This is a genomic window from Sphingopyxis sp., from assembly GCF_965279755.1.
Taxonomy (GTDB): Bacteria; Pseudomonadota; Alphaproteobacteria; order Sphingomonadales; family Sphingomonadaceae; genus Sphingopyxis.
The window spans coordinates 3,455,792-3,511,979 of sequence record NZ_OZ257261.1; the positions used below are offsets into that span (position 1 = coordinate 3,455,792).

General features: G+C 64.4%; 54 protein-coding genes (3 of these 54 running past the window's edge). 18 read left to right on the forward strand and 36 right to left on the reverse strand.

Going from position 1 to position 56,188, the window contains the following annotated elements:
• The 6 genes from ACQY80_RS17095 to ACQY80_RS17120 form a co-directional block, all read right to left on the reverse strand.
• Nucleotides 1–404, reverse strand: partial view of an amidohydrolase family protein gene (locus ACQY80_RS17095; protein WP_428681994.1) — the 5' portion only. The gene continues 931 nt to the left of window position 1, outside the view; the window shows 404 of its 1,335 coding nt (coding positions 1–404); the start codon lies at nucleotides 402–404; its stop codon lies beyond the left edge, outside the window.
• A 75-nt stretch (nucleotides 405–479) separates the two neighbouring features.
• Nucleotides 480–899 carry a hypothetical protein gene (locus tag ACQY80_RS17100; protein ID WP_428682000.1) on the reverse strand — a complete coding sequence of 140 codons (420 nt, stop codon included), beginning with the start codon at nucleotides 897–899 and terminating at the stop codon, nucleotides 480–482.
• A 27-nt stretch (nucleotides 900–926) separates the two neighbouring features.
• Complete coding sequence (locus tag ACQY80_RS17105; RefSeq protein ID WP_428682002.1) at nucleotides 927–1,556, reverse strand: phosphatase PAP2 family protein; 630 nt, start codon at nucleotides 1,554–1,556, stop codon at nucleotides 927–929.
• A gap of 2 nt (nucleotides 1,557–1,558) precedes the next feature.
• Entirely contained in the window at nucleotides 1,559–2,956 is a 1,398-nt protein-coding gene (gene lpdA, locus ACQY80_RS17110; protein ID WP_428682004.1) for a dihydrolipoyl dehydrogenase, read from the reverse strand.
• A gap of 31 nt (nucleotides 2,957–2,987) precedes the next feature.
• Entirely contained in the window at nucleotides 2,988–3,377 is a 390-nt protein-coding gene (locus ACQY80_RS17115) for an endonuclease domain-containing protein (protein ID WP_428682006.1), read from the reverse strand.
• A 66-nt stretch (nucleotides 3,378–3,443) separates the two neighbouring features.
• Nucleotides 3,444–4,763, reverse strand: coding sequence for a pyruvate dehydrogenase complex dihydrolipoamide acetyltransferase (locus ACQY80_RS17120; protein ID WP_428682008.1), 1,320 nt, complete (start codon nucleotides 4,761–4,763; stop codon nucleotides 3,444–3,446).
• Nucleotides 4,764–4,936: 173 nt separating this feature from the next.
• On the opposite strand from ACQY80_RS17120, the gene ACQY80_RS17125 reads away from it, so the two are divergent.
• On the forward strand, nucleotides 4,937–5,392 hold the full coding sequence (locus tag ACQY80_RS17125; protein WP_428682010.1) for a universal stress protein: 456 nt from the start codon (nucleotides 4,937–4,939) through the stop codon (nucleotides 5,390–5,392).
• Here ACQY80_RS17125 and ACQY80_RS17130 read toward each other — a convergent pair.
• Nucleotides 5,389–5,775 carry a hypothetical protein gene (locus tag ACQY80_RS17130; RefSeq protein ID WP_428682012.1) on the reverse strand — a complete coding sequence of 129 codons (387 nt, stop codon included), beginning with the start codon at nucleotides 5,773–5,775 and terminating at the stop codon, nucleotides 5,389–5,391. The genes ACQY80_RS17125 and ACQY80_RS17130 overlap by 4 nt on opposite strands.
• A gap of 118 nt (nucleotides 5,776–5,893) precedes the next feature.
• Between ACQY80_RS17130 and ACQY80_RS17135 the strand changes: the two genes are divergently transcribed.
• Nucleotides 5,894–6,673 carry a helix-turn-helix domain-containing protein gene (locus ACQY80_RS17135; RefSeq protein ID WP_428682014.1) on the forward strand — a complete coding sequence of 260 codons (780 nt, stop codon included), beginning with the start codon at nucleotides 5,894–5,896 and terminating at the stop codon, nucleotides 6,671–6,673.
• On the opposite strand, the gene ACQY80_RS17140 is transcribed toward ACQY80_RS17135, so the two are convergent.
• Genes ACQY80_RS17140 through phaR form a run of 3 tightly spaced genes read right to left on the reverse strand, consistent with a single transcriptional unit; the run spans nucleotide 6,670 to nucleotide 11,086 of the window.
• Nucleotides 6,670–8,979, reverse strand: a complete 2,310-nt coding sequence (locus ACQY80_RS17140; RefSeq protein WP_428682016.1) for a ribonuclease R family protein — start codon at nucleotides 8,977–8,979, stop codon at nucleotides 6,670–6,672. The two genes, ACQY80_RS17135 and ACQY80_RS17140, sit on opposite strands and share 4 nt — an antisense overlap.
• On the reverse strand, nucleotides 8,980–10,506 hold the full coding sequence (gene proS, locus ACQY80_RS17145) for a proline--tRNA ligase (RefSeq protein WP_428682018.1): 1,527 nt from the start codon (nucleotides 10,504–10,506) through the stop codon (nucleotides 8,980–8,982). It lies immediately after the preceding gene.
• Nucleotides 10,507–10,549: 43 nt separating this feature from the next.
• The gene (phaR, locus tag ACQY80_RS17150) at nucleotides 10,550–11,086 is read right to left on the reverse strand and encodes a polyhydroxyalkanoate synthesis repressor PhaR (protein ID WP_428682020.1); all 537 of its coding nucleotides are present in this window, start codon (nucleotides 11,084–11,086) and stop codon (nucleotides 10,550–10,552) included.
• 498 nt (nucleotides 11,087–11,584) lie between these two features.
• On the opposite strand from phaR, the gene ACQY80_RS17155 reads away from it, so the two are divergent.
• The 3 genes from ACQY80_RS17155 to ACQY80_RS17165 all read left to right on the forward strand — a co-directional run bounded on the left by ACQY80_RS17155 (nucleotide 11,585) and on the right by ACQY80_RS17165 (nucleotide 17,088).
• Entirely contained in the window at nucleotides 11,585–14,881 is a 3,297-nt protein-coding gene (locus ACQY80_RS17155; RefSeq protein WP_428682022.1) for a TonB-dependent receptor domain-containing protein, read from the forward strand.
• A 73-nt stretch (nucleotides 14,882–14,954) separates the two neighbouring features.
• A complete protein-coding gene (locus ACQY80_RS17160) occupies nucleotides 14,955–16,106 on the forward strand; it encodes an aspartyl/asparaginyl beta-hydroxylase domain-containing protein (protein WP_428682024.1) in 1,152 nt (383 codons plus the stop codon).
• 4 nt (nucleotides 16,107–16,110) lie between these two features.
• Nucleotides 16,111–17,088 (forward strand): 2OG-Fe(II) oxygenase, encoded by a 978-nt coding sequence (locus tag ACQY80_RS17165; RefSeq protein WP_428682026.1) that lies wholly within the window; start codon nucleotides 16,111–16,113, stop codon nucleotides 17,086–17,088.
• Here ACQY80_RS17165 and alr read toward each other — a convergent pair whose 3' ends face one another.
• Nucleotides 17,089–18,132, reverse strand: coding sequence for an alanine racemase (gene alr, locus ACQY80_RS17170; protein ID WP_428682028.1), 1,044 nt, complete (start codon nucleotides 18,130–18,132; stop codon nucleotides 17,089–17,091).
• Between the two features lie 41 nt (nucleotides 18,133–18,173).
• Nucleotides 18,174–19,805 carry an MFS transporter gene (locus ACQY80_RS17175; protein WP_428682030.1) on the reverse strand — a complete coding sequence of 544 codons (1,632 nt, stop codon included), beginning with the start codon at nucleotides 19,803–19,805 and terminating at the stop codon, nucleotides 18,174–18,176.
• A gap of 104 nt (nucleotides 19,806–19,909) precedes the next feature.
• Here ACQY80_RS17175 and ACQY80_RS17180 point away from each other — a divergent pair, with 104 nt between their 5' ends.
• Entirely contained in the window at nucleotides 19,910–20,680 is a 771-nt protein-coding gene (locus tag ACQY80_RS17180; RefSeq protein ID WP_428682032.1) for a cyclase family protein, read from the forward strand.
• Here the strand turns inward: ACQY80_RS17180 and ACQY80_RS17185 are convergent.
• Together ACQY80_RS17185 and ACQY80_RS17190 are read right to left on the reverse strand one after the other, a co-directional pair.
• A complete protein-coding gene (locus ACQY80_RS17185) occupies nucleotides 20,677–20,856 on the reverse strand; it encodes a hypothetical protein (RefSeq protein ID WP_428682034.1) in 180 nt (59 codons plus the stop codon). The genes ACQY80_RS17180 and ACQY80_RS17185 overlap by 4 nt on opposite strands.
• Nucleotides 20,856–21,263, reverse strand: coding sequence for an MAPEG family protein (locus tag ACQY80_RS17190; RefSeq protein WP_428682036.1), 408 nt, complete (start codon nucleotides 21,261–21,263; stop codon nucleotides 20,856–20,858). Before ACQY80_RS17190 ends, ACQY80_RS17185 begins: the two co-directional genes overlap by 1 nt.
• Nucleotides 21,264–21,381: 118 nt before the next feature.
• On the opposite strand from ACQY80_RS17190, the gene ACQY80_RS17195 reads away from it, so the two are divergent.
• Nucleotides 21,382–22,761: a peptide MFS transporter gene (locus ACQY80_RS17195; protein ID WP_428682038.1), complete on the forward strand. Its 1,380-nt coding sequence runs from the start codon at nucleotides 21,382–21,384 to the stop codon at nucleotides 22,759–22,761.
• On the opposite strand, the gene ACQY80_RS17200 is transcribed toward ACQY80_RS17195, so the two are convergent.
• From ACQY80_RS17200 to ACQY80_RS17245, 10 genes are all read right to left on the reverse strand, one after another.
• Nucleotides 22,758–23,129: a tRNA-binding protein gene (locus ACQY80_RS17200; protein ID WP_428682040.1), complete on the reverse strand. Its 372-nt coding sequence runs from the start codon at nucleotides 23,127–23,129 to the stop codon at nucleotides 22,758–22,760. The genes ACQY80_RS17195 and ACQY80_RS17200 overlap by 4 nt on opposite strands.
• Before the next feature lie 8 nt (nucleotides 23,130–23,137).
• Nucleotides 23,138–24,091: a hypothetical protein gene (locus tag ACQY80_RS17205; RefSeq protein WP_428682042.1), complete on the reverse strand. Its 954-nt coding sequence runs from the start codon at nucleotides 24,089–24,091 to the stop codon at nucleotides 23,138–23,140.
• Nucleotides 24,092–24,142: 51 nt separating this feature from the next.
• Complete coding sequence (locus tag ACQY80_RS17210) at nucleotides 24,143–26,149, reverse strand: biotin carboxylase N-terminal domain-containing protein (protein ID WP_428682044.1); 2,007 nt, start codon at nucleotides 26,147–26,149, stop codon at nucleotides 24,143–24,145.
• Nucleotides 26,150–26,154: 5 nt separating this feature from the next.
• A complete protein-coding gene (locus ACQY80_RS17215; RefSeq protein ID WP_428682046.1) occupies nucleotides 26,155–26,547 on the reverse strand; it encodes a lysozyme inhibitor LprI family protein in 393 nt (130 codons plus the stop codon).
• A complete protein-coding gene (gene bioB / locus ACQY80_RS17220) occupies nucleotides 26,544–27,560 on the reverse strand; it encodes a biotin synthase BioB (protein WP_428682048.1) in 1,017 nt (338 codons plus the stop codon). Before bioB ends, ACQY80_RS17215 begins: the two co-directional genes overlap by 4 nt.
• Entirely contained in the window at nucleotides 27,557–27,922 is a 366-nt protein-coding gene (locus ACQY80_RS17225; protein WP_428682050.1) for a hypothetical protein, read from the reverse strand. Before ACQY80_RS17225 ends, bioB begins: the two co-directional genes overlap by 4 nt.
• Nucleotides 27,919–30,066 carry a methylmalonyl-CoA mutase gene (scpA, locus tag ACQY80_RS17230; protein WP_428682052.1) on the reverse strand — a complete coding sequence of 716 codons (2,148 nt, stop codon included), beginning with the start codon at nucleotides 30,064–30,066 and terminating at the stop codon, nucleotides 27,919–27,921. Before scpA ends, ACQY80_RS17225 begins: the two co-directional genes overlap by 4 nt.
• An 81-nt stretch (nucleotides 30,067–30,147) precedes the next feature.
• Nucleotides 30,148–30,588 carry a methylmalonyl-CoA epimerase gene (mce, locus tag ACQY80_RS17235; RefSeq protein ID WP_428682054.1) on the reverse strand — a complete coding sequence of 147 codons (441 nt, stop codon included), beginning with the start codon at nucleotides 30,586–30,588 and terminating at the stop codon, nucleotides 30,148–30,150.
• A 10-nt stretch (nucleotides 30,589–30,598) separates the two neighbouring features.
• The gene (locus ACQY80_RS17240) at nucleotides 30,599–31,348 is read right to left on the reverse strand and encodes a hypothetical protein (protein WP_428682056.1); all 750 of its coding nucleotides are present in this window, start codon (nucleotides 31,346–31,348) and stop codon (nucleotides 30,599–30,601) included.
• Between the two features lie 397 nt (nucleotides 31,349–31,745).
• A complete protein-coding gene (locus ACQY80_RS17245) occupies nucleotides 31,746–33,278 on the reverse strand; it encodes an acyl-CoA carboxylase subunit beta (RefSeq protein WP_428682058.1) in 1,533 nt (510 codons plus the stop codon).
• Between the two features lie 151 nt (nucleotides 33,279–33,429).
• Here ACQY80_RS17245 and ACQY80_RS17250 point away from each other — a divergent pair, with 151 nt between their 5' ends.
• Nucleotides 33,430–34,839 (forward strand): helix-turn-helix domain-containing protein, encoded by a 1,410-nt coding sequence (locus ACQY80_RS17250; RefSeq protein ID WP_428682060.1) that lies wholly within the window; start codon nucleotides 33,430–33,432, stop codon nucleotides 34,837–34,839.
• Here ACQY80_RS17250 and ACQY80_RS17255 read toward each other — a convergent pair.
• Nucleotides 34,836–35,732, reverse strand: a complete 897-nt coding sequence (locus ACQY80_RS17255; RefSeq protein WP_428682062.1) for a LysR family transcriptional regulator — start codon at nucleotides 35,730–35,732, stop codon at nucleotides 34,836–34,838. The genes ACQY80_RS17250 and ACQY80_RS17255 overlap by 4 nt on opposite strands.
• A gap of 117 nt (nucleotides 35,733–35,849) precedes the next feature.
• Between ACQY80_RS17255 and ACQY80_RS17260 the strand changes: the two genes are divergently transcribed.
• Nucleotides 35,850–36,635, forward strand: a complete 786-nt coding sequence (locus ACQY80_RS17260; protein ID WP_428682064.1) for an SDR family NAD(P)-dependent oxidoreductase — start codon at nucleotides 35,850–35,852, stop codon at nucleotides 36,633–36,635.
• Between the two features lie 39 nt (nucleotides 36,636–36,674).
• Here the strand turns inward: ACQY80_RS17260 and ACQY80_RS17265 are convergent, their stop codons facing one another.
• The 3 genes from ACQY80_RS17265 to pgi form a co-directional block, all read right to left on the reverse strand.
• Entirely contained in the window at nucleotides 36,675–37,691 is a 1,017-nt protein-coding gene (locus tag ACQY80_RS17265; protein WP_428682066.1) for an NAD-dependent epimerase/dehydratase family protein, read from the reverse strand.
• A 58-nt stretch (nucleotides 37,692–37,749) separates the two neighbouring features.
• On the reverse strand, nucleotides 37,750–39,096 hold the full coding sequence (gor, locus tag ACQY80_RS17270) for a glutathione-disulfide reductase (protein ID WP_428682068.1): 1,347 nt from the start codon (nucleotides 39,094–39,096) through the stop codon (nucleotides 37,750–37,752).
• A gap of 91 nt (nucleotides 39,097–39,187) precedes the next feature.
• Nucleotides 39,188–40,693, reverse strand: coding sequence for a glucose-6-phosphate isomerase (pgi, locus tag ACQY80_RS17275; RefSeq protein WP_428682070.1), 1,506 nt, complete (start codon nucleotides 40,691–40,693; stop codon nucleotides 39,188–39,190).
• Between the two features lie 115 nt (nucleotides 40,694–40,808).
• On the opposite strand from pgi, the gene lepB reads away from it, so the two are divergent.
• From lepB to ACQY80_RS17295, 4 genes are read left to right on the forward strand one after another with little or no spacing between them, the layout of a single operon-like run.
• Nucleotides 40,809–41,702, forward strand: coding sequence for a signal peptidase I (gene lepB, locus ACQY80_RS17280; RefSeq protein WP_428682072.1), 894 nt, complete (start codon nucleotides 40,809–40,811; stop codon nucleotides 41,700–41,702).
• Nucleotides 41,699–42,382: a ribonuclease III gene (gene rnc, locus ACQY80_RS17285; protein ID WP_428682074.1), complete on the forward strand. Its 684-nt coding sequence runs from the start codon at nucleotides 41,699–41,701 to the stop codon at nucleotides 42,380–42,382. Before lepB ends, rnc begins: the two co-directional genes overlap by 4 nt.
• Complete coding sequence (gene era, locus ACQY80_RS17290) at nucleotides 42,379–43,272, forward strand: GTPase Era (protein WP_428682076.1); 894 nt, start codon at nucleotides 42,379–42,381, stop codon at nucleotides 43,270–43,272. The genes rnc and era overlap by 4 nt, the downstream gene beginning before the upstream one ends.
• Nucleotides 43,273–43,280: 8 nt before the next feature.
• On the forward strand, nucleotides 43,281–43,619 hold the full coding sequence (locus tag ACQY80_RS17295) for a hypothetical protein (RefSeq protein WP_428682078.1): 339 nt from the start codon (nucleotides 43,281–43,283) through the stop codon (nucleotides 43,617–43,619).
• 7 nt (nucleotides 43,620–43,626) lie between these two features.
• On the opposite strand, the gene ACQY80_RS17300 is transcribed toward ACQY80_RS17295, so the two are convergent.
• The 6 genes from ACQY80_RS17300 to plsY form a co-directional block, all read right to left on the reverse strand.
• Nucleotides 43,627–44,751 carry a lipase family protein gene (locus ACQY80_RS17300; protein WP_428682080.1) on the reverse strand — a complete coding sequence of 375 codons (1,125 nt, stop codon included), beginning with the start codon at nucleotides 44,749–44,751 and terminating at the stop codon, nucleotides 43,627–43,629.
• Between the two features lie 72 nt (nucleotides 44,752–44,823).
• On the reverse strand, nucleotides 44,824–47,379 hold the full coding sequence (topA, locus tag ACQY80_RS17305; protein ID WP_428682082.1) for a type I DNA topoisomerase: 2,556 nt from the start codon (nucleotides 47,377–47,379) through the stop codon (nucleotides 44,824–44,826).
• Nucleotides 47,380–47,491: 112 nt separating this feature from the next.
• Nucleotides 47,492–48,484 (reverse strand): hypothetical protein, encoded by a 993-nt coding sequence (locus ACQY80_RS17310; RefSeq protein WP_428682084.1) that lies wholly within the window; start codon nucleotides 48,482–48,484, stop codon nucleotides 47,492–47,494.
• Nucleotides 48,485–48,611: 127 nt separating this feature from the next.
• Nucleotides 48,612–50,204 carry a vWA domain-containing protein gene (locus ACQY80_RS17315; protein ID WP_428682086.1) on the reverse strand — a complete coding sequence of 531 codons (1,593 nt, stop codon included), beginning with the start codon at nucleotides 50,202–50,204 and terminating at the stop codon, nucleotides 48,612–48,614.
• Nucleotides 50,205–50,318: 114 nt separating this feature from the next.
• Complete coding sequence (gene dprA / locus ACQY80_RS17320; protein WP_428682088.1) at nucleotides 50,319–51,401, reverse strand: DNA-processing protein DprA; 1,083 nt, start codon at nucleotides 51,399–51,401, stop codon at nucleotides 50,319–50,321.
• On the reverse strand, nucleotides 51,398–51,994 hold the full coding sequence (plsY, locus tag ACQY80_RS17325; protein WP_428682090.1) for a glycerol-3-phosphate 1-O-acyltransferase PlsY: 597 nt from the start codon (nucleotides 51,992–51,994) through the stop codon (nucleotides 51,398–51,400). Before plsY ends, dprA begins: the two co-directional genes overlap by 4 nt.
• A gap of 126 nt (nucleotides 51,995–52,120) precedes the next feature.
• Between plsY and murI the strand changes: the two genes are divergently transcribed.
• On the forward strand, nucleotides 52,121–52,933 hold the full coding sequence (gene murI / locus ACQY80_RS17330) for a glutamate racemase (protein ID WP_428682092.1): 813 nt from the start codon (nucleotides 52,121–52,123) through the stop codon (nucleotides 52,931–52,933).
• Between the two features lie 7 nt (nucleotides 52,934–52,940).
• Here the strand turns inward: murI and ACQY80_RS17335 are convergent, their stop codons facing one another.
• Complete coding sequence (locus ACQY80_RS17335) at nucleotides 52,941–53,462, reverse strand: hypothetical protein (RefSeq protein WP_428682094.1); 522 nt, start codon at nucleotides 53,460–53,462, stop codon at nucleotides 52,941–52,943.
• Between the two features lie 226 nt (nucleotides 53,463–53,688).
• Between ACQY80_RS17335 and hemA the strand changes: the two genes are divergently transcribed.
• The 4 genes from hemA to ACQY80_RS17355 all read left to right on the forward strand — a co-directional run.
• Nucleotides 53,689–54,903 (forward strand): 5-aminolevulinate synthase, encoded by a 1,215-nt coding sequence (gene hemA / locus ACQY80_RS17340; protein WP_428682096.1) that lies wholly within the window; start codon nucleotides 53,689–53,691, stop codon nucleotides 54,901–54,903.
• 68 nt (nucleotides 54,904–54,971) lie between these two features.
• Nucleotides 54,972–55,364 (forward strand): DUF695 domain-containing protein, encoded by a 393-nt coding sequence (locus ACQY80_RS17345; RefSeq protein ID WP_428682098.1) that lies wholly within the window; start codon nucleotides 54,972–54,974, stop codon nucleotides 55,362–55,364.
• On the forward strand, nucleotides 55,348–56,031 hold the full coding sequence (locus ACQY80_RS17350) for a nitroreductase (RefSeq protein ID WP_428682100.1): 684 nt from the start codon (nucleotides 55,348–55,350) through the stop codon (nucleotides 56,029–56,031). The genes ACQY80_RS17345 and ACQY80_RS17350 overlap by 17 nt, the downstream gene beginning before the upstream one ends.
• Before the next feature lie 9 nt (nucleotides 56,032–56,040).
• Nucleotides 56,041–56,188, forward strand: partial view of a hypothetical protein gene (locus ACQY80_RS17355; RefSeq protein ID WP_428682101.1) — the 5' portion only. 5 nt of this gene lie beyond the right edge of the window; the window shows 148 of its 153 coding nt (coding positions 1–148); the start codon lies at nucleotides 56,041–56,043; its stop codon lies beyond the right edge, outside the window.
• Nucleotides 56,182–56,188: the 3' end of a GNAT family N-acetyltransferase gene (locus tag ACQY80_RS17360; protein ID WP_428682103.1), read on the reverse strand. It continues 593 nt past the right edge of the window; the window shows 7 of its 600 coding nt (coding positions 594–600); the start codon falls outside the window, past its right edge — the gene reads right to left on this strand; the stop codon is at nucleotides 56,182–56,184. The genes ACQY80_RS17355 and ACQY80_RS17360 overlap by 12 nt on opposite strands.

A 56,188-nucleotide genomic window follows, 5' to 3' on the forward strand; every position in this document is an offset into this window, starting at 1 on the left:
TCGAGCATGTCATGGGCATTTTTGACCGCCGTCATGCCCCAGAAGCTGTCGGTGAACTCCAGCCCGCGATAGCCCCCGATATCGGCGGGGCTGTCGAGATGGACGTGCATGTCGATCAGGCCGGGGAGCAGAGTCTTGTCGCCGAGATCGATATGCTTGACGTTCGATCCCCAGCGCACCGTGCGCGCGTCGGCGATGCCCGTGATGCGGCCCTCGGCATCGACAAAGATTGCCGGATAGTCGACCGTCCTGCCGGCCAGCACATCAACATAGCGCGCCGCGGTGATTACCGTCTGCTGCGACATATCCGCGGCCCACGCCGGTGCCGTCGATACGGCGAAAGCCGCGATCGAGCCGAAGGCGATTCCCCGCAGAAAACCGCCGAACTTCACTCTGGATTGCATATAGCGCCCTGCCCCTTGCGATAACCCGCGATGGTGATGGCAAAGCGCGGCTTTTTAGGACAGCGAAAAATCGCGTCAAACAGCCTTGCGGCCAAAGCCGCCGGGGCGCGGCGTCACCGGGTCGAGGTCGCCCCCGGCCAGATCGGATGCGATCGGCGGCGGCGATGCGCTATCGCGGTTCTGCATATAGTTGGCGAAGGCGGCGTCGGCGTCGAAGCCCTGCGTATCGCCCGACAGTTCGCCCATCTTTTCGCTGCGCGATCCCGGTACCCGATCGGTGCCGGAAACGGCGCGAAGCAGTTTGATGATGAGCGGCAGCGCGAAGATCAGTCCGACGATCGACAGGCCCATGACGGTGGGGCCGAGACCGATCATCGCGATCCCCTCGGCCGAATTGCCGCCGACACCCATGAAATACCAGAGCATCCAGCCGATATAGACCAGCGGGACAAGCCCGCCGATGATTCCCAGCACCCCGCCGATCGAAAGCCGCATCGCAAAACCCCTGCTTCGCGGCGAAGTTTAGCGCGGAGAGCTTACGATTCCCTTAGTCCCGCGCGAGGCCCACCAGACGCCGAGCAGCGCGAAGGCGGTACCAAGCATCGTCCCGCCGACGATGTCGCTCGCCCAATGAACGCCGAGCATGATGCGCGAGAAGCCGTTGAGGACGATCATCGTCGCGGCGAGTGCCCAGGCCAGCGCCCGCCAGCGCGGCGAGGCAAGCCACGCGAGCAGCAGATAGACCACGGCCGCGCTCGTCGCATGGCCGCTGGGATAGGATGCGCTGTTCACATGGTCGAGATGCTCGATGATATCGGGCCGTGCGCGATCAAAGGCGAATTTCAGCGCATTGGACGCGAGGTTCGACAAAAGCGCCGCGCCCGCCAGCGCGATCCCGCAGCGCCGCCCGCACCAGTGCCAGACCAGCACCGCGAACAGGATGCAGATGATCCACCGCGGCGTGCCGCCGCCGATCCAGCTGACGCCCTGCATGAAGGCGATCAGCCCCGGACTGCTTTGCCCGACGCGGAGCGAGAGCGCGTTCGACACATGAAGATCGGCCGCGACCAGCCAGCCGGCGCTGACGATCACGCCGAGCACAACGACCGCGAAGACGAGGATCGCGGACCAGATGAGCAGACTGCGCTTCATCGTCAGATGTGCAGCGGCCGTCCGAATGCCGCCAGCACGCCCTCATGCATCGTCTCGCTCAAGGTCGGATGCGGGAAGACGGTGCCGATGAAATCATCCTCGACCAGCTCGGCGGTCTTGCCGATCGTATAGCCCTGGATCAGCTCGGTGACCTCAGCGCCGATCATGTGCGCGCCAAGCAGTTCGCCGGTTTTGGCATCGAAGATGGTCTTGGTGAACCCCTCGGATTCGCCGAGCGCGATCGCCTTGCCGTTGCCGATGAAGGGGAAGGTGCCGGCCTTGACCTCGTAACCGAGTTCCTTCGCCTTCGCCTCGGTCAGACCGACGCTCGCGATCTGCGGGCGGCAATAGGTGCAGCCGGGGATGTTGCGCGGGTCCATCGCGTGCGGGTGGCCTCCGGCAATCGCCTCGACCGAGATGATCGATTCGTGCATCGCCTTGTGCGCGAGCCACGGCGGCGCGGTGACGTCGCCGATTGCCCACAGGCCGGGGACGTTGGTGCGGCACATCGCGTCGGTGTCGATATGGCCCTTGGTCGTCTTCACACCGAGCGTCTCGAGGCCGATATTCTCCGTGTTCGGAACGATGCCGATGGCGACGATGGCGTGGCTGAATTCGGCACTTTCGACCTTGCCGTCCTTGGTCTTTATCTTCGCGGTCACGCCGCTCGCGGTCGCTTTCAGTTCCTCGACCCCGGCACCGGTGTAGATCGTCATGCCCTGCTTCTTGAGCGCCTTTTCGAGGAAGGCCGAGACGTCGGCATCCTCGACGGGGACGAGGCGGTCGAGCATTTCGACCACCGTCACTTCGGCACCCATATCCTTGTAGAAGCTCGCAAACTCGATCCCGATCGCGCCCGATCCGATGACGAGCAATTTCTTCGGCATTTCGGGCGGGACGAGCGCGTGGCGGTAGGTCCAGATGCGTTTGCCGTCGGCGGGCGCGAACGGCAGGTCGCGCGCGCGGGCGCCGGTCGCGACGATGATATTCTTCGCGGTCAGGGTCTCGGTCCCCTTCTCGCCCTTCACTTCCAGCTTGCCGGGGGCGGTCAGCTTGCCCTCGCCCATATGGACGGTGATCTTGTGCTTCTTCATCAGGAAGGCGACGCCTTGACTAAGCTGTTTCGCGACCCCGCGGCTGCGCTTCACCACCGCATCAATGTCGGCGCTGATCTGCGCGGCGATCAGCCCGTAATCGCCCGCATGCTGCATGTAGTGATAGATTTCCGCCGAACGCAGCAGCGCCTTGGTCGGGATGCAGCCCCAGTTGAGGCAGATGCCGCCAAGATTTTCGCGCTCGACGATCGCGGTCTTGAGCCCGAGCTGCGCCGCGCGGATCGCCGCGACATAGCCGCCGGGGCCCGAGCCGAGGACGATGAGGTCGTAGTTGGTGTCAACCAAGGTCTGCTCCATTTTCAATCCCCTCTCCCATTTAGGGAGAGGGAGGGGCCCATTGCGCAGCAATGGGAGGGTGAGGGTCCGAGAGCGCGGCGAGGATCGCCGTCAAAACACCGGACAGGTTTCCAGTCACTTCATTGTTCCAGACGCGAAGTACGCGATATCCCTTGCCGTTCAGGAAGGTATCCCGGGCCGCGTCGCTTTCCGAGTCCGCATGCTGTGATCCATCGACCTCGACGATCAGGCGCTGTTCCTGACAGACGAAATCGGCAATGAACGGACCGATCGGCTGCTGCTTGCGAAATTTGAAGCCGCCGAGGCGGCGATCGCGCAAGGCACCCCAAAGCTTCTTTTCCTGATCGGTGAGCGCATGTCGCAGGCTTTTGGCGCGTGCCAGCGTCAGCTGCGAATAGCCTGCCGTCATACCCTCACCCTCCCACGCGCTGGCGCGCGCGGGTCCCTCCCTCTCCCTTGAAGGGAGAGGGGTTCGTCACGCCACCAGCCCCAGCGGGTTCTCCACCAGTTCCTTGAAGGTCTTCATCAGCAGCGCGCCGTCCGCGCCGTCGATCGCGCGGTGGTCGAAGCTGCCGGTCGCCGACATGACGGTCGCGATCGCGAGCGCGTCATCGACGACATAAGGCCGCTTCTCTCCCGCACCGATCGCCATGATCATGCCCTGCGGCGGGTTGATCACGGCGGTGAACTGCTTGATCCCCATCATGCCCATATTCGAGATCGAGGCGGTGCCGCCCTGATATTCGCTCGGCTGGAGCTTGCCTTCCTTCGCCTTCGCGGCGAGCTCGGCCATTTCGGTCGAGATTTTCGACATCGACTTGCCGCCCGCGTCGGTGATGATCGGGGTGATCAGGCCGCCGGGGATGCTCACCGCGACCGAAATGTCGGCGCGCTTGTAGAAGCGCATCACGTCGCCGCCGAAGCTGACATTGCACTGTGGCACGCGTTCGAGCGCGACCGCGAGTGCCTTGATCAGCATGTCGTTGACGCTGAGCTTGACGCCGCGGCTTTCGAGGCTGGCATTGAGCTCGCCGCGCAGCTTGAGTAGCGCGTCGAGGCGGATGTCGACGGTCAGGTAGATGTGCGGAGATTCCTGCATCGACTGGGTCAGGCGGCGCGCGATCGTCTTGCGCATGCCCGACTGCTTTTCATCCTCGTGCGGAATACCGAAATCGGGGATCGGACCGGCGGCGGCCGGAGCCGGCGCGGCTGCGGAAGCCGCGGCGGGAGCGGAAGCCGAGGTCGCGGGGGCTGCTGCAGCGGCGGGAGCGGCGACGCCAGCGGCCGCCCCTTCCAGATCGTCCTTGACGATGCGCCCGCCGGGACCGCTGCCCTTGATCGTCGAGAGATCGATGCCCTTTTCCGCCGCGATGCGCTTCGCCAGCGGGCTCGCCTTGATGCGGTCGCCCGAAGCCGCGGGCGCTGCGGCAGCAGGCGCGGGTGCCGGTGCGGGCGTCGGCGCAGCTTCGGCCTTTGCTGCGGGAGCCGGGGCAGCCGCGGGTGCAGGTGCCGGAGCGGGGGCCGGCGCGGCCTTCGCGCTCGATGCGTCCTCGCCTTCGGCCGCGATCACAGCAATCACGGTGCCGACCTTCACGCCGTCGGTGCCTTCGGCGACCAGAATCTGGCTGATCACGCCATCGTCGATTGCTTCGAACTCCATCGTCGCCTTGTCGGTCTCGATCTCGGCGAGCAGGTCGCCCGATTTTACCGCGTCCCCTTCCTTCACCAGCCATTTGGCGAGCGTCCCTTCCTCCATCGTCGGGGAAAGGGCGGGCATCTTGAGTTCGATCGACATCGTGGCTTTTGTCCCTCTTGATCCTGGGCGTGAGTCTTGCAGGCGAGGCCTGCCGCTACGGATTGTTCCTCGCCATAAGCCTTGCACCGGTCAAGGTCCAGCGGGGCAAACTTGCCTTTCATACGAATGTGACGCACTCTCCATTCACGAAAAGCATAGCGAGGGTCGGGGCGATGCGGACGTATCTGGTGGTGATCGATGACAGTCCGGAGGCCAGCCTTGCGCTGCGCTTCGCGGCGCGCCGCGCGGCGCGGACGGGGGGCAGCGTCGCGGTGCTTGCGATCATTCCGCCACAGGATTTCGTGGCATTCGGGGGGGTGCAGGCGACGATCGAGGCCGAGGCGCGCGAGCATGCCGAGCAGCTGATCGCCGCCGCCGTCGATACGGTCATGCAGGAAACCGGCCTTGCGGCGCTGACGACGATCAAGTCGGGAAAACCCGCCGAAGCGGTGCGCGAGGCCATCGGCGAGAATGACGAGGTCGCGGCGCTGGTGCTGGCAACGGCGCCTAGCGGTCCGCCGGGACCGCTAGTCACGCATTTCACCGGACAGGATGCGGGAACCCTCCCCTGCCCGGTGATGCTGGTGCCGGGCGGCATCGACATCGCCCGGCTCGACGCGCTGAGCTAGGCTGTCGCAAGACGCGGCGCCGCGCCCTTCCATTCGAGGATTGCGAAGGCCAGAACGCCGAGCGCCTGCGCGACAACGACCGCAAGGCCGATCCCCGTCATCTGGCTGACAAAGGCCGCAGCCACAGCAAGGCTTGCGGCTACCCAGCCGAGATTTCCGATCGCGATCAGCTTGACCAGCGCCGGGTTCGGAACCGTCTGAGCGGCGGCGGCAAACATCGGCAGCGCGGCAGCGAGGCATATCCATGCCCCGGCGGATACGACCCCGACCGGCAGTCCGAGCAGAACGGCCACCGGATCGACAGCGAAGAGGCCGAGCGCAAGGACTCCGGCGCAAGTGATGGCATCGGCGATGAGAATGGTCTTTAGATTGATGATCGGCATAAGGGTTCTCCTTTCAGGCCCCACCCGAATGAACCGCGAAAGGAATGGCGTCGATTACGCCGGAGGTAATGGAAATCGGAAAAGCGCTCGGCTAGCCAGCGGAAGAAGGAGATGTCGGATGCAGACGGTGCCCTTGGGCGAGCAGCTTCGCGAATGGCGCACGCGCCGCCGGATGAGCCAGATGGACCTTGCGCTCGACACCGACATGTCGACACGCCACCTGAGCTTTATCGAGACCGGGCGGTCGAAGCCGAGCGCGGCGATGCTGCAACGAATCGCCGATTGCCTGGACGTGCCGCACCGCGCGCGTAACGCGCTGCTTATCGCGGCCGGCTACGCACCCGATTATCAGGAACGCGCGCTCGACAGCGCCGAAATGGCGGGAATGCGCGCGATCGTCGAGCATGTGCTGAAAGGGCACGAGCCTTACCCTGCGCTTGCGGTCGACCGGCACTGGAACATGGTTGCGGCGAACGACGCCATCGCCATCCTGATCGAACAGGTGTCGCCCGCGCTGCTGGCGCCGCCGGCAAACGTCCTACGCATCGCGCTGCACCCCGACGGGCTGGCACCGCAGATCGTCAACTACGCGATGTGGCGCGCGCACATTCTGCACCGGCTCGATCTGCAGATCGAGGCGAGCGCCGACCCGCATCTCGCGGCGCTGCGCGAGGAGATTGCTGGCTATGCGGTCGAAGCCAATGATAACGAAGCGGGACCGGTGAACAGCATAGCGGTGCCGCTGATACTCGATACAATCGCGGGGCGGATCAGCTTCGTCTCGACCGTCACGATCTTCGGCACGCCGGTCGACATCACGCTGTCCGAATTGGCAATCGAGGCCTTTTTTCCCGCAGATACGGAGAGCGCGGCGCTGTTGCGGAAGCTGGCGGACTAGCGCTTACGCCCCTGATGCCGGATGTTCGATGGCCGGCCGCGCTTGCCGACAACATGCTTCCCCGCCTTCTTCAGTCCGTCGCGGCGCGGCGGGCGGGTGCGGAAACCGCCCTCGGGCGCGTCGGGCAGCTCGAAGCGGAGCGCGCCGCTGATCGGGTTTGCCTCCATCAGGCGCAGGTCGAGCCGCTGGCCGATCGAATAGCTGACGCGTCCATGCTCGCTGTCGAGCGTGCGCGCCGCCTCGTCATAGAAGAAGCGCTCGCTGCCAAGCGTCGATACCGGCACGAGCCCGTCGCCGCCGAGGCCATCGACCGTCGCGAAGAAACCGAAGGGCTGAACCCCGGTGATCCGCGCGGGCACAATCTCGCCGGTCTTGGTCGCGAGATAGGCCGCCACATAGCGGTCGACCGTTTCGCGCTCGGCCTCCATCGCGCGGCGTTCGAGCGCGCTGATCGCTTCGCCGATGCGTGAAAGCCCCTTGCGGTCGGTTTCCCCCAGTCCGGTTCGCTCGGGAAGCCCCTTCGGCTTGCCCGGCACTTCGAGACGGTAGCTGTCGACCAGCGCGCGGTGGACAATCAGGTCGGCGTAGCGGCGGATCGGCGAGGTAAAATGCGCGTAACTACCCAGCGCGAGGCCGAAATGCCCCGAATTGGCAGGGCCGTAATAGGCCTGTGTCTGGCTGCGCAGGATCGCTTCCATCAACTGCGGCAGGCGATCGTCGCCCGAAAAACCGTCGATCAGCCGGTTGAACACCGCGGGCGTGATCACCTGCCCCAGCGTGAAGCTCTGCTCGAAGGTTTCGAGATAGTCTTTCAGGCTGACGAGCTTCTCGCGGCTCGGCGGCTCGTGGATTCGGTACATCACGGGCGATTTTTTCGCCTCGAGCGCTTTCGCGGCCGCGACGTTCGCCGCGATCATATAATCCTCGATCAGCCGCATCGAATCGAGCCGCTCGCGAACGCGGATTTCGGCGATATTGCCCATCTCGTCGAGCCGCACCTGCCGTTCGGGCAGATCGAGATCGAGCGGTGCGCGGGCAGCGCGCGCCTTGGCAAGCAAGGCCCAGCAACCCCAGAGATTCTTGAGCGTGGGCAGCACATCGGCATCCCAGCCCTCATCGGGCGTATCGGCGTCATAGGCCGCCTGCGCCCGTTCATAGGCGATATTCGCGCGTAGCCGGACCAGCGCGCGCGTGAAGCGCCATGACGTCACCTTGCCATGCTTGTCGATGGTCAGATGACACGCCATCGCGGCACGGTCCTGCCCCGCCTTCAGCGAGCACACGCCCGCCGACAGCGTCTCGGGCAGCATCGGCACGACCTGATCGGGGAAATAGACGCTGTTGCCGCGGCGCCGCGCCTCACGGTCGAGCGCACCATCGGCGCGGACATAATAGCTGACATCGGCGATCGCGACGATCGCCTTCCACCCGCCCGTGTTCTTCTCGTCCTCGTCGGGGATCGCCCAAACCGCATCGTCATGGTCGCGCGCATCGATCGGGTCGATCGCGACGATCGGCAGATCGCGCAGGTCTTCGCGGCCATCGGGGGTGAGCGGGAGTTTCGCCGCGCGTTCGGCCTCGTCCAGTGTCTCTTCGTGGAAGACATGCGGGATTTCGTGCTTGGCGATCGCGATCATACTGAGCGAACGCGGCGCGAAGGGATCGCCGATCACATCGATAACGCGCGCCTTGGTCGCAGGGCCGCGCCCCGAAAGTTCGGCGCGCACCAGATCGCCGATATGCGCATCGCCCATGTCGGACACCGCAAAGTCAAAGCGCGCGCGCTTGTCGGCGGGCCGCAGCCAGGTCATCGGCTTGCCGCCCGGCCCGGTGTCGGTAACGAGCACGCCGATGATCGTTTCGCCGCCCGCCTGCAGCTTCTTCATCGGATGCGCGACATGGCCGCTACCACGCTCCTCGGTCCGCGACAGGATGCGGTCGCCGATGCCGAGCGCGCCCTTGCGGCCCTTTTCCATGACGCGCAGGCGCGGTGGCGGCCCTGCGCCTTCCCAGCGATCGGGCACCGCCCACACGGCATCGCCCTCGATCGCCGCAACACGCAGCACCGTCACCTTCGGCAGCCCGCCATGCTTATGGAAGGCGCGCCCGGGCGCCATGTCGACGAGGCCTTCGTCGGTCATGTCCTTGAGCAGCGCCTTCAGCGCAATCTTGTCGGCGCCGTGGAGCCCGAAATGCTTGGCGATCTCGCGTTTGCCGACCGCCCCGGAGCTCTCCTGAATGAAGCGTAGAATCTGCTCGCTCGTCGGAAGCCCGGCGGGTTGCGGCCGTTTCGGTCCTTTGGCCAATTAGTAGGTCCGTCCGATGAGGACACGCTCGACCGCCGGCTCACCGGTGAAGAAACAGACGCCGTCGGCGGGTGCCGCGTCGAGCGGGGTGTTGCGCATCGTGAGCTTGAGCGCCTTGAGCTGCTCGACGATCTTGTCCAGCGCCGCGCCGGTCGGGCGCGACCATTGAACCTCGACCCAGCCGACGAACTTGTCGTCGCCCGCAAAATGGGCTTTCAGATCCGTTACATCGCGGCGGATGTTGGCATGAAGCCTCTCTTTCGCCTCGGCATGAAGGCTCGCCTGGATGTCCTGCAGCGTCGCGACCGCACTCGCCACGAACTCTTCCTTCGCAACGAATGCCGTGTCGAGCTTGCCACTCTCCTGATAGAGGCGGTCGCGGCGGATCACCGCGACATTGCCGCCGGCGACATCGCGCGGACCGATCTCGACGATAATCGGCGCCCCCTTCTTGACCCAGCCCCAGCGTTTGGTCTGCGCCTTGTTCGCGCTCGCATCGAGCAGCACGCGCACGGGCTCGCGGAAGGCATCGAGCGCCTTCAGCTTCGTTTCGAGATCGCGGCAATAATCGAGGATCGCGGCGTCTTCGTCATTGTCGCGCAGCATCGGCACGATGACGATCTGGTGCGGCGCGATGCGCGGCGGGCAGCGCAGGCCGTCATCGTCACCATGCGTCATGATGACGCCGCCGATCATGCGCGTCGAGGTGCCCCAGCTTGTCGTGTGACAGAGGCTGTGGCCGCCTTCCTTGTCCTGATAGCGGATCCCTGCGGCCTCGGCGAAGCCGGTGCCCAGATAATGCGAGGTGCCGGCCTGCAGCGCCTTGCCGTCCTGCATCATCGCCTCGATCGAATAGGTCGCGACGGCGCCGGGAAACCGTTCATTCTCCGGCTTTTCGCCCGCGATGACGGGCATCGCCAGAACATCCTCGGCGAAACTGCGGTACATTTCGAGCGCGCGCAGCGTTTCCTGCATCGCGTCGTCGCGGTCGGCGTGCGCGGTATGGCCTTCCTGCCAGAGGAATTCGCTGGTGCGCAGGAACATGCGCGTACGCATTTCCCAGCGCACGACATTGGCCCACTGATTGACCATCAGCGGCAGGTCGCGCCAGCTCTGGACCCAGCGGCTCATCGCCGATCCGATCACCGTTTCCGAGGTCGGGCGGACGATCAGCGGCTCTTCCAGCTTCGCCTCGGGATCGGGAACGAGCTTGCCCTTGCCGTCCGCGATCAGACGGTGGTGCGTGACGACCGCCATTTCCTTCGCGAAGCCATCGACATGATCGGCTTCCTTCTCGAAGAAGCTCAAGGGAATGAAGAGCGGGAAGTAGGCATTCTGGACGCCAGCATCCTTTATCGCGGCGTCCATGACCTTCTGGATGCGTTCCCAGATGCCATAGCCCCACGGCTTGATCACCATGCAGCCGCGCACCCCCGATTCCTCGGCAAGGTCGGCTTCGGCAATGACATCCTGATACCAGGCCGCGAAATCGGCCTGACGGGTTACGCTGAGCGCATGCTTGATCATCTGTCCTGTTTTCTGTGCTTTGGAGCCGGGCGCCGGCTCCCGATTATTTCTTTGCGAGCTCGGCCTTGAGCTCGACGATTTCGGCTTTGAGCGCCGCGATCTCCGCGTCTTTCGACTTGTTTCCCACCGCGCCTGGCATGAAAGCACTGGTCGCCTGCTGGAACATCTCCAGATTGCGGCGCGTCATCTCGGCCAACGGGTTCGATCCCAATGCGCCTTCTAGCGCGGTACGGATGTCCTGCTGGTTCTTTCGAAAGGTCGCCATCGAGGCTTCCAGATACTGCGGGACCGCCGATTGCATCTTGTCGCCGTAGAGACCGATCAGCTGGCGCAGGAAATTCACCGGAAGCAGCGTCTCGCCCTTGGTTTCGGTGTCCATGATGATCTGCGTCAGGACATTGTGCGTAATGTCGTCGCCGCTCTTCGCATCGACGACGCGAAAATCGCGACCGTCGCGAACCATCGCACCCAGATCGTCGAGCGTGATGTAGCAGCTACGCTCGGTATCATAGAGCCGCCGGTTCGCATATTTCTTGATGGTAACGGTCTCGCCGTCCGCGGCCGTTTTCGACTTCGCCATGCTGACCTTTGCTCCTCTGTCCCATGGCAAAGGCAACCCCGCCACGACCTGCCATCCTGTAATGCCCCGGCAATAGCACCAAATCATGATGCATCGCAACATGCGCTCCGGCGGACGCGGAACAAGGGCGATTCGCCGCTGGCACCTCGCAATGGGGGTCTGGTGATCGCGGTGACGCCAAGCCGCCAGCGGCTATCCGTCGTGACCGACGGGCAAGCGCCGGTTCATTCGCGTTACGCAATTTCGTTACAACAGAAACCACTGTTCTGCATCTTTTGACAAGGCTCAGAGGGCCCGGAGTCAAATCATGTCGCGTCCATGAAATAGTCGACAAGCGCCCGCCCGACACCGCCTGTTGCAAAAATGGCACAGGATCATCGTGCTGACCCCTAGTTGCAAGAAATTCGCCATCTGGGGCTTGTGTCGCCGAAATTTTCCGTCTTTCTATCCCCTAAGCCGTCCTTTCATTTCCTTGGGCGGTAAACGGGGAAACACATCATGACAAAGACTAGCCTGCTAGTGCGGGGCTCTGCCCTGACTCTTGCATTGTTCAGTGCCATGCCCGCCATGGCGCAAGACGATACGGCTGCGGCCGACGAAACCGTCGATGCAGCATCGCAGGGCACCATCGTCGTTACGGGTTCGCGCATCCGTCGTCCGAACCTCGAATCGACCGTGCCCGTCACAACGATCACCGGCGAACAATTCTTCCAGCAAGCCGACACCAATATCGGTGACGCGCTGAACGACCTGCCGCAGCTCCGCAGCACCTTCGCCCAGCAGAACCCGGGTCTCGGTATCGGCATCGCCGGCCTCAACCTGCTCGACCTTCGCGGTCTCGGCACGGCCCGCACGCTGGTGCTGGTCAACGGCCGTCGCCACGTTCCGGCCGACATCCTGAACAACGCCGTCTCGCCCGACATCAACACGATCCCGAACGATCTGATCGAACGCGTTGACATCGTCACGGGCAGCCAGTCGGCGACCTACGGTTCGGACGCAATTGCCGGCGTGGTGAACTTCGTTCTCCGTCGCGATTATGACGGTGTCCAGATCCGTGGCCAGGTCGGTGCTTCCGACGCAGGCTTCGGCGGCAACCAGTTCGTTTCGGCCATGGCCGGCAAGAACTTCTCGGAAGGCCGTGGCAACATCACCATTCACGGTGAATATGCCCGCCAGTCGCGCGTTTTCGCTTCGGACATCCCGGCCCTGCGTAGCCAGGACGGCCTGCTCGTCGTCGATGTCGACACCGCCGGTCTTCCGAACGGCAGCGACGGCTTCCCCGATCGCGCCTTCTTCCGCGACATCCGCAGCGCCAGCATCCACCGCAACGGCCTGGTTCCGATCACGCAGTCGGCGGCGAACCCGCTTTGCGGCCGCGGCATCGGTTCGACCAACGGTGCACCCGGCCTCGGCTCGGGCTCGAGCGTCGGCACGCCCTACAACTGCACGTACCTCTTCAGCGACGCAGGTGCTCTGACGCCGCAGACCGGTACGCGCCTGGGTCAGGGCATCATCGGCGGCATCGTCGGCGGCAACGGCCAGTCGGGTCGCGAAGGCAAGCTGCTTTCGGTCTTCCCGTTCACCGAACGCTACAACTTCAACCTGCTTGCGCACTTTGAAGTCAGCGAAGCCTTCGAACCGTTCATCGAAGCCAAGTGGAACCGCGTGAACGCGCTCGGCAACAACGCCGGTCCGTCGTTCATCCAGGGCACCTTCGGCCAGTTCGACTTCCGTGAACGTACCCGCCTCGACAACCCGTTCCTGACGCTGAACGATCCGACGGCACGCACCCAGATCGCCAACGCGATCCTGGCTTCGGGTTGTAACACCAGCCTGACGCTCGCCTGTAACGTTCCCGGCATCGCCAGCACGCTGACCCGTACCTCGCGTACCGACGGCAACGGCACGCAGGGCATCGGCGGTCCGCTGGACGCTTCGGACATCGCGGCGATCAATGCGGGCACGTACCGCTTCGTCACCGCGCGCACGCTGCTCGACGCGGGCATCCGCGACGAGAAGTTCCAGCGCGACACCTATCGTGTCGTCGTTGGTGCTCGCGGCACGTTCAACGATGACTGGAGCTACGAAGTTTCGGCCAACTACGGCAAGTTCAAGCAGGACGTTACGACGTACGGCTTCCTTGACCGCCAGAAGTTCATGCTGTCGCTCGACGCCGGCCGCAACCCGGTCACGGGTGCGATCCAGTGCCGTTCGCAGTTCGACCCGACGGCAGCCGTTGCTTTCGCCGGTGGCGCCTCGCGTCTGGCAGCCGACGTTGCGGCTTGCGTACCGTACAACCCGTTCGGTGGCACCGACAACAGCGCAGCTGTGAAGTATTTCAGCTATAACGCGCACACCAAGGCCAGCCTTGAGCAGCTCGACTTCTCGGGCTTCGTCAGCGGCGACCTCAGCGGTCTGTTCGAACTGCCCGGCGGTCCGATCAGCTTCGCAATCGGTGCAGAATATCGCCGCGAACAGGCGCGTTACCAGGACGACGATTATGTCGAATCGGGCGCAACCAACGCGGTCGTGATCGGCGAATTCGACCCCGACAAGTTCGAAGTGAAGGAAGCCTTTGCGGAAATCCGTATCCCGCTTCTGAAGGACATGCCCTTTGCCCATGAGCTGAGCCTCTCGGGTGCAGGTCGCGTTTCGGACTACACGGGTGCGGTTGGCACGGTCTGGACCTACAACGTCGGCGGCGACTATGCGCCCTTCCCCGACCTGCGCTTCCGCGCCGGTTACGGTAAGGCCGTTCGCGCTCCGAACGTTTCGGAAACGGGCTTCCCGGCTGTCGAGAACTTTGCTCCGGGCTTCCTTGATCCCTGCGCATCGGCCAACATCGCAAACAACCCCAACCGTCAGGCGAACTGCCAGGCGGATCTGGGTTCGCTGCTCGCCGGACTTCCGAACGTTGCCTACTCGCTGCCGATCGTCAGCGGCAGCAACCCGAACCTGAAGCCGGAAGTCTCGAAGTCGCTCACCGTTGGTGCCGTCTTCCAGCCGAGCTTCATCCGTGGCTTCTCGCTGAGTGTCGACTACTACGACATCAAGGTGAACGGCGTGATCGTGTCGCTTACGGCGCAGGCGATCGCGAATGGTTGCTACGACCAGCCGACCCTGAACAACCCGCTCTGCTCGGTGTTCAGCCGCTGGCGTGGTCCGGGCCTCAGCCCGGGTGGTCAGCAGCCGGGTCAGATCCTCGAGAACTCGCTGGTTTCGGCTCCGGTCAACTTCGCGAAGCGCGTCCGCCGCGGTATCGACGTCAACGCGTCGTACAACACGCGTCTGGGCGAAGACACGAAGCTGTCGACGAGCCTGATCTATGTGCATGGCCTCAAGTCGAGCAACTTCGAAAACCCGTCGCTGCCTGACTTCGAGAACCGCATCCTGAGCGAACTCGGCGATCCGAAGAACGAACTGCGTCTCGATGCAGACCTGTCGGTGAAGAACTTCACGTTCGGCTACCGCATGCGCTACATCGGCCCGATGTTCGTGAACGCCTATGAAGACTTCAGCGAACTTCCGTCGGCTTGCTCGACGGCTGGTTGCCCGCCGGTCAACGCCGACTATGCGGACGTCCGTAAGTTCTCGAGCGTCTTCTACCACGATCTGCGCTTCACGTTCGATCTGGACACGACTGGCTTTGCCAAGAGCTTCCAGTTCTACGCAGGCGTCGACAACGTGCTCAATCGCAAGCCGCCTCTCGGCAGCACGGCGACGGGTGCGGGTAGTGCAATCTACGACATCCGCGGTCGCGCTTTCTACGCTGGTGCTCGCGCCCGCTTCTGATAGTGAGACTATCGCGATAATGGGGGGCCGGAACCATGTTCCGGCCCCCTTTTTATATCTGTATGGAGCCCATGTGCAGCTGAGCAATCAAGACGCCGAACGCCTCGTCAAGGAAGGCTATGACGCCCTCCAGCGCGGTCAGGCGACGATCGCGCGAAGCCGTTTCGAGGCCGTCACGCAAAGCGGCCGTGCCAATGGCCAGGTCTGGTTGCTCCTCGCGGTCGCGTGCCGTGCCGACAACGACAACGGCGCCGAAGAAAGAGCACTGGATCGGTTGCTTGCGCTGGAGCCGCAAACCGTCCGCGGCCATATCATGAAGGGCGATTGCCGCGCGCGCGCGGGCGATGATCGGGGCGCGCTCCGCCACTATGAAATCGCGGGACTTATCGCCAAGAACCAGAATTTGCCTGCCGACCTGCAGGCCGAGTTGCAGCGCGCCGAGGCGTGGGTGGCGAAATTCAACGCCCATGTCGTCGAGGAGCGCGAGGCCAAGCTGGTCGAGCGTGGCTTCCCACCCGAAAAGCGCAGCGCAAGATTCCAGGCATCGCTCGATATTCTAGCGGGTACGCGGCGGATTTTCGTGCAGGAGCCGACCGGATATTATTTCCCCGGCCTGCCGCAGATCCAATTTTACGATACCGCGGATTTCGACTGGGTTCCAGCCGTCGAAGCCGCGACAGCCGCGATCCGGGAGGAGCTTGTCGCACTTCTGTCGGCCGGGGCCGAAGGCTTCAGGCCTTATATGCAGGCGCATGCCGATCGACCGCGCGCCGATGTGAATCCCCTGCTCGACAACAATGACTGGAGCGCCTTGTTCCTGTGCGAAAACGGCCAGATGTCAGACGATGTCATCGCCCGTTGCCCCGCGACATGGGAGGCACTGCAGGTGGCGCCGATGCGGCGCATCACCAATTCGCCCACCGTGATGTTCTCGCTCCTGCGCCCCGGCGCGCGGATTACGGCCCACACGGGCACACATAATGCGCGGCTGATCTGCCATCTGCCGCTGATCGTCCCGCCGAATTGCCACTTCCGCGTCGGAAACGAGGTGCGCGAGTGGGAAGTAGGCAAGCTGCTGATATTCGACGATTCGATCGAGCATGAAGCGTGGAACGACAGCGACGAGGATCGCGTCGTACTGATTTTCGATATCTGGCGCCCCGAACTCAGCGAACAGGAGCGGAAGGAAATTGCCGCGCTGTTCCTCGGCGCTCTGGACGGGTAGCCGCATGTCGGCCGACGTCAGGAAACGCGGGATCGAATTGCTCGCCGCCGGACAGGCTCAGGCCGCGGTCGACCTGATGGTTGCCGGCGCCAAGGCTGGCGATGCCGGAGCTCTTTACGAGCTTGCGCTCTGGCACGTCTACGGCACCCCGGTCGCGCGCGATTTCACCATAGCGCGCGCGCTGTTCGAGCGCGCGGGCCAAGCCGGCCACGCCGAAGGCGCCGCCACGCACGCCGTATTCGTCGCAATGGGTGCTGGGGGGCCAGCCGACTGGCCGACGGCGCGCACGCTGGTCGAGAAGGCAGCGCAAACCGATCCGGATGCCGCGCGACAGGCCACTCTGATCGCCGCGATGGACCTGAAACCCGATGGCACGCCCGCCGTGCTGGCCCCACCCGAAATATTATCCGCATCGCCGCACGTCGCCGTCGCGCGCGCTCTGCTCACTCCCGACGAAGGAAAGCATGTCGCCAAGCTTTCGCAGCCGCGGCTGACGCCGTCGGTCGTGGTCGATCCCCGTACCGGGCGCCAGTCGCCGCATCCGATCCGGACCTCGGAAGGCACCGTGCTCGGACCGATCCAGCAGGATCTTGTCACCCATGCGCTCAACCTGCGGTTCGCGGCGATCACCGGCACCGGCGTTCGTCAGGGCGAACCGTTGTCGGTGCTGCGCTATGCACCGGGACAGCAATATCGCCTGCATCATGATTGCCTGCCAGGCGAGCCGAACCAGCGTATCCTGACGCTGATTGCCTATCTCAACGATGATTATGCGGGCGGCGCAACGGGCTTTCCGAAAAACGCGATCGAGTTTCGGGGGCAGGCCGGCGATGCGCTGATCTTTGCCAATACCCTGCCCGATGGTCGCGCCGACGAACGCAACCGCCACGCGGGCCTGCCTGTCACGCAGGGCGAGAAATGGGTCGCGACACGCTGGATCCGCGCGCGCGATTTCGACCCGTGGGGCATGTATCGCGGTTGATTACAGCCAGTGGCGCTCGAACCGCGCGCCGAGGCCCGTCAACAGCTCATATTGCGACAGGCCGCTGCGCGCCGCCGTCGAGGGCAGATCATAGTCGAGCGCAAGCCAGTCGCCCTCAGCCAGCCCGTCGGCGTCGCCCGCGTCGAACGCGATCAGATCCATCGACACGCGGCCGACGAGCGGCAATTCGCGGCCTTGCCAGGTCGCGCCGCCCTGCCCGGCATGGCAGCGCAGATAGCCGTCGGCATAACCCATGTTGGCAACGGCGACACGGCCGTCTGCAGGCGCCGTCCAGGTCGCGCCATAGCCAACCGTCTCCCCCGCGCGCACGTCGCGAATCTGGAGCACGCGCGCTTCGGGAAAGGCGACCTGCCGGATATGCCCCGCCGCCTCGGGCCTCGGAACGCCGCCATAGAGCGCCAGCCCGGGCCGCGTCAGGTCGAAGCCGTAGTCGGCGCCAAGGCAGATGCCCGCACTGTTGGCGAGACTGTAGCGCCGCGCGGCCACACGCTGGCGGACCGTCTGAAACGCGGCAAGTTGCTGTGCATTCTGCGCACTATCCTCGTCGGCGGAGGCAAGGTGGCTGAGCAAGGTATCGATCACGAGCCCGTCGAGCGCGCCGCCCAGCGCCTCCTCGACGCGCAGGCCCAGCCGGTTCATCCCCGTGTCGACCATGACGTCGCACGGACGCCCTTCGCCGGCCTGCCGCCAGCGCACAACCTGTTCGGCGCTGTTGAGAACGGGCTTCGCGGGAAGCGTGCGTGCCGCGACCATATCACTCTCGCCGACTCCGTGAAGCACCGAAAGCGAGACCTCGCCGGCGAGCGGAATCAGCGCCGCGGCCTCGACCCAGCTTGCGACGAAGAAATCTCGGCATCCTGCCGCCGCCAGATGTTGCATGACTTTACGCGCGCCGAGGCCGTAGCCGCCCGCCTTGATCGCGGCGCCGCACGCCTTGCCGCCCTGCGCCGCAAGCCACTGCCAGTTCCGGACGAGCGCGACGGAATCGAGGCGGAGGCGAAGCGGCGAAGCGATGTCGATCATCGCTTCGCCCTAGACGGCTTTGGAGACAGCGCCAATGGGGGTCAGGTGGTGCCGGGCTTATCCCACTGATCCTTCGCAGGTTCCTGCAGCATGAAGGCCGAGACGAGGAAGGCGACGAGCACGACGCCCCAGGTATACCAGAGCCCGGCATAGGCATTCCCCGTTACCGCCGCGATCAGGCTGGCGATAAAGGGCAGGAAACCGCCGAAATAGCCGGTCCCGATATGATAGGGGATCGACAGCGACGAATAGCGGACGTGCGGCGGGAACATCTCGGAGAGCAGCGCCGCGACCGGACCATAGGTAAAGCCCGACAGCGCGCTGAGACCGAGGAGCGCGAGCAGGATCACCGCAAGGCTCATAGGCCCCGGAATCTGCTTCTCGAAATTATAGCCCTTGGCTTCGAGCGCCGGTTTCAGCACCGCGGGATCCTCGCCCGCGACCTCGCGGTCGCCGATATGGATCTTCACCGTGTCGAAGGCGTCGCCCGAAGCCACCACCTTGTACGGCACACCCAGCTTGGTGAGTTCGGCAATCGTGCGGCCACACGCCGTCGTTTGCGGCCCTTGCGCGAAGGGATTGTACGAACATTGGCTGCCGGTGACGACGACGGGCGCTTTGGCGGCCGCGGCCTTGAGGTCGGGATTGGCGACGCTGCCCATCCACCAGAAGAGCGGAAACAACAGCACGAGCGTCGCCGCATAGCCCCAAACGATCGGCTTCTTGCGCCCGATCTTGTCGGAGAGATGCCCCGCCCACAGGAAGAAACCCATGCCAAGCGCGGCGGCCACCCCGACGATGATTTCCGCCGCCGTATCCTCGACCTTCATCGGCCCTTTCAGAAAGGCAAGGCCCGAGAACATCGCGGTATACCAGATGACCGTCAGACCCGCTGCGATGCCGAACAGCGCGACGAAGATACGCTTCGGATTGCCCGGATAGGTGAAGCTTTCCTTGATCGGATTCTTCGCAATCTCACCCTCGGCCTTCATCGCCTGAAAAACCGGGCTCTCGGAAAGTTTGAGCCGCATCCAGAGTGAAATCGCGAGCAGCACGATCGAAAGCAGGAACGGCACGCGCCACCCCCAGCTTTGCCATATCGCGTCGGACATCGCAGCCTTGCAGCCGAGCACGACGATCAGGCTGAGTACGAAGCCGCCGACGACGCTCGCCTGGATGAAGCTGGTGTAGAAGCCGCGCTTTTCGGGCGGCGAATGCTCGGCGACATAGACCGCCGCGCCGCCATATTCACCGCCAAGCGCCAGCCCCTGCAGCACGCGGAGCAGGATCACGATGATCGGTGCCGCGATACCGATCGTCGCGGCGGACGGGATCATTCCGACGCCGGCAGTCGCAATGCCCATCAGGGTGACGGTAACGAGGAAAGTATATTTGCGCCCCAGCCGGTCGCCGAGAAAGCCGAACAGCACCGCGCCCAAGGGCCGGAACCCGAAGCCCACCGCGAAGCCGGCCCAGACGAGCAGCACCTCCAGCGTCGCATTGTCGCTGGGGAAGAAAGCCTTGCCGATGATCGCCGCCAGCGTGCCGTATATGAAGAAATCATACCATTCGAAGATCGTCCCCGCCGACGAGGCGGCGATGACCATGCGGATATCTTTCGAAGTCGGCTGATAGGCCGCGCCATGATCGGCGACGGCGGCTGCGTCGGTCATATACTCTCCCCTGCCCCTTGCGGGCCTTTGCGCCATCTCTAGCGGGCGCCGGAACGCGCGCAAGCCTTCTTGGCGTAGCGTCAAAGCAGTGGCAGACTGGCGCGATGACCCAGTTCATCGACCTTTCGATCCCGATCACCAACGACGTCGTATCCGACCCGCCGGTGATGCGCCCGCAGATCACCTATATGACCCACGAGAACACGTGGGAGCAGATCGCGATGTTCTTTCCGGGCCTGACGAAGGACGACCTGCCCGACGGCGAAGGCTGGGCGGTCGAGAGCCTGACGCTGAGCACGCATAACGGCACGCACATGGATGCGCCCTGGCATTTCCACTCGACGACCGACGAGGGCGCCAGCGCCGCGCCGAGTATCGACGAAGCGCCGCTCGACCTGTTCTTCCGTCCGGGCGTGAAGCTGGACTTTTCGGACCGGCCCGCCGGCCACGTCGTGAGCGGCGCCGAGGTCGAGGCCGAACTGGCGCGGATCGACCACAGTCTCCAGCCGCTCGACATCGTGCTCGTCCAGTCGGGCGCGGTCTATGGCACCGACAATTTCACCGATCAGGGCTGCGGCATGGGCGCCGAGGCGACGCTCTATCTGACGGAACGCGGCGTGAAGGTGGTCGGTACCGATGCGTGGAGCTGGGACGCGCCGTTCAGCCACACCGCAAAGCGCTGGGCCGAAACGCGCGACCCCTCGATCATCTGGGAGGGCCACAAGGCGGGCCGCATCAAGCCCTATTACCAGATCGAGAAGCTGACCAACCTCGCCGCCCTGCCCCCGACTGGCTGGACGCTGAGCTGCTTTCCCGTGAAGATCGAACGCGCGAGCGCAGGCTGGATCCGCGCGGTGGCGCTGATCGACGCCTAGATCTCGAAGCTTCCCAGCAGCGGGAGCAGTGCGGTGACTGCGGTATAGACGAAGGCGGCACGACGCAGCGAAGGGCGATAGCTTCTTCGCAGGAACAGCCACACGAACAAGATCGGGACAGTCTGCATCCCGAGCAGCAGCCAGAGATCGAGCGGTCGATAGTCGGTGTCGACCATCAAAGATTCTGCGTAGCCAGCATCCACAGGGTCCATCCGCTCAGCGCAACCAGGGTCGCCCAGGTCGCGATCACCCCGATCTGTCGCGTTACCGGCGGCTTGCCCGGCTCGACCGGCGCATGCAGCCCCGCGATGTGGGCGACACGGCCGATCAGGAAAAGCGCACCGATCATCATCAGCGCCATATGGTTGGCGCGCGCCATCTCCAGCAAGCCGAGCAGAATGACCACGATCGGCGCATGTTCGGCGAGATTGCCATGGCTCCGGCTCGCGGCGATCAGCTTCGCATCGCCATGGTCGCCAAAGGCAGCGCTCAGCCTCAGCCGCTGGCGAACCGTCAGGATCGCAGTGAACAATAGCAGCAGCGCGCAAACGGCCGCGACGAAGGCTGTAACCGGTAAAGTCATGATCTTCTCCCCCTTTTCCCCGCTCGCAGCCTAGGGCGGTCGTTCGTCGAACGCCACTGGCAAGTTTCCGATGAAACCTTACCTTCTTGCCCGCGAATTTGACCGGGGAGTGACATCGATGACCATCGCAGAGGCTACGCCCGATTTCGAGGCGGACCGCAGCGACCGCGCGTTTCTGGGGCACCCGAAAGGCTTGGGCTACCTCGCGTTTGTCGAGGGCTGCGAGCGCTTTTCCTATTATTCGATGCAGACCCTGCTCGTACTCTACATGGTCAAATATCTGCTGCTGCCCGAGAATGCGGCGGGCGTTATCGGGCTGGAGGCGCTGCGCGGCTGGTACGGCGGAATCGACGGCCAGCCCTTCGCGTCGAAAATCTTCGGCGACTATACCTCGCTCGTCTACCTAACCCCGATCGCGGGCGGCTTCATCGCCGACCGCTGGCTCGGGCGGCGCGCGACGCTGATCCTCGGCGGCGTCTTCATGGCGGTGGGTCACTTCCTCATGGCGTTCGAGAGCGCCTTCCTGTTCGCGCTGCTCGCGTTGATCGTCGGCGTGGGGCTGTTCAAGGGCAATATCGCTAGTCAGGTCGGCGAACTCTACAAGCCCGAAGACCTGCGCCGCGCGATGGCGTTCCAGATCTTTTACATCGCGATCAATGTCAGCGTTATCGTCGCGCCGCTGATTTCGGGGACGCTTGGCGAGAAAGTCGGCTGGCACTGGGGGTTCGGGACCGCCGGCGTCGTGATGGTCGCGGGCCTCATCCTCTACCTTTACGCCAAGCCGTGGCTTCCCGCCGAGAGCCGCGAACTGCGCGCCGAGAAGGCCCAGGTGCCCAAGGAGCCGCTGACGAAAAACGACTGGGCACGCATCATCGCATTGCTGATCCTCGTTCCAGTTCTCGCAGTCGCCCTGCTCACCAATCAGGAGATTTTCAACGCCTACCTCGTCTGGGCTGACGAGCATTTCCAGCTGACCTTCTTCGGCACCACATTACCCACCAGCTATATGATCACCATCGATGCAACCGCGAGCTTCAGCATGCTGATCGCGGTCGCGGCCTTCTATGTCTGGTATGGCAGGCGGTGGAAAGAGCCCGATGAGCTTGGTAAAATGATCATCGGCAGCGTCTTCACCGTCGCCGGCGGGCTCTGCCTGTTCATGGCGGCGGCGACGCAGGGAGACGGCAAGATCGGACTGTTCTGGCCCCTGATGTTCCACCTGTTCAACAGCATCGGCTTTGCGCATATCCTGCCCGTCAGCCTCGCGCTGTTCACCAAGGTTGCGCCGCGCGCGCTCAACGCAACGGTGGTGGGGATCTATTACCTCGCCTTCTTCGGCGCGAACAAGATCGTTGGCGAGGTCGGCGGCTGGTATTCATCGATGCCGACGACCACCTTCTGGCTCTTCCACGTCGCGACCGCCGCGGTCGGACTGGTTGCTTTCGTGCTGTTCAAGCTGCTTCTTGCGAAGCGGCTGGTAGGCGAACCCGCCGCCTAGAAGAGCCGCGATCCGTTCGGAACCGGACGGTCGGGGGCGAAGAGGATCACCTCGCCCGCCTCGTCTGCAAAGCCTAGGGTCAACACCTCGGACATGAACTTGCCGATCTGGCGCGGCGGGAAGTTCACGACCGCCGCGACCTGACGTCCCGGCAGATCTTCGAGCGCGTAGCGCGACACGATCTGCGCGCTGCTCTTCTTCACCCCGATCGCGTCCCCGAAGTCGATCTTCAGCTTGAACGCCGGCTTGCGTGCCTCGGGAAAAGGTTCGGCCTCGATGATGGTGCCGATGCGGATGTCGACGCGGAGGAAATCGTCGAAACCGATCAAATCGGCAGCGGGCGCCCCGCTATCGTGGTTCAGATGCATGGGCCCTCCTATCGGCCGTAAACGCGGCCCGACTGCGCGAGCCGCTGGCGCGCCGTGTTGCCCGGCACCGCTACGCAGACGGCCGGGTCATAGGTCTTGCCGATCGCCGCACTGGCCGCCTCGACGAAAATTTCGACCTGCGTCTGGCTATAGCCGCTCGGGATATAGCGGACCCAATAGCCGTCGGGATGGCGGCTCCACCGCGACGACGGCGTGTCGATGCTTCCCGCCCCGCGCGGCGCCGCGCCGGCGAGCATCGCGACACGCTCCATATCCTGATAGGCGAGCGACGGGCCCGAGAACATGTTCCGCATCCGCGATTCCGCTTCCATGACGGTGCGGAGCGGCTCGGGAACGCCGCCCGTCAGCCGCTGGAATTCGGAGCTCGTCACGATCGACAGCGCGCTGCGGTTGAGCGACGCGATCTGTTTCGCGGTCAGCAACTGGCTCGCGACCAGTTTGAGGTCACCGTTCAGATTTTCGAACTTCGACCGCGCGACGATCGCCCACAGCAACAGCTGGATATCGTGCTGCGCGATCTGCGGCTTGGCGACGCTGTTCTGCAGGATGCTGGTGACGGCATCGCGCGCCGAGCCCTTGAGCGGCGCATAGAGATAGCCGTCGCCGCCGCCCGGTCCGTGCGTTCCGGCGTGGAGGCAATAGCTCTGCGCCGACATCTTGTGATACCCTGCGGCAAGGACGAAGCCGCCGAGCGGGCTGCGCTGCAGCGCCGCCATGTTGCCGGCCCGCGGCGCTTTCCAGCCGTCACGCGACGGATCGCCATAGATGGCGTCCTTGATGTTCGTCGACACGGGTTCGGGACCGCTCAGCACCTTCGGCAGCTTTGGCGTGCCGAGGCCCTTTACCACATTGCCGAGATCGCCGAACTGCGCGCGCGCCGCGCCATGCGTTGCGATCAGCCCCGCGAAGACCGAGCCAGCCAGAAAGTTACGCCGAATCATTATCTTGCCCCCGTTCAATTTCGAACGAGGGCGATAACAGCCCCGCGACCTTTACTCCATCTCCAGGATCACTGCGTCGACGGCCAGGCTGTCGCCCTGCGCCGCATTGACGCTCTTCACGACGCCCGACTTCTCGGCGCGGAGGATATTTTCCATCTTCATCGCCTCGACCGTCGCGAGTGGCTGGCCCGCCTCGACCTTGTCGCCCTCACCGACGTGCAGCGTGACGAGCAGGCCCGGCATCGGGCAGATCAGGAACTTGGACAGATCGGGCGGGATCTTTTCGATCATGTGCGAGGACAGCGGCGCGATATGCCACGGCAGCACGCGCACGTCGTGGATGTGCCCGCGGGTCGTCATCTTCCAGCCGGTGCGCGTCCTGGCGACCTTCACCGCGAGTTCGCTATCATCGATCTCGGCAACGACGAGACGGTCGCCCGGCGTATATTCGAGTGCGATATCGATGCGTTCGCCGTCGACCTTCAGATGCTTCTCGCCGATCTTGACCTTGTGCGCGGTGCCATCGATCGACACGTGCCACTTCGCGGGCGGCTCGAGCCGGTCGCCGAGTTGGCCATCGGTGCGGCGCGCACGGTCGGCTTCGGCCGACGCCATGAAGCCCGCAATCGCTGCGAGAGCGCGCGTGACTTTCGCGTCGGTCGATGCGCCGTGGAAGCCTTCGGGATATTCCTCGGCGATGAAGCCGGTGGTGAGCTCGCCCGAGCGGAAACGCGGGTGCTGCATGATCGCCGAGACGAAATCGATATTGTGACCGAGCCCTTCGAGTTCGAACCGGTCGAGCGCTGCGATCTGCAGGTCGGCGGCTTCGTCGCGCGTCTTGCCCCAGGTGACCAGTTTGGCGATCATCGGGTCGTAGAAGATCGACACTTCGCCGCCCTCCTCGACGCCCGCATCGACACGCACGCCATCGACGCCGCGCTCATCGCCGTCCCACGCGGGAACGGGCGTGCGGTAACGCACAAGCCGCCCGGTCGAAGGCAGGAAGCCGCGATAGGGATCCTCGGCATAGACACGGTTCTCGATCGCCCAGCCGTCGATCTTGATGTCGTCCTGCGTCAGCTCGAGTTTCTCGCCCGCGGCGACGCGGATCATCTGCTCGACCAGGTCGATACCGGTGATCGCTTCGGTCACCGGATGCTCGACCTGCAGGCGCGTGTTCATTTCGAGAAAGTAGAAGCTCTCGCCCGTCGGGTCGGCGCCCGACACGATCAGCTCGACCGTGCCCGCGCTGTAATAGCCGACCGCCTTCGACAGCGCGACGCACTGCTCGCCCATCGCCTTGCGCATCTTGGGCGTCACGAACGGCGACGGCGCCTCCTCGACGACCTTCTGATGGCGCCGCTGGATGCTGCACTCGCGCTCGTTGAGATAGAGCACATTACCGTGCTGGTCGCCGAGGATCTGGATCTCGATATGGCGCGGGTTGAGGATGAACTTCTCGATGAAGACGCGGTCGTCGCCGAAGCTGTTGAGCCCCTCGCGCTTGGTCGCCTCGAAGCCTTCGCGGACGTCCTTTTCGTCATAGGCAAGGCGCATGCCCTTGCCCCCGCCGCCGGCGCTGGCCTTCATCATCACGGGATAGCCGATCTCGTTCGAAATCTCGACCGCATGCTCGGTGTCGCGGATTTCGCCGACGAAGCCGGGGACGACGTTGACGCCCGCTTCCTTGGCGAGCTTCTTCGACTCGATCTTGTCACCCATCGCGGCGATCGCGTTCACCGGCGGGCCGATGAACGCGATATTTTCCTTGGCGAGTGCTTCGGCGAAGCTCGTACGTTCGGACAGGAAGCCATAGCCCGGATGCACAGCTTCGGCGCCCGTCGCCTTGCATGCGGCGATGATCTTGTCAGCGATCAGGTAGGATTCGGACGCGGGCGACGGCCCGATATGCACCGCCTCGTCCGCCATCTGCACGAACGGCGCGCGCGCATCGGCGTCCGAATAGACGGCGACGGTCGCGATGCCCATGCGGCGCGCGGTCTTGATGACGCGGCAGGCGATTTCGCCGCGGTTGGCGATCAGGATTTTCTTGAACATGGCCCTCAATATTCCTCGATCAAATCTTTGAGTTGTTTGGTCCGCGCTTCCGTCAGCTGCGTCATGCACCCGCTGAACACCATCGGTTCGGCAGAGCCGCCGCGCATCGTGTAGCCCTCGCCGGTGCAATGCTTGTCGCGATAGGTCAGCCACGCGCGCTGCGCCGCGAGCAGCGTGTCGAAATAGCCGGCGCGATTGTCCTGCGTGCGGTCGAAATCGGCGTCTATCGCCTTCATGCGCGCCGAGGTAATCTTCCACTGCGCGTTCATCGCGGCGTCAGCGCGCTCATAGTCCTGATAGGCGCAGGCATTGAGTTCGACCTGCGCCATCGCATTGTCGCAGTCGATCTTGGGTTCATCAACCGTGGCCGCGAGCAAGAGAAGAGCCGCGGCGATCATTCGGCGGCCTCCGTCAGCACACCCTGCCGCATCGGCTCTTCGCTCACCATCGGGACGATCCCCAGTTTCGCGAACAGCGCCGCGTCGGCATTGTCGCCGCGGTTGCCGGTCGTCAGCAGCTTGTCGCCGGTAAAGATGCTGTTCGCGCCCGCCATGAAGCACAGCGCCTGCGTCGCCTCCGACATGCTTTCGCGCCCTGCCGACAGTCGGACCATCGATTTGGGCATGGTGATGCGCGCGACGGCGATCGTGCGGACGAACTCGATATCATCGATCTTCGCGAGCGGGGTGTCGGCGAGCATGTCGCCGAGCACGGTGCCCTTTACCGGCACCAGCGCATTGACCGGCACGCTTTCGGGATGGCGTTCGAGCGTCGCGAGCGCGTGAATGAAGCCGACGCGATCCTGCCGGTTCTCGCCCAGCCCGACAATCCCGCCCGAGCAGACATTGATCCCGGCATTGCGGACTTCCTCGAGCGTGTCGAGGCGATCCTGGAAGGTGCGGGTCGAGATGATATTCTCGTAATTCTCCGGGCTCGTGTCGATGTTGTGATTATAATAATCGAGCCCCGCGACCGCGAGCGTCTGCGCCTGCTCCTTGTTGAGCATGCCCAGCGTCATGCAGGTTTCCATCCCCATCTGGCGCACGCCCTCGATCATCTCGACGATCGCGGGCATGTCGCGGTCCTTGGGGTTGCGCCAGGCGGCGCCCATGCAGAAACGCTTCGAGCCCGAATCCTTCGCCTGCGCCGCAGCCTGCAGCACCGCGCGAACGTCCATCAGCTTCGTCGCCTTCAGGCCGCTGTCGGCATGCTTCGACTGCGAGCAATAGCCGCAATCCTCGACGCAGCCGCCGGTCTTGATGCTGAGAAGCGTGCAGAGCTGCACCTCGCCGCGCGCATGATGGCGGCGGTGGACGCTCTGCGCCTCCCACATCAGTTCGTCGAACGGCAAATCGAACAGGTCGGCGATTTCCTCGCGCGTCCAGTCGGTGCGGATGATGTCCTGCGTCATGCGGGAAGCCCTTTCAGGAAGAGATAGAGAAATGCGCCGACGCCGAGCGACAAGGCGATCGGCGCGCCGGTGCGATAGAAGGTCAGCCATTTGCCTTGAGCTTTGCCCGTCGCCTTTTGGCGTACGACTTCGCTGGTACCGCTGAACGCCATCAAGGCAGCAAAACCGACCAGCACGATCACCGCGATCATCGGTTCCTTCTCGGCCCCGTCGGCTCTCGTCCCTGTCGAGATCGCGAGCACGCCCCCGAGCGTCAGGATCGACAGCGAGGTCAGATGCTTGAAATAGTCATAGAGATACGCCGAACCATCATGAAGTTCGGGCGTCACCGCAACCTTGGCCTCGTCCAGATCGTCGCTCACGCGGCATCCTCCAGCGGCGGCATATTGTGGCCGAGCAGGCGCAGCACGTCGGCGGCGCATTCGACAACGTTCGAGCCGGGGCCATAGATGCCCTGCACTCCGGCGTCGCGCAGATAGTCATAATCCTGCGGTGGAATAACGCCGCCCGCGATCACCTTGATGTCGGTGCGGCCAGCTTCGCGCAGCTTGCCGATCAGTTCCGGGATGAGCGTCTTGTGGCCGGCGGCAAGGCTCGAGGCGCCGACGACGTCGACGCCGCTGTCGAGCGCGAGCACGACGGTCTCCTCGGGGGTCTGGAACAGCGGCCCCGACACGACGTCGAAGCCCATGTCGCCGAAGGCCGAGGCGATCACGTTGGCGCCGCGATCATGGCCGTCCTGCCCCATCTTCGCGACGAGCAGCTTGGGTTTGCGCCCCATGCGGCGTTCGACCGCTTTCACACCGTCGAGAACCTGCTGCCAGCGGCTGTCGCCTTCATAGGGAGCAGCATAGACGCCCTTCACCGGGGTCGGCTGGGTGCCATAGCGCTGGAAACTCTCCTCCATCGCCGACGAGATTTCGCCGAGCGTGGCGCGCGCCCGCGCGGCTTCGACCGCGTGCGCGAGAAGATTATTCTCGATCGACTGTTCGCCTGCGGCGGCGTCGCGCAATGCCTTGAGCGCGGCCTGACAGGCGGCTTCGTCGCGGTTCGCCTTGGTCTTGTTGATCCGCGCGACCTGCGCCTCGCGGACCTTGGTGTTGTCGACCTCGAGCGTCTCGAGCAGATCCTCGTCCTTCAGGCGATATTTGTTCACCCCGACGATCACGTCATCGCCGCGGTCGACGCGCGCCTGCCGCGACGCGGCGGCCGTCTCGATCATCGCCTTGGGCCAACCCGCCGCCACGGCCTTCGCCATGCCGCCTTCCTTTTCGACGCGGGTGATGATCTCCCACGCCTGATCGACCAGTTGCTGCGTCAGAGCCTCGACATAGTAAGAACCGCCGAGCGGATCGACGACCTTGGTCATCCCGGTCTCTTCCTGGATGACGATCTGGGTGTTGCGCGCGATGCGGGCCGAGAAGTCGGTCGGCAATGCGATCGCCTCGTCGAGCGCGTTGGTATGCAGCGACTGCGTTCCGCCCAGCATCGCCGCCATCGCCTCGATCGTCGTGCGCATGACGTTGTTGTACGGATCTTGCTCGGTGAGCGACACGCCCGACGTCTGGCAGTGGGTGCGGAGCATCTTGCTGCGCTCGTCCTTGGCGCCGAGGTTGGTCATCACGCGGTGCCACAGAACGCGCGCGGCGCGCAGCTTCGCGATCTCCATGAAGAAGTTCATGCCGATCGCGAAAAAGAAGCTCAGGCGCCCGGCGAACTTGTCGATGTCGAGGCCACTGGCGACGCCATAGCGCACATATTCGGCGCCGTCGGCGATGGTGAAGGCCAGCTCCTGCACCTGCGTCGCGCCGGCTTCCTGCATATGGTAGCCGGAGATCGAGATGCTGTTGAACTTGGGCATTTCGCGGCTGGTGTAGCCGAAGATGTCCGAGATGATCCGCATACTGGGCTCGGGCGGGTAGATATAGGTGTTGCGGACCATGAACTCCTTGAGGATGTCGTTCTGGATGGTCCCGTCGAGCAGCTTGCGTTCGACCCCCTGCTCTTCGCCCGCGACGATGAAGAAGGCGAGTATGGGGATCACCGCACCGTTCATCGTCATCGAAACCGACATCTGATCGAGCGGAATGCCGTCGAACAGGATCTTCATATCCTCGACGCTGTCGATCGCGACCCCCGCCTTGCCAACGTCGCCGACGACGCGCGGATGGTCGCTGTCATAGCCGCGGTGCGTCGCAAGGTCGAACGCGACCGACAGGCCCTTCTGCCCCGCGGCAAGGTTGCGTCGATAGAAGGCGTTCGATTCCTCGGCGGTCGAGAAGCCTGCATATTGCCGGATCGTCCACGGCCTCCCCGCATACATCGACGCGCGCACGCCGCGCGTGAAAGGGGCAAAGCCGGGCAGGCCGGGATCGGTCGTAACGTCCTCGGCCGTATAGAGCGGCTTGACGTCGATCCCCTCGGGCGTCGCCCAAATGAGGTTCTTGCCCTTCACTTCCTTGTCGGCGGCGGCGGCCCATTGGTCGAGGGTCGGTTTGTCGGTCATATGCAGTCTCGTTTCATGATCCCCGGCGCGAGCCGGCGTCTCGTGCAGTCATGGCCCCCGGCATGCGCCGGGGATCACAAATCAATGCGCCTCTTTGGGCGTTTCCATAATCTCGGTCAGCACCCCGCCCATATCCTTGGGGTGGAGGAAGAAGATCAGCGTCCCGTGCGCGCCGATGCGCGGTTCGCCGAGGACGCGCTTGCCCAGCGCCTCGAACTCCGCCTTGGCGGCGTGAATGTCGGGAACTTCATAGCACATGTGATGCTGCCCTCCTGCGGGGTTCTTTTGCAGGAAGCCGGCGATCGACGCATTGCCCGGCAATGGTTCGATCAGCTCGATTTGTGTGCCGTTCAGCGCGCCGTCGGCGCCGGGCGTGTCGACAAAGCAAACCTTCACGCCCTGATCGGGCAGGTCGAAGGGCTCGTGAATCCTGGTCGCCCCCATCACATCGCGGTAAAAGACGATGCTGTCGGCGATCGACGGCGTCGCGACGCCGATATGATTGAGGCGACCCAGTTTCATTCCATTCTCCTCAGCAGCCCGGGACTTTTTCGGGGCCCACGAGCGCATATTTTCCGTCTTTCAGCACATATTGCTGCTTGAAGGACTTGGTGCCGGTATAGCCGACGGTGAAGCTCTTGCCCGGCACCGCAGCGACGATCTGGCCGTCATATCCCTGCTCGATCTGGCCCGACCCGGCGCCCGAGCTCATCGCGTCGGTAAAGCTTCCGCGATCGACCGGCCCCGCGGGGGTCAGTTCGGTCACGACCGCGCTGCTGATCAGGCAGCCCTGCCAAACGCCGCCACCCGCAGTGACGAGATAGGGGTTCGCCGCGAGCAGATTGGTGAAGGCCCAGCTCGTCGCGCCATTGCCGACGGTGCCGACCGCGCCGACATCCATCCACTCGCCTTGCTTCACCCAGCCCGTCGGGCTTCCCTTCAGATAGTGGATCGCGTTCACGCCGCCTTCGCTGTGCCCGGCATCCTCCAGCGATCCGACGCTCAGCAACACCGCAACATTGTTCGCCATCGTATGGATCGCGACGGGGCGGAAATGATAGGTCCGCTCGTCGATCTCGCGCGCCGCTTCGGGCGCCGCGCCCTTCTCCAGCCCGAAGGCGGTGCGGAAGGCGGCGGCGATCGTCGTATTTTCCTCATCGCCAAGCTTGACCGGGAAAGCCTCGGGCTTTTCGCCGACCGGCGTGTCGGGATCGAAGGCCCATGCAGCAGGCGCCGCGGCCAGAAGCGGAAGGATCGACAGGGGGAGAAGAAGCTTACGCATTTTCAAACCTCATTGTAAAATCAATACCATCGCGGCAGCGTAGCCGCTTCCGGTTCTTGCCTCCACCCCGGCAGCGACGATGTGCCGTGCATCACAAGTGATGCACAACATGCGCAGTCTCTCGACTTCATATAGCTTTCACAATCCATCCAATTGTTACCGCGACCCCTCCAAAGACAAACAGCAAACCAAAAGCCGCAAAAGACCGAATACCCCACCGAGCCAACGAGAAGGCTAAGGGATTAGTCGCGCGTTCAATCCTAGTACCAAGGCCATTGGTAACGAATCCTGCGTCATCCCATCGTTTGCCCATCGCCCAAGCCGCGCGCACGATCATACAGGCGCAGAGCGTCCATAAAATCGAAACAAGCGCCCACACCCACTCCACTTCGATCACCTACAGCGGGATATTGTCGTGCTTCTTCCACGGGTTCTCGAGTTGCTTGTTCCGCAGCTTCCGCAGCCCCAGCGCGATCCGGCGGCGCGTCGAGTGCGGGTAGATCACCTCGTCGATATAGCCGCGCTGCGCCGCGACGAAGGGGTTCGCGAAGCGGTCCTCATATTCCTTCGTGCGCTCGGCGATCTTTTCGGGGTCGCCGATATCGCTGCGGAAGATGATCTCGACCGCGCCCTTCGCGCCCATCACCGCGATCTCGGCGGTGGGCCACGCATAGTTGAGGTCGCCGCGCAGATGCTTCGATGCCATCACGTCATAGGCGCCGCCATAGGCCTTGCGCGTGATGACCGTGATCTTCGGCACCGTCGCCTCGGCATAGGCGAAGAGCAGCTTCGCCCCATGCTTGATGATGCCATTATATTCCTGCGCCGTGCCCGGCAGGAAGCCGGGAACATCGACGAAGGTCAGGATCGGGATCTCGAACGCGTCGCAGAAGCGGACGAAGCGCGCGGCCTTCTTCGACGAGTTGATGTCGAGCACGCCCGCGAGCACCAGCGGCTGGTTCGCGACGATGCCGACGGTGCGGCCTTCGATACGGCCGAAACCGCAAATGATGTTCGCGGCATGCGCCGGCTGCACCTCGAAGAAATCACCCTCGTCGACCGTTTTGCGGATCAGCTCGTGCATGTCGTATGGCTGGTTCGCGTTCGGCGGGATCAGCGTGTCGAGACTCTTGTCCTCGCGATCATAGGGGTCGCTCGTCGGACGGACCGGAACGCCGCTACGGTTGTTTTCGGGCAGATAGTCGAAGAAGTCGCGCGCTGCGAGCAGCGCCTCGATATCGTTTTCGAGCGCGAGATCGGCAACCGAGCTCTTCGTCGTGTGCGTGATCGCGCCGCCGAGCTCTTCCTGCGTCACGACTTCGTTGGTCACCGTCTTCACGACGTCGGGGCCGGTGACGAACATATAGGATGAGTCCTTCACCATGAAGATGAAGTCGGTCATCGCGGGACTGTAAACCGCACCGCCCGCGCAGGGGCCCATGATCAGGCTGATCTGCGGCACCACGCCCGAGGCGAGCACATTCTTCTGGAACACGTCGGCATATCCGCCGAGCGAAGCAACGCCTTCCTGAATACGCGCACCGCCCGAGTCATTGAGGCCGATGATCGGCGCGCCGACGAGCATCGCCTTTTCCATCACCTTGCAGATCTTCTCCGCATGGCGCTTCGACAGCGAGCCACCAAATACGGTGAAGTCCTGGCTGAAGACATAGACGAGACGGCCGTTGATCGTGCCCGATCCGGTGACGACGCCATCGCCCGGAATCTTCTGATCCTGCATTCCGAAATCGACGCAGTCATGCTCGACATAGGTGTCGAGCTCCTCGAACGATCCCTCGTCGAGCAAGACGAGCAGGCGTTCGCGCGCGGTCAGCTTGCCCTTCGCATGCTGCGCATCGATGCGCTTCTGCCCACCACCCAGAGCGGCGGCGGCACGGCGGGCTTCCATTTCGGCGATATTGGCGGACATACGCGTACCTTCCGTGAAATTTAAATCGCCGTCTGCCCCTCAGCGGGCGCGGATGCAAATGCGAATTTGCAAAGTTGCAAAGTTCTGGTTTGCAAAGTATCTGCCCTCGTATTCGTTCGTGTCGAGCGAACGGGGATGGAGAAGCTTAAAGATGACCCCAACCCGTCTCTACGCTGGGCGACAACTTCGCGCACTTCGGGAAACCCGCGCGCTCCGACAGTCCGACTTCGCGGCGCAACTCGGCATCTCGGCCTCCTATCTCAGCCAGATCGAGCATGACGATCGTCCCTTGACCCCCGCGCTGCTCGACCGGCTGCAAAAGCTGTTTCCGCTCGAATGGGAAGAGGTAGCGGCCGAAACGGGCGACCGCCGTGCCGGCGCGCTGCGCGAAGCGGCGGCCGACCCGCTCTTCGCAGCCTCGCCGCTCCCGCCCGACCAGCTCGAACGCGCCGCGCTTCAGCAGCCAGGGCTCGCCGACCAGTTCGTTGCGCTTCACGCGGCCTACCGCCGCGCGGGGCAGCGATTGCAGATCATCGACGAGGCGCTGACCGGCGGCACCGCCGAGGGCAGCCGCCTGCCGTGGGAAGAGGTGCGCGACTGGTTCCACGATGCCGGCAATTATATAGACAGCATCGACCGCGCCGCTGAGGCGCTGGCAGGGCAACTGCGCGGCCGCGAACCCTCGCCCGCGATCGAAACGATCGAGCGGCGCCTGCGCGATGCGCTCGGTATCTCTATCGTCTATAATCAGGCGCAGGCCTTGCGCGACTTTGACGCGACGATGCGGCACTTGGTGATCGACCCGTCGCAGCCTGCCGAGACACGCCGTTTCCAGCTCGCGCACCAGCTCGCCGCGCTCGCCCTCGCGAACGAGATCGCGGCCGTGGTCGAGGCCTCGCCGCTTCGCACCGCTGCGGCGCGCCAGCTGCTGCACGTCGGGCTCGCCAACTATGCCGCGGGCGCGGTGCTGATGCCCTATGGTCCGTTCCGCGCCAGCGCCCGCGCCGTGCGCCACGACATCGACCGACTGCGCCTCGAATATGGGGTCAGCTTCGAACAGGCATGCCACCGTCTTTCGACGCTCCAGCGCCCCGGCGCGCGCGGCATTCCGATGTTCTTCTGCCGCGTCGACATGGCGGGCAATATCACCAAACGGCACAGCGCGACGCGGCTGCAATTTGCCCGCTTCGGCGGCGCGTGCCCCTTGTGGGTGGTGCACGAAGCCGCCGCGATCCCCGACCGCATCCTGTTTCAGCTCGCCGAGACGCCCGACGGCCAACGCTATGTCTCGATGGCGAAGGGGCTGGTGAAACCGTCGGGCAGCTATGCACGCAGCCCGCGCCGCTACGCGGTCGCGCTGGGGTGCGAGGCGCAATATGCCGCCGATTTCGTCTACGCCGACGGGGTCGATGTCGAGGCACCGCAGGCGGCGGCGCGGATCGGCTTGTCGTGCCGTATCTGTCCGCGCGACGACTGCGACCAACGCGCCTTCCCGCCGAGCGATCGCCCTATCCTCGTCGATCCCGACCGGCGCGGGGTTGTTCCCTACCGGATCGGCTAGCCCGCGATCTCCAGTTCCTCGTCGAGGAAATCGAGGAAGGCGCGAATGCGCGCGGCGGCGCGATCTTCGGGCGCGTAGAGCGCGTGAATATCCTCTCCGTCACCGGGGTTGTAGCCGGGCAGCACTTCGACGAGCCGCCCCGCCTTCAGATCACCTGCGACGTGAAAATGCCCGTGGCGCGCGATACCGCCCCCGGCGACCGCCATCTGCCGCACGACTTCGCCCGAATTGCCGAAGAAGCTGCCGTGAACGGGACGCTGGACGGTTCTGCCGTCGATGCGAAAGGGCCAGCTGTCGACCGAGCGTCGAAAACTGAAGCGCAGGCAGTCATGGGCATCCAGATCGTCGGGAGTCTGTGGCGTGCCGCGGCGGGCAAGATAATCGGGGCTGGCGACCAGAACCATCCGGCTGTGCCCGAGCTTCTTGGCGCGAAGGCTCGTATCGCGCAGCGGGCCGATCCGGATCGCGACGTCCGCCCGCTCTTCGACCAGATCGACGATCGCGTCTGACAGCGCCAAGTCGATGACGATGTCGGGATAGCGCGCTGTGAAGCGTGGCATGATCGGCAGCAGGCCCATGGTGCCGATCGACGGCGAGGCGTTGATGCGCAGCAATCCGCGTGGCCCCTGCCCCTCCTGCCCAAGCCCCGCCTCGACCGTCGCGATGTCGGCGAGCAGCACGCTCATCCGCTCGCGATAGGCCTGCCCCTCGGCGGTCAGCGCCAGCGAACGCGTCGTGCGCCGCATCAGCGTGACGCCAAGGCGCTGTTCGAGCCGCGCGATGCTGCGGCTGACCGCGGAGGGCGTGAGCCGCAACGCCTTCGCCGCCGACGCGAGGCTGCCGCCGTTCGCCACTGCCAGAAACGTCTCGATATCGCCGAACCGGTTGTCCATCACCATTCCTGATTCTGAATCATCACTGAAGTGATGAAGCGCATTCTAATCAACAATGGCACGGAACGCTATCTTCGGACCATCGAACAAGAACCAAGGCGTGAAAGGAACTCACTCATGGACCTCAAACTCAAGGGCAAGACCGCCATCGTCACCGGATCGACCGCGGGCATCGGCTTCGCGATCGCCAAGCGCCTCGCCGAAGAAGGCGTCGACGTCGTCATCACCGGGCGCAACCAGACGAAGCTGGACGAAGCGGCCGCCGAACTGGCGAAATCTGGCACGATCCGCGCCGTCCTCGCCGATCCTGCGACCGCCGAAGGGGCAGAGGCGCTGATCGCCGCGGTCCCGGCAACCGACATCCTCGTCAACAATCTCGGCATCTATGAAGCCAAGCCCTTTACCGCGATCAGCGACGCCGACTGGCACCATCTCTTCGAGGTCAATGTCGTGAGCGGCGCGCGGCTGTCGCGGCACTATTTCCCGAAGATGCTCGAAAACAACTGGGGCCGCGTGATCTTCATCGCGAGCGAAAGCGGCCTGCTGCCGCCCGCAGAGATGATCCATTACGGCATGACGAAGACGGCGCAGCTCACGATCGCGCGCGGGCTTGCCGAGCAGACCCGGGGCACCGGCGTCACGGTCAACAGCGTGCTGCCGGGACCGACGCGCTCCGAAGGTATCACCGATTTCATCCGTTCGGTCGTCTCGAACCCCGATGCGTCCGAAGCCGAACGCGAGAAAGCCTTCTTCGAAGAGCTCCGCCCGCTGTCGCTGATCCGCCGCCTGATCGAGGCGGACGAGATCGGCGCGATGGTCACCTATCTCGCGAGCCCGCTCGCCGCTGTCACCAACGGCGCCGCGATCCGCGCCGAAGGCGGGATCGTCCCGACGATCGCCTGACATGTAATCCCCCTCCCGCAGGCGGGAGGGGTTGTAGCATCAGACCTTCACGATCCCGCGTTCGATCAGGCTGTGCGCCGTTGCGAGCACAGCCTCTTCGGGCGTGTGCATCGTCCAGCCGAGCGTCTTTATCGCATGGCTGCTGTCGCCGCCGCGGACATTACCGAGTTCGGCGACGAGCTGTTTGAGTTCGGGTCGCACCAGCGCGAACAGTTTGAGCAGCCAGTCGGGCATCCTTCTGGTCGGCACCTTCTTCGCCTGATCGCCGAGGTTGGCGCGCAGGATGTCCGCCACCTCGATCATCTTCAGGAACGGCCCCGAACAGACATAGCGCTCGTCGCGGATACCCGGCGCAGTGAGCGCCCGATAATGGAGATCGGCGACATCGCGCACGTCGATCGTGCCGAAACCGATGTCGGGACACATCGGCACCTTGCCCTCGAGCAATTGCTTCACGACCTCGATCGAGGTCGACAGATCGTCCGACAGCAAAGGCCCGAACACCGCAGCCGGGTTGACCGACGCAAACTCGATTTCGGGCGCCTCGGCCTTGGCCCAGTCGCGGGCGGCGCGCTCGGCGACGGTCTTGGATCGCGGATAGGGCATGACCCCGGGGTTATCGAGGTTGGTCCAGTCCGCCTCATTATAGAGATCGCGCGCCCGGCCATGGCCATAGGCAATCGCCGCCATCGACGAGGTCAGGACGAAACGCGTCACCCCCGCCGCCTTCGCAAAACGCAGCGCGCGAAGGGCACCCTCGCGCGCCGGAACGATCAGATCGTCGGCATGTTTCGGAACATCGAGCGGAAAGGGCGACGCGACATGCGCGACATGGCTGCACCCGGCCATCGCCTCTGCCCAGCCAGCGTCATTCTCCAGATCGGCGGCGAAGAAATTCAGCTTGCTGTTGTCGACCTGCAGCCAGCCGCGAACCTCGTCCTCGCGCTTCAGGCTGCGCACCGTCGTGTTCACGGTCCAGCCGTTCGCGATCAGCTGCCGGATCAGGAAGCCCGCGATATATCCGCTGCCTCCGGTAACCAATGCCGTTCCCGTCATGCGCCCCTCCCTCGCGTGTCGGGAAGAGAATAGCGCATGAGGGTTGCAGGTCGAAACCCTATTTCAGCAGCACCAGCTCCTCGGCCATGCTGGGGTGCAACGCTACGGTGGCGTCGAAATCGGCCTTGGTCAGCCCCGCCTTCACCGCGATTGCCGCTGCCTGTAGAATCTCCGGCGCGTCGGGGCCGATCATGTGCAGTCCGACGACCTGATCGGTCGCGGCATTGACCACCATCTTGTAGAGCGCGCGTTCGTTGCGCCCGGCGAGGACATTCTTCATCGCGCGGAAATCGCTGGTGTAGATGCGTACCGATCCCAGCTTGTTGCGCGCCTCGGCCTCGGTCATGCCGACCGCGCCGATCGGCGGATGGCTGAACACCGCGCTCGGGACATTCGCATAATCGACGACGGTCGGCTTACCGCCGAATACACTGTCGGCGAACGCCTGACCTTCGCGGATCGCCACCGGGGTCAGCTGGATGCGGTTGGTGACGTCGCCGACGGCATAGATGCTCGGCACCGACGACTGGTTCGTCTCGTCGACCTTGATCGCGCCGTCCGCGTCGAGTTCGACCCCGATGGCCTCAAGTCCGATGCCCTTGCTGTTCGGCACCCGGCCTGCAGCCACAAGCACGGCGTCGGCCTGGATCGGATCACAGCCTTCGAGATGGACCGTGAGCGATCCATCGTCATTTTTCTCGATCGACCGGAACGGCGCATTGAACTTGAAATCGATACCCTTGGTCATCGAAATCTGCAGCAGCCGGTCGCGGATCTGCTCATCATAGCCGCGCAGGATCGTGTCGCCGCGATTGGCGACCGTCACCTTGCTGCCGAATTCGTTGAAGATGCCCGCGAATTCATTGGCGATATAGCCGCCACCCGCAATCACGACGCGCTTCGGCAGCGTATCGAGATGGAAAACCTCGTTCGAGGTGATCGCATGTTCGCTACCGGGAAACTCCGGCACATGCGGCCAGCCGCCGGTCGCGATCAGAATGCGCTCGGCGCTGAGTTCGGTTCCGTCGGCAAGGCGTATCTTTTGCGGCCCGACGATCGTCGCGCGGGTCTTGAAGACCGTGACCTTGTGATTGTCGAGCGTCTGGCCATAGAGACCCTCGAGCCGGTCGACCTCGGCCAGCACATTGTCGCGCAGCACCTGCCAGTTGAATGTGCAGTCGGAAACCTCCCAGCCGAATTTGCGCGCGTCGTGGATATCCTCGGCGAAATGCGCGCCATAGACGAGCAGCTTCTTGGGCACGCAGCCGCGGATGACGCAGGTGCCGCCGACCCGATATTCCTCCGCCACCGCGACGCGCGCGCCATGCGAGGCCGCGATGCGCGACGCGCGCACGCCGCCCGAACCCGCACCGATGACGAAAAGATCGTAGTCGAACTCGCTCATGCAAAACCCCTGAAGATGTCCGCTGACATTCGCAGCCGCCGCCTATGTGGTTACGCGGGCGCGGCTTGCCAATCGAATTTTGCGGTCAGCCTCATTCGCCGAGCGCGGCTGCCATCAGCGCCTGTGTCGCGGGATCGAACTCGATCGTCCCCTCGGCCAGCCCCTTCGCCATTTCCTTGCCCAGCTCGACCCCGAACTGGTCGAACGGGTTGATGCCGAGCAGGACGGCGTTGGCGAAAACACGATGTTCGTAGAAGGCGATCAGCGCGCCAAGGCTGCGCGGTTCTACCTGATCGAGCAGGATTGTCGTCGACGGGCGATTGCCCGGATAGGCGCGCGCGCCATCGTCGCTGGTCCGGCCCGTCATCAAAGCCGCGCCCTGTGCGATGCAGTTGGCGACGAGCGTTTCGTGATGCGCGTCGTCGAGCAGATGATCGGGCTCGCGCGCGACGACGAATTCGACCGGGGTCAGATGCGTGCCCTGATGCAGCAGCTGGAACACCGCATGCTGCGCATCGGTGCCGACGCCGCCCCAGGTGATCGCCGCACTCTGCTGCACCAGCGGCTTGCCGTCGAATGTCACCGATTTGCCGTTCGATTCCATCTCGAGCTGCTGAAGGTAGGAGGGCAGCAACCGGAGCCGCTCGTCATAGGCAAAGACCGCCCGCGTCTGACAGCCGAGGCGATTCGTATAAACCTGATCGACGAAAGCGGCGAGCAGACAGATATTGTCGGCTCCGTCGGCCAGCCGGAAATGGCGGTCCATCTCGGCCGCGCCTTCGAGCAGATCGGCGAAAGCATCCCAGCCGAGTGCCAGCGCGGCGGGAAAGCCGATCGACGACCAGAGCGAATAGCGGCCGCCAACGGTCTCGCTGAACGGCAGGATGCGCGTTTCGTCGATCCCCCATTCCATCGCGCGCTCGGGCATGGCCGTGAGTGCGATGAAGCGGCCGAGCGGATCATCGACCCCGCCCTCTTCCAGCCATTGCAGTGCCGAGGCGGCGTTGAGCAGCGTCTCCGTCGTGGTGAATGTCTTCGATGCGACCGCGACCAGCGTATAGGCCGGATCGAACTTTGCGAACGCCTCCGCCAGTGCGGCGCCATCGACATTCGAGACCACCGCAACATCATAGCGTTCGCTATGGCGGCCGAGCGCGTCGACGAGCAGGTCGGGGCCAAGCGCAGATCCGCCGATACCGATATGGAGCAGATGGCGGATCTCGCCGAACGCGCCGGCCTCGATCGCATCGACCATCATCCGCATCCGCTGGTGCAGCGCCTGCGCGACATGGACGGATTCGGGCGAGCCTTCGCCGCGTTCGGCACTATGTTCGGCGGCGCGATTTTCGGTCGGGTTGGCGATACCGCCCGCGAACAGCGCCTTGCGGCGCCCCGCAAAATCCTGCGCCTCGGCCAGACCCGACAGGATCGCGAGCGCCTCTCCGTCGAGATGCGTTTTCGCGAAATCGAAGCGGATATCGGCAACATTGCGGACCAGCGCCTGCAAGCGCGCCTCCGGATCGTGCGCGACCAGATCGACGAGCTTTTTCGGTTGCCAGGCGGAGAGCGCTTGCCACGCTTCGGTCGGGGTGGTCATCGAATTTTCCTTATGTCCTTGATCGGGACTTCCATAGGCCCGCGACCGGCGCCGCGCCAGCGTCATCCGCCGATATTCGCTTGACGTGCAGACCTATTCGTCGCCAATGCGCGACATGACCGACGCCAGCATTACCGCCGAAAACGCCTCCGCCACCGACCCCACGCCGGCGAAGCCCGAACCGACGCCCGTATCGGCGAAGGAAGAAGCGGTCGACACGATCCGCTTCCTTGCGCTGCTGGCGATCGCGGTGCTGATTTTCCGCAGCTTTTTCCTGTCGCCTTTCAACATTCCATCGGAATCGATGCAGCCGCGCCTTTTGATCGGCGACTATCTGCTCGTGAACAAGATGGCCTATGGCTATTCGAAATACAGCTTGCCGTTCAGCGTGCCGCTGATCCCGGGCCGCATTTTCCCGCGCACGCCTGAACGCGGCGACGTCGTCGTGTTCAAGGCGCCTCCGGTCAACGACAATGATTATATCAAGCGCGTCATCGGCCTGCCCGGCGATACGGTTCAGGTGAAGGACGGCATCGTCTGGCTGAACGGCAAGCCCCTGAAGCGCGAGCCGATGGCCGATTTCGTCATTCCGGTGACGCAGAACATGATCGACGCCTCGCGCACGACCGGCACCTTGCCCTGCTATGCTCCGCAGTTCGAGGAAATCACGGCGGAAGGCCAGCGCCAGTGCCGGTATAAGCAGTTCCGCGAGACGCTGCCGAGCGGAAAGAGCTATGCGATCCTCGACATCACGACGATCGCCGAGGACAACACACCGCTCGTCACCGTCCCGGAAGGCCATCTGTTCCTGATGGGTGACAATCGCGACCGCAGCGCCGACAGCCGCTTTCCGGCTCAGGAGAATGGCGGCATCGGACTGGTTCCCGAAGAAAATCTGGTCGGCCACGCCCTCGTCGGCATGTTCTCCACCGACGGATCGGCGAGCTGGTTCAACCCGATCAGCTGGTTCACCGCGGCGCGCTGGAGCCGTATCGGGGACGGCTTTTGAACGAACGCGTCTCCGCGGCGACGATCGCGGCGATCACCGGCGCCGACCCCCGCAACCTCGCCCTCTATCAGGAGGCGCTGACGCACGGCAGCAGCGGCGCCGGCGATTATCAGCGGCTCGAGTTTCTCGGCGACCGCGTGCTCGGCCTCGTCATCGCATCCGAACTGTTCCGCCGCTTTCCCAAGGCGGCCGAGGGTGAATTGTCCTCGCGCCTTCACGCGCTTGCCTCGGGCGAGACCTGCGCGCGGATCGCACAGGGGCTCGACCTCAACGCGCATGTCCATTTCGGCAGTCAGGCGATCGGCGACGGCGGCCGGCACAGCGACAATATCGCCGCCGACGTACTGGAAGCGCTGATCGGCGCGCTGTGGCTCGACCTTGGCGACGATGCCGCGCGCGCCTTCATCGTCGCCAAATGGGGCGCCATGATCGAGGGCCAGGTCGCCGCACCGAAACATCCCAAGGCGGCGCTGCAGGAATGGGCGCTCGCGCGAAAACGCAAGCCCCCCGAATATCGCCTCGTCCGCCGCGAAGGCCCCGATCATGCGCCGCGCTTTCGCGTCGCGGTCGCGGTTGGCAAGCTGGCTGAAGCCGAGGGCGAAGGCGCGTCGAAGCAGGCGGCGGAAAAGGCCGCAGCGGCGGCGATGCTCGAACGATTGACACAGGAAGATATGAAATGACCCAGCGCTGCGGTTTCGTAGCCGTTGTCGGCGCGCCGAACGCCGGCAAGTCGACTCTCGTCAACGCGCTCGTCGGCCAGAAGGTCGCGATCGTGAGCCCCAAGGCGCAGACGACACGCACGCGCCTGATGGGCGTCGCGATGGACGGCGACGCCCAGATCGTCCTGATCGACACGCCGGGCATCTTCGCCCCGACCCGCCGGCTCGACCGCGCGATGGTCGCCGCGGCCTGGGGCAGTCTGGAGGAGGCCGAGGCGATCCTTGTGATGGTCGATGCCGCCGCCAAACTCACGGGCCGCGTCGAACGCGTGCTCGAAGGCATCGCGAACCGGCCCGAGAAGAAATATCTGATCCTCAACAAGGTCGATCTGACCAAAAAGGACAAGCTGCTCACCATCGCGACCGAGCTCAATGCCAAGGTCGCGTTCGACGAGACATATTTCATCTCGGCAAGCAGCGGCGACGGCGTCGCCGAACTCAAGACCAACCTTGCGGCGCTAATGCCCGAGGGGGCGTGGCACTTCCCCGAGGATGAGGTCAGCGACGCGCCGGAACGCATGCTCGCGGCCGAAATCACGCGCGAGCAGCTCTATCGCCAGCTCCACGAGGAACTACCCTACCAGTCGGCGGTCGAGACCGAGTTGTTCAAGACGCGCCCCGACGGCAGCGCCGAAATCCACCAGCAAATCTTCGTCGCGCGCGACACGCAGCGCGCGATCGTGCTCGGCAAGGGCGGTAGCCGGATCAAGGAAATCGGCGCGCGCGCGCGCGCAGAACTTGCCGACATTCTTGGGCGAAAGGTGCATCTGTTTCTGCACGTAAAGGTCAAGGAAGACTGGGACGAAGACCGCGGCGTCTATCGCGACATGGGTCTCGACTGGGTCGATTGAGGAAGCGCATGGCCAAGGATCCGTTCAACACCCCCGCCGACCGCATCCGCGGCGTCCTGAAATACTGGAAAGCCTATCTCGCGGTCGCGGCGGTGCTCCTCGTCGTGACCGAGCGCAACCTAATCGCGAACGAAGGCAAGGATCATCTCGTCACCGGCGTAGTCGAACGCGTCGATATCGCCGCCGGCAAGCCGCGCGCCACGGTACGGCTGGGCGAGGCGCAAGAGGCCGTCGTCGCGCTGCCGACCGGAACGCCCTGCCATGCGGGATCGAAGATCCGGCTCGTCCGCCACGACAATGTGAGCCAGCACGACTTCCGCCCCGCCGACCCGCCCTGCGCGAGCTAATTCTGGCCTAGATCCGCCGGCAATCGTTCGGCGGCGCCTGTCCCTCGAAGCGTGCGCCGATCCATGCGATCGTCTCAGCCGCGCTGTCTTTCGCGCTGGACCCGTGATCGCCGGTCATGTCGATCCAGCGAACCCCGGTACCGCGGCGGCACACCGCCTTTGCAAATTTCCGAGTCACAGCAGGCGCGACGATCGTGTCCTTGCTGCTCTGCGCGATCAGCAGCGGGCCGGGAACGCGCGCCGGATCGACGCTGTTGGTACGCTCGAACGAGGCGAAGGGCTCGATCTTCGCAATGTCCTTGTTCTTCGTCGCGCGGGCGATCGTCAGGATGCCGAGGATCGTGCCGAGCTTCGGCTTGGCGTTGAAGCTGACACAGTTGTTTTCGGCAAGCCGGCGGATGATGCCCTGATTGGTGCGATTGGCGATGCTGTCGAGCGGAAAGCCATAGAGCGTCGACCAGCTATGCAGCGCGAAAGACAGCAGCAATGCGCGCGCATTCTTGTCGCTTCCCTGATTGAGGTTTGCGCCAAGGTCGGTCGGCGGTGCCGCTGCCGCGGTGCCGACCAGCGTCAGGTCGGGTGCGTAGGAGCGTGCCGAAATGGCTGTCCACAACGCGGCATGGCCTCCCTGCGATTCGCCCCAGACGGCAAAACTGCCGCCCGCCGCTGCGCCAGGGATTTCGCGCGCGGCCCGCACGGCGTCGAGCACCGAATTGGCGGTATCAGCCCCGACAAGAAACGGATGCATCGTCGGGCTGGCAAGGCCGATATAATCGGGCGCGACGACGACATAACCCTGCCGCACCGCGTTCATCCCCGCGCTATATTCGAAGAAGTTCGGGCTGAGCGAGGGCGCGCATTTCTCCGCGACACCCCATGCGCCGTGGGTCCAGGCGATGACGCGGCGCGGACGCGGCGGAATCGCTTCCATCGGCGCCGCGACTATGCCGGTGACCGCAAAGCGAGCTCCATTGCCGTTCGTCGTCCAATAATGCACCCGCCATGCCTGCACGCCCGGCGGTGCGTCCGCAATCGGCTGCGCCGAGATCAGATAGCGGAGCGGCTGGGCTGCAGCGGGCAGCGGGAACATCAACGATAGAATGAGCAGCAGGGCAGCAAACAGATGGCGCATGGACGGTCTCCCCGGACGGCCATGCTATCACGTTCAAACTTATGCGTCATCCCGGCGAATTATCGGTGCTCCCTATTCTTCCGCCGCCGCCTTTTTCTTGGCCGGTGCCTTCTTGGCAGCGGGCTTCTTTGCCGCCGCCTTTTTCGCGGGTGCCTTCTTCTTGCCCTTCACCGGGCCCTTGGCGGCGCGCGCATCGATCAGCGCGATCGCTTCCTCTTCGGTCAAGGCGTCGGGTTCGACGGTCTTGGGCAAGGTCGCGTTGGTCGTTCCGTCGGTGACATAGGGACCAAAACGTCCCGCCATCAGCTTCATCTCGCCGCCGCTGGTCGGATGAGCGCCGAACGTCTTGAGCGGCTCCGCCTTGGCTCGGCCACCACGTCCACCACCATTCGCGGCGTCCGCGATACGCGCCACTGCGGCGTTCATGCCGATGTCGAAGATCTCGGCGGTGCCGGTCAGCTTCGCATATTTGCCGTCATGCAACAGATAGGGGCCATAGCGCCCCAGCCCTGCCATGATCGCCTTGCCACTCTCGGGATGCACCCCGACCTCGCGCGGCAGGCTGAGGAGCCGCAGCGCATAGTCGAGATCGAAATCCTCGGCCGGAATATCCTTTGGGATCGACGAACGCTTCGCCTCCTTGCCGTCGCCGAGCTGGATATAAGGACCGAATCGCCCGCTGCGCTTCGACACTTCCAGCCCGCTTTCGGGGTCGGTGCCCATCGCCTCAGGCCCGGTGTCGGCGCCGTCGCTGCCGCCCGGCTGCGCAAATTTGCGCGTGAACTTGCAGTCGGGATAGTTGCTGCACGCGATGAACGGCCCGAACTTGCCGCCGCGCAGCGCGAGGCGCCCGGTGCCGCAATTGGGGCATAGGCGCGGATCGCTGCCGTCGCCCTTGTCGGGGAACAGGTAAGGGCCAAGGAATTCGTCGAGCGCCGCGGTGATCTCCGACGGCTTCTGTTCCATCACCTCGCCCGTGCGCGGCTTGAAGTCGCGCCAGAAGCGCTCGAGCACCGCCTGCCACTGCGCGCGGCCGCCCGACACGTCGTCGAGTTCTTCCTCGAGCCCGGCAGTGAAATCATATTCGACGTAGCGGTTGAAGAAGCGTTCGAGGAACGCCGTCAGCAATCGCCCGCTCTCCTCGGGGATGAAGCGGTTCTTTTCGACGCGCACATAGGCGCGATCCTTCAGAACCTGCAGGATCGAGGCATAGGTCGACGGGCGCCCGATGCCGAGTTCTTCCATCTTCTTGACGAGGCTCGCTTCCGAATAGCGCGGCGGCGGCTGCGTTTCGTGCTTCTCGACCTCGATGCCGGTTTTCGCCGGCGCATCGCCCTTGGCCATCGCGGGAAGCAGGCGCGCGTCCTCATCCTCGACATCGTCGCGGCCTTCATCATAGAGCGCGAGGAAGCCCGGGAACTTCACCACCTGCCCCGTCGCGCGGAGCACCGTCTTGCCGGTGCCATCGCTGAGGTCGATGCTGGTGCGCTCGAGCCGCGCCGACGCCATCTGGCTCGCCATCGCGCGCTTCCAGATCAGTTCATACAGCCGCGCATGATCGCCGCCGCCAACCTTGTCCTTCGAAAAGTCGGTCGGCCGGATCGCTTCGTGCGCCTCCTGTGCGTTCTTCGCCTTCGTCTGATACTGCCGCGGCTGGTCGGGGACATAGCCGCCGTCATAGCGCGTCGCGATCGCCTTGCGTGCGGCGCTGATCGCGCTGCCGTCCATCTGGACACCGTCGGTACGCATATAGGTGATCGCGCCGTCTTCATACAGATCCTGCGCGACCCGCATCGTGTGGCTGGCCGAGAATCCGAGCTTGCGCGCGGCTTCCTGCTGCAAGGTCGACGTCGTGAACGGCGGCGGCGGGTTGCGGGTGAGCGGCTTGGTCTCGACCGTATCGACGGTAAAATGGCCAGCCTGCACGTCGGCCTCGGCCGCACGCGCATCGGCTTCGGTGCCGATCGACAGCCGTTCGATCTTGTCGCCGCGCCAGCGCGACAGGCGCGCCTTGAACGGCGTGCCGGCCATTTCGAACAACCCGGTCACCGACCAATATTGCTGCGCAACAAAGGCCTCGATCTCGCGCTCGCGCTCGACGATCATGCGCAGCGTCACCGACTGGACGCGGCCCGCCGACTTGGCGCCAGGCAGCTTGCGCCACAGCACCGGCGACAGGGTGAAGCCGACCAGATAGTCGAGCGCCCGGCGCGCGCGATACGCGTCGATCAGATCGTCGTCGAGCGCGCGCGGATGCGCCATCGCATCGGTCACCGCCTGTTTGGTGATCGCGTTGAAGGTCACGCGGTCGACAACCTGCGGCAGCGCCTTTTTCTGACGCAGCAATTCTTGCACATGCCAGCTGATCGCCTCGCCTTCGCGGTCAGGGTCAGTCGCGAGGATCAGGCGGTCGGCAGTCTTCGCCGCGTCCTGAATATCCTTCAGCCGCTTCGCCTTGTCGGGATAGAGCTGCCACTGCATCGCAAAGCCGTCGTCCGGATCGACCGAGCCGTCCTTCGGCGGTAGGTCGCGAACATGGCCATAGCTTGCCAGCACCTTGAAATCGCGACCAAGATATTTCTCGATCGTCTTCGCCTTGGCGGGCGATTCCACAATCACCAATTGCATTGAAAAACTCGTTCCCCGATTACTCTCACGTACACGCGCGAGGGTGGCGGGCGCTCCGCCCATCCGTCAAGCGGATTTAGGGAACACCCGCCCGGAGATCAACGGCCGGAGGTCAACGCATCGCGCCAAGCCGCCCGATCAGCATCTCGCTCGCCAGGCTTGCCGCCTTCGTCGCCCCCTCCTCATAATTGCCGGGCTTGGCGGTAAAGGCGAACTTGCGCGTCTTGCCGAAACGCAGGCCGCCGAAGCCCATCACCGCCGCAACCCCACCCGCGACGTTCGCGCCAGACTGCAGCGCCTTGTCGCCGCCGCTCGACGCATCGCTCTTTTCGACGAACTCGCCCTCCACCGCTACCGGCGCCTTGATCGTGATCACCGACTGCTTTCCGCTCGGCGCGATCAGGGTGATGCGCGAGTAATCGGCGCTGACCGACAGCGCGCTGTTCACCTGCAGTCCGCCGAAGCTGAACGCCCCGGGGCGCTTCTGCTGCGAAAAGTCGATCAGATAGACAACGTCGACCACTCCGACGCCGCTCTCGCGCGCATAATTGTTGAGGGCCGTGCTCGCCTGCCCGGCGGACATATTGATCCCGATGCTGCTCATCCCCGATCCCATGAAGTCGCCGGGGATCATCAGCAGCGACGGAAAGCTGCTCGGCTTGAAATAGGTCGCCTTGCCCTTGCTCCCTTTTTCCAGCGCGATGTTGATGTCGAGCGGTATCTCCTGCGACTTTGTCTTTGCCAGTGCGCTGTGGCCGAACAGGTCGGCTGCAGGCTGAACGGTATAGCCGCCCGCGGTCAGCCGGGTAACGAAGTCGACGTAGGCGGCATCGGTGATCGCCTGCATCATTTCGGGCGTCACGCCGACCAGTTCGCTCTTTGCCTTGGTCGTGCCGCCGAACGCCCCCATCAAGCCGCCCGAAGCCGCCGTCTGGTCGACCGATTCAAAGATGAAGCCGACGTTGAACGCCCCGACCGCGACGGTGGTCACGCCCTTCGCATTGGCCGGTCCCGATATCTTGACCGGTTCCTGATCCTTGGCAAAAGCGATGGCGGGCTGGGTCAGCAGCGCCAGCGCGGCGGCGGCCGACAGAAATTTCTTCATGGGTCATATCCTCCGACCCCTCACCTCGCCAGTCGACCCTACCGACCAAAGAGAGAGGCTATCGAAGCAACCCACGGCCCCCGCATCGGTCAGATGCGGGGGCGTGTCAATCTTTGACGTCAGGACGTCAATTGTTCTGCCATTTGAAGTCGGCGGGCAGGATGCACTTGCCGCCATCATATTTTCCGACGCTGCGGATGACCTCGTTTTCGCCGGGTTCGATGCGGCGCCCGCTGATCTGACTGTCGATCACCCGCCGGACGAGCGCGTCGAGCTTGGTGACGAGATAGCAGTCGATCGCCGGCGGCGCGTGCAGATTGCCGACACCACTATCGTCGGTCAGGAACAGGTAGCGCGACTGGGTCGCCGCCGCCATCGCGCGCATCGCATATTCGGCCTTGTCGGCGACGCCCGAGGCGGCGACCGGCGTGATGTGGATACGCTTGGCGCGCGCCGCTTCGGTGGCCGCCCATGTCAATCCGAACTTGTCGTCGTGCGGCGGGGCATCGGCAACGAGCAGCAGCGATTTCACGGCATCGGGCCGCCAGTCCTGCCCCACCGCGCGGATCATCGCCTGCTCCATCGCTTCGGGATAGTCGCCGCCGCCATTGGCGTCCTGCTGTGCCAGCGCGCCCTGCGCGCGCCCGATATCGCGGTCGAAGGCGACGGTGCGCGTGACATAATCATCGCCGAGATCGCGGTAGAAGACGAAGCCGACGCGGATGTCGAGGTTGCGATGCTTCGCGGTAATCGACGAGATGATCGAACGCAGCTCCGACTGGAGATAGCGGATCTCGTCGCCCATGCTGCCCGTCGTATCGACAACGAGCATCAGGTCGAGCTTGGTTGCCTTCACGGCCGCCTGGTTCGCAGTCAGGCCGATAGTCTGGCCCCCCGGCGCATCGGCGACCAAAACGGGCCGCGCGGCTGCGATGACGCTTCCCGCTTTCCTGGCCGACACGATTATCCGCTCGCTGAGCCGGTCCAGCCCCGGGAAGAACACCGCGCTGCCGTCGGTCTGCGTCGCCATGGTAATACTGTTGCCGTCGCTGCACGTCACGACGACGTCGGCGAAGGGCACCGGCTGGCCATTGCGGTCGCTGACCTTGACCGTCACGACGCGCATCGTGTCGACGCGCGGCAGGTCGCGAACCTCCTGCCCCAGATCGCCGCTGCGATTGACATAGGCGGCATAAAGTTCGGGGTTGAGCAGGTCGTCATGCTCGCCTGCGGTCAGGATGCCCGACTGCGGTTGGGGCTGCGGATAGGGGCGGCCCGGCGGAATGATCGGCGCGCGGCTTTCGAAATCGGCCGACGATCCCGCGACAATGCCATCTGACGGCGCGGAGGCGCTGGCCGCCGTGTCGGCCGAAACCCGCGACCCTGTGACCACCACGGCTTCCGCGACCGGTGACGGCGCAGGGGGTGCCATCATCGGCGGCGGAGGTGCCGGAGGCGGCGGAGCGATCGGCGCCGGGATCGGCTCGGGCATGGTTTTCATCTCGGCGCGGTCGCGCTTGCCGCCGCCCTTGTAAACATTGCTCGATTGCTGCGGACGCGGCGTCGCTTCGGGCGGAAGCGTGGGCAGCGGTCCGGCGTTGCGACAAAAGCCCTGCTGCGGTGCGATCGTTCGCGCCGAGGCGGTTGCAACGGGCAAGGGCGACGGGATCGTCGCCAGCACCGCGACCATCGTAACGCTCGTTAAAAATCGGCTTCGCATCGTCCACTCCCCGGCATGAGATACAATCACATCAAGCTGTCGGCCAGCCGCTGAACCGTGGCTGAACCGAGACGAGTCGTTAGATTATAGGGGTTTGGTCGACAGTGCCGACGATCACAACAGCGAGATTCTGGCGCCCGCATGGCGTTCGAGCCGGCCTGCGAGTTCGAGTTCCAGCAGCACGAGCTGCACCGTCGCGGCGGGTCGCCCCGACTGGCGCACGATCTCGTCGACCGCCACCGGCGTCGGGCCGAGCAGCGCCGCCACGACGTCGCGATCACCCTCACCCATCGGCTCGGCTGGTGACGAATCCGCAAACGCCTGACGCGGTTCGCGGGTCATACGCACGTCAATCGGCCCCAGCGCCTCGAGCACATCGTCGACATTCTGGATCAGGGTCGCGCCTTCGCGGATCAACAGATTGCACCCTTGCGCGCGTGGATCCAGCGGCGATCCGGGCACGGCCATTACCTCACGGCCGAAATCGCCCGCGCGCCGCGCAGTGATCAGCGAGCCCGATTTCGGCGCGGCTTCGATGACCACCGTCCCGTGCGCCATTCCGGCGATAATCCGATTGCGCGCCGGAAAGTGCCGCGCCAGCGGCTCGGTTCCCGGCGGCTGTTCGGAGACGAGCAACTGGTCGGCTGCGATCTTCTCCTGCAGCGCGGCATTTTCGGGCGGAAAGGCGATATCGATCCCGCTTGCGATAACCCCGACGGTTGCGCCGCCCATCGCGCCGACATGCGCGGCGGTATCGACCCCGCGCGCCAGCCCGCTCACGACCGTTACGCCGCGCGCCGCCAGATCGACGGCAAGCTGCCGCGCGAAACGACAGGCGATGGCGGACGCATTGCGCGCGCCGACAATCGCCACCGACGGCCGCTGCGCCATTGCGGTATCCCCGCGGACGATCAGCACCGGCGGCGCACCCTCGACCTCGCGCAGCAGTGGGGAATAATCGGCTTCGTCGCTGAAGACATGCCTCGCGCCCAACTCGGCCACGCGCTCGATCTCGCGCTCGGCAAGGTCGGCGGAAGCGATCCGTGGTTTGCCGCCGCCGCGCAGTGCGAGGTCGGGCAAGGCCTCGATCGCCGCTTCGCCCGACCCGAAGCGCAGCATCAACTGCTGCCAGCTGACGGGTCCGATATTCGGCGTGCGGATCAGGCGCAGCCGCGCGACCCGCTCGGCGTGGCTCACGCCTTCTTGCCTCCGATGCGCGGTTCGGTGCCCGCGCGCAGCCGCGCGATATTCTCGCGGTGCCGCCACAGCACGATCACCGCGAGCCCCGCCAGCCCGATCGCATAGGCCCGGTGGCCGAGCGCGGCAGCGGCGATCGGCGCAGCGACCGCGCCAGCCATCCCGCCGAGTGACGAGATGCGCGACAGCAGGGCGGTTCCCAGCCAGACGAGCGCGAAGACGACGCCGATCGGCCAGGCGAGCGCGAGCGACAGCCCCAGCAACGTCGCGACCCCCTTGCCGCCGCGGAACTTCAGCCAGACGGGATAGCAATGCCCGATCATCGCCGCAGCGCCGGCGATCATCGCGCCGTCGGGTCCGGCCTCGGGCAAAAACTGGCGCGCAAGCAGGACCGCGACCGCGCCCTTCGCGCCGTCGAGGATCAGCGTCGCGACCGCGAGTTCCTTGCGGCCGGTGCGCAGCACATTGGTCGCACCAATATTGCCCGATCCGATCTGGCGCAGATCGCCCGCGCCGAACATCCGCGTCAGGATGACGCCGAAGGGGATCGACCCCAGAAGATAGCCCATCAGGGCGAGTGTCGCGATCAGCATACCGGCATCCCCTGCCCCGCCGGATTCGACCCCGGCCCTTGATCCTGCCTTTTGACGGCAAGCGGGGGCGCGGGTCAACGCCGCGCTTGCCGCCGGGCGCGCGATTGTCGTATCGCCGCGTCCGATATGGATCATTCCCCGGCGGCCGACGCGCCCATCCTCTTTTTCGACAGCGGTCTTGGTGGCCTTTCGGTCCTTGGTCCGACACGCGCGCTGCTGCCGACCGCGCCGATCGTCTATGCCGCCGACTACGCCGGGCTGCCTTATGGCGCGAAGAGCAATGAGGAACTCGCGGCGCGCGTCCCCGCCCTGCTCGGCCGTCTCGTCGAACGCTACCAGCCACGGCTTGCGGTGATCGCGTGCAACACCGCCTCGACGATCGCGTTGACGCACGTCCGCGCCGCGCTCGACCTGCCGATCGTCGGCACGGTGCCCGCGATCAAGCCCGCTGCCGAGATGACAAAAAGCGGCGTCATCGGCGTGCTCGGGACGGCAGCGACGGTGCGCCAGCCCTATGTCGACGATCTCGGCGCCAGATTTGCGGGCGGCAAGACCGTGCTGCGCCACGGTAGCCCCGATCTTGTCACCGCCGCCGAAGCCAAGCTGAACGACCAGCCCTTCGACACCGCGACCGCCGCCGAACAGGCGATCGCCGGACTGCGCAACCAGAGTGGCGGCGCAGCGATCGATGTCATTGTGCTGGCGTGCACACACTTCCCGTTATTGCTGGGCGAGCTACAGGCGGCCGCTGGTCCCGGCGTGCAGCTCATTGACGGCTCTGCCGGCATCGCGCGGCGCATTGCCCATCTGACCGAAGGCCAGGCATGGCCCGCCGAAGCCTTGCCCGGCGTTGCGGTGTTCACGCGCAGCCCCGATCGCCCGCCCCCGCCGCTAGCCGCGCTGGCGCCCTATGGCATCGGGTCGATCGAGACGATCTAGTCCGGAACTATTCGGTGCCGGCCACGCAGGATGCCAGCCAGGCGCGCTCCTCGGGTTCGGGCCCATGGCCGCCCAGATCGTCGACCTTCGGCACGCCCGACCGTCGGCTCGCCCCGGCGCAGGGGTGAAAGCCGGCCCGTCCGCCGAATAGCTGGCCGTTGCACAGACCCAATGTGCGGTCGATCGCCTGCCACCCCGTTTTTGCCGCACCCGACGGCGCCCGCCCCGCGCAATAGGTATCGGTTTCCGACCCCGGATCGCCGCAGATTTTCTCGATATGTGCGACATTTTCCTTCACGGTCCCGACGAACCGCTGCTCATAATAGGCATTGGTCGCGAAATAGCGTTGAAGGCCGCAGACCCGGTCGTCGCGCTGTGCGAGCAGGGTATATTCGCAGATTTCGGAGCCCTGCCAGCTTTCGCAGCTCATCCAAGCGCCGTCGAACGGCGCGGGCGCCTGGGCCGGCGCCGGCTTTGCGGCCACCACGCCTGCAGCAATCGACAGGATGGCAACAAGGGCGAGGCGCATACGGATATCCTTTCGTTCCGGTTTCGCTTTGGCTTAGGGACGTTGGACGCATATTGCGATGCGCTCGATCACAATAGGGGTCAGGATTCGAACGCCCCGATAGGACAATTTGCCCCATAGCTGCGAATCGTTCGCACTGGCCTTCGGGGAATTTCAGGGGTATGCGGCGCGGAATACCGTTGCCGGAGGGGGCGGCGGACTGGCACCTGAACTGCGGGGCTGAGACGTGAACTATAACGACATTTTCGCGCGCGCGATCGACCGGCTGCACGAAGAGGGACGCTATCGCGTCTTCATCGACATTCTGCGCAACAAGGGCGCCTTTCCGAACGCACGCTGCTTCGCCGGCCACAACGGACCGAAGCCGATCACCGTCTGGTGCTCGAACGACTATCTCGCGATGGGCCAGCATCCCAAGGTCGTTGCCGCGATGGAAGAGGCGCTGCACGACGTCGGTGCCGGTTCGGGCGGCACGCGCAACATCGGCGGCAATACGCATTATCATATCGATCTCGAAGCCGAACTCGCCGACCTGCATGGCAAGGACGGCGCGCTGCTCTTCACCTCGGGCTATATCTCGAACGAGGCGACGCTCGGCACGCTCGGCAAGCTGCTGCCGAACTGCATTATCTATTCGGATGAGCTCAACCACGCCTCGATGATCGCGGGCATCCGTAACTCGGGCTGCGAAAAGCGCGTGTGGCGACACAACGACCTCGATCATCTCGAGGAGCTGCTCGCCGCCGACGATCCCGACGCGGCAAAGCTGATCGCGTTCGAAAGCGTCTATTCGATGGACGGCGATGTCGCCCCGATCCACGCGATCTGCGATCTTGCAGAGAAGTATAACGCGCTCACCTATTGCGACGAAGTCCATGCCGTCGGCATGTACGGCCCGCGCGGCGGCGGCATCACCGACCGCGACGAAGCCGCGAGCCGCGTCACGATCATCGAAGGCACGCTGGGCAAGGCGTTCGGCGTGATGGGCGGTTATATCGCCGCCGACAAGAATATCATCGACGTCATCCGCAGCTATGCGCCGGGCTTCATCTTCACCACCAGCCTGTCCCCGGTGCTCGTCGCCGGCGTGCTGGCGAGCGTACGGCACCTCAAATCGTCGAGTGTCGAGCGCGAAGCGCAGCAGGCGGCGGCCGCATATCTGAAGCAGAGCTTCCGCGACGCCGGCCTGCCGGTGATGGATTCGACGACGCACATCGTCCCGCTGATGGTCGGCGACCCGGTGCGCGCGAAGAAGATCAGCGACATACTGCTCGCCGAATATGGCGTCTATGTGCAGCCGATCAATTTCCCGACCGTGCCGCGCGGCACCGAACGCCTGCGCTTCACGCCGGGTCCGGCGCATGACGAGGCGATGATGCGCGAACTGACCGAGGCGCTCGCCGAAATCTGGGATCGTCTCGAGCTGCGCAAGGCGGCGTGAGCGATTCCGGCATTTTCCCAGCCGACGATTGGACCGTAGCCCGAGGCACCGGGCACAATGGGCCCATTTTGACGCGCTATCGCAGCGGAATGCCGTCGAGCGCGGACCGCGCGCTGTTTTCCAACCTCATTATCATCCGTTGGCAATATGCCGATACCGGCGCGGGATCGCTCCCTGACGACGAAACGCTTGATGCGATGACCGAGTTCGAGGATGCGGTTCTCGATGCCGCCGATTACGAGAAACATTGGGGCTCGGGTGTCGCCGTCGTGACCGGGGACGGCGCTCGTGAATGGCGTTTCTACACCCCCGATACCGCCGAATTCATGGCCAATTTCAATCGGGTTCTGGCAGGCAAGCAGGCACTACCTCTTGAGTTCCAGGCTTTCGACGATCCCGAATGGATCGCTCTCACCGAGCTTCAGACAGCACCACAGGATGGCAATGATGAAGACATTTGACGAAGTCGTCGTCGGGCGCCGCTCGATTCGTGGTTTTCTCGACAAGCCCGTTCCGAAAGCGCTGATGGCCGAAGTGATCGAGGTCGCGATGCGCGCGCCCTCGTCGTTCAACAACCAGTGCTGGAACTTCTCGGTCGTCACCGGCGATGCACTGGCGGCGATCCGGCAGGGCAACACCGAGGGGATCCTAGCCGGCAAGCCGGACAGCCGCGAATTCCGCCGCTTCGACGGCATCGCCGACGATCATCGCGCACGCCAGATCGAGATTGCGAAGCAGCTCTTCGGCGCGATGGGGATCGCCCGCGACGACAAGGACGCGCGGCAGGACTGGGTGCTACGTGGCTTTCGCCAGTTCGACGCGCCGGTCAGCGTGGTCGTCACCTATGACCGCGTCCTGCTGGGTAGCGATATAGCGCCCTTCGATTGCGGCGCGGTCACCAACGCGCTGGTCAATGCCGCCTGGTCGCGCGGGCTCGGCTGCGTCATCAACAGCCAAGGCATCATGCAGAGCCCCGTCGTGCGCGAACATGCGCGCATTCCCGACGATCAGGTCATCATGATCTGCGTCGCGATGGGCTGGCCCGACGACAGCTTTCCCGCAAATGCCGTCGTATCGAACCGCAAGAGTGTCGAGGATGCGGTGCGCTTCGTCGGGTTCGACGACTGAAAAAGGTCGATGCCGTTCGATCTGCTGGATGCGCTCGGTATCGCGGCTGACGCGACCAGCATCCCCGATCTGAAAAAACGCCGCGAACGCATCGGCTGCTTCATGGGGCTGATCATCGTCGGTGTCGTCGGCCTCCTCCTCTTCGCGGTCTCATGGA

Coding starts and splice junctions, on each gene's coding strand:
- ACQY80_RS17100 (WP_428682000.1), bottom strand. CDS start 899: ATGCGGCTTTCGATCGGCGGGGTGCTGGGAATCATCGGCGGGCTTGTC.
- ACQY80_RS17105 (WP_428682002.1), bottom strand. CDS start 1,556: ATGAAGCGCAGTCTGCTCATCTGGTCCGCGATCCTCGTCTTCGCGGTC.
- ACQY80_RS17115 (WP_428682006.1), bottom strand. CDS start 3,377: ATGACGGCAGGCTATTCGCAGCTGACGCTGGCACGCGCCAAAAGCCTG.
- ACQY80_RS17120 (WP_428682008.1), bottom strand. CDS start 4,763: ATGTCGATCGAACTCAAGATGCCCGCCCTTTCCCCGACGATGGAGGAA.
- ACQY80_RS17125 (WP_428682010.1), top strand. CDS start 4,937: ATGCGGACGTATCTGGTGGTGATCGATGACAGTCCGGAGGCCAGCCTT.
- ACQY80_RS17130 (WP_428682012.1), bottom strand. CDS start 5,775: ATGCCGATCATCAATCTAAAGACCATTCTCATCGCCGATGCCATCACT.
- ACQY80_RS17135 (WP_428682014.1), top strand. CDS start 5,894: ATGCAGACGGTGCCCTTGGGCGAGCAGCTTCGCGAATGGCGCACGCGC.
- proS (WP_428682018.1), bottom strand. CDS start 10,506: ATGATCAAGCATGCGCTCAGCGTAACCCGTCAGGCCGATTTCGCGGCC.
- phaR (WP_428682020.1), bottom strand. CDS start 11,086: ATGGCGAAGTCGAAAACGGCCGCGGACGGCGAGACCGTTACCATCAAG.
- ACQY80_RS17155 (WP_428682022.1), top strand. CDS start 11,585: ATGACAAAGACTAGCCTGCTAGTGCGGGGCTCTGCCCTGACTCTTGCA.
- ACQY80_RS17165 (WP_428682026.1), top strand. CDS start 16,111: ATGTCGGCCGACGTCAGGAAACGCGGGATCGAATTGCTCGCCGCCGGA.
- alr (WP_428682028.1), bottom strand. CDS start 18,132: ATGATCGACATCGCTTCGCCGCTTCGCCTCCGCCTCGATTCCGTCGCG.
- ACQY80_RS17175 (WP_428682030.1), bottom strand. CDS start 19,805: ATGACCGACGCAGCCGCCGTCGCCGATCATGGCGCGGCCTATCAGCCG.
- ACQY80_RS17180 (WP_428682032.1), top strand. CDS start 19,910: ATGACCCAGTTCATCGACCTTTCGATCCCGATCACCAACGACGTCGTA.
- ACQY80_RS17185 (WP_428682034.1), bottom strand. CDS start 20,856: ATGGTCGACACCGACTATCGACCGCTCGATCTCTGGCTGCTGCTCGGG.
- ACQY80_RS17190 (WP_428682036.1), bottom strand. CDS start 21,263: ATGACTTTACCGGTTACAGCCTTCGTCGCGGCCGTTTGCGCGCTGCTG.
- ACQY80_RS17195 (WP_428682038.1), top strand. CDS start 21,382: ATGACCATCGCAGAGGCTACGCCCGATTTCGAGGCGGACCGCAGCGAC.
- ACQY80_RS17200 (WP_428682040.1), bottom strand. CDS start 23,129: ATGCATCTGAACCACGATAGCGGGGCGCCCGCTGCCGATTTGATCGGT.
- ACQY80_RS17205 (WP_428682042.1), bottom strand. CDS start 24,091: ATGATTCGGCGTAACTTTCTGGCTGGCTCGGTCTTCGCGGGGCTGATC.
- ACQY80_RS17210 (WP_428682044.1), bottom strand. CDS start 26,149: ATGTTCAAGAAAATCCTGATCGCCAACCGCGGCGAAATCGCCTGCCGC.
- ACQY80_RS17215 (WP_428682046.1), bottom strand. CDS start 26,547: ATGATCGCCGCGGCTCTTCTCTTGCTCGCGGCCACGGTTGATGAACCC.
- bioB (WP_428682048.1), bottom strand. CDS start 27,560: ATGACGCAGGACATCATCCGCACCGACTGGACGCGCGAGGAAATCGCC.
- scpA (WP_428682052.1), bottom strand. CDS start 30,066: ATGACCGACAAACCGACCCTCGACCAATGGGCCGCCGCCGCCGACAAG.
- mce (WP_428682054.1), bottom strand. CDS start 30,588: ATGAAACTGGGTCGCCTCAATCATATCGGCGTCGCGACGCCGTCGATC.
- ACQY80_RS17240 (WP_428682056.1), bottom strand. CDS start 31,348: ATGCGTAAGCTTCTTCTCCCCCTGTCGATCCTTCCGCTTCTGGCCGCG.
- ACQY80_RS17245 (WP_428682058.1), bottom strand. CDS start 33,278: ATGTCCGCCAATATCGCCGAAATGGAAGCCCGCCGTGCCGCCGCCGCT.
- ACQY80_RS17250 (WP_428682060.1), top strand. CDS start 33,430: ATGACCCCAACCCGTCTCTACGCTGGGCGACAACTTCGCGCACTTCGG.
- ACQY80_RS17255 (WP_428682062.1), bottom strand. CDS start 35,732: ATGGACAACCGGTTCGGCGATATCGAGACGTTTCTGGCAGTGGCGAAC.
- ACQY80_RS17260 (WP_428682064.1), top strand. CDS start 35,850: ATGGACCTCAAACTCAAGGGCAAGACCGCCATCGTCACCGGATCGACC.
- ACQY80_RS17265 (WP_428682066.1), bottom strand. CDS start 37,691: ATGACGGGAACGGCATTGGTTACCGGAGGCAGCGGATATATCGCGGGC.
- gor (WP_428682068.1), bottom strand. CDS start 39,096: ATGAGCGAGTTCGACTACGATCTTTTCGTCATCGGTGCGGGTTCGGGC.
- pgi (WP_428682070.1), bottom strand. CDS start 40,693: ATGACCACCCCGACCGAAGCGTGGCAAGCGCTCTCCGCCTGGCAACCG.
- lepB (WP_428682072.1), top strand. CDS start 40,809: ATGACCGACGCCAGCATTACCGCCGAAAACGCCTCCGCCACCGACCCC.
- era (WP_428682076.1), top strand. CDS start 42,379: ATGACCCAGCGCTGCGGTTTCGTAGCCGTTGTCGGCGCGCCGAACGCC.
- ACQY80_RS17295 (WP_428682078.1), top strand. CDS start 43,281: ATGGCCAAGGATCCGTTCAACACCCCCGCCGACCGCATCCGCGGCGTC.
- ACQY80_RS17300 (WP_428682080.1), bottom strand. CDS start 44,751: ATGCGCCATCTGTTTGCTGCCCTGCTGCTCATTCTATCGTTGATGTTC.
- topA (WP_428682082.1), bottom strand. CDS start 47,379: ATGCAATTGGTGATTGTGGAATCGCCCGCCAAGGCGAAGACGATCGAG.
- ACQY80_RS17310 (WP_428682084.1), bottom strand. CDS start 48,484: ATGAAGAAATTTCTGTCGGCCGCCGCCGCGCTGGCGCTGCTGACCCAG.
- ACQY80_RS17315 (WP_428682086.1), bottom strand. CDS start 50,204: ATGCGAAGCCGATTTTTAACGAGCGTTACGATGGTCGCGGTGCTGGCG.
- plsY (WP_428682090.1), bottom strand. CDS start 51,994: ATGCTGATCGCGACACTCGCCCTGATGGGCTATCTTCTGGGGTCGATC.
- murI (WP_428682092.1), top strand. CDS start 52,121: ATGGATCATTCCCCGGCGGCCGACGCGCCCATCCTCTTTTTCGACAGC.
- ACQY80_RS17335 (WP_428682094.1), bottom strand. CDS start 53,462: ATGCGCCTCGCCCTTGTTGCCATCCTGTCGATTGCTGCAGGCGTGGTG.
- ACQY80_RS17350 (WP_428682100.1), top strand. CDS start 55,348: ATGATGAAGACATTTGACGAAGTCGTCGTCGGGCGCCGCTCGATTCGT.